The organism is Ruegeria sp. 6PALISEP08 (assembly GCF_001238295.1).
GTDB lineage: Bacteria > Pseudomonadota > Alphaproteobacteria > Rhodobacterales > Rhodobacteraceae > Ruegeria.
In genome coordinates, this window is the sequence record NZ_LGXZ01000002.1 from 228278 (window position 1) to 285948 (window position 57671).

The following is a 57671-nucleotide window of genomic DNA, read 5'->3' on the forward strand; positions in this document are numbered from 1 at the left end:
GGACAGCTATGGTACACCTCCATCCCAACAGCTGAGGGGATGAAAGCCGAGATCACACGCCGCTTGGGGTTGCACGATATGCAGCCTTTTACGCTAATGACCCCAGATAGCACCCCGGTTGGAATGACCACCTTCATGCACACTGATGAGGTCAACAGGCGTGTCGAAATCGGGTCGACCTGGATCGGACGAGCTGTCCAGCGCACACCGCTGAACACCGAAGCGAAACTATTGATGCTGCGTCATGCGTTTGAAGTCTTGCGCTGCAATGCGGTCGAATTCCGGACCCATCGGATGAACTCCCAGTCGCGACGGGCCATCGAACGGCTCGGTGCGCAGCTTGATGGCATCCTTCGGGCCCATATGTTGATGCCCAACGGCACTGTGCGCGACACGGCGGTCTATTCGATCATTGCACCGGAATGGCCCACAGTGCGCGCGCATCTGCTCCACAAGCTGAACCGATGACACTGGACGAGGCGCTGTCCGCGCTACAGGCCCAAGCCGACCCCGAACGCGCCCAGCAGATGGCGGCCTATCATAAGGCCGCCCGCCCCTATCTTGGTGTAGGGAACCCGGTGCTCAACGACTTGACCAAAGCGTGGCGGCAAGAGTTGGACGTTCCCACTCGTGTCGCACTGGCGGATGCCCTTTGGCAGACCAATATCCACGAAGGCCGTCTTAGTGCCGCCAAACTCCTCACCCAAGCGCGAATCCGGCCCGACGACGCGGTCTGGGCGCTGCTCCAAAGCTGGTTGTCTGATTTCGATGCCTGGGCGGTTGCTGATCATGCCTGCATTGCCATGCAAAAGCGGCTTTCAGCCGACCCTGAACGGCTTGACGAAGTTGAGCAGTGGACCCGGTCAGACCACATGTGGGCTCGGCGGGCAGCCTTGGTCGCAACTTTGCCCTGGACCAAGCAGAACCACCCCAAACCTGACGACCTTCGGCGCCGTGACCGCATTCTCGGCTGGGCCGCCTTGTACGTTCCCGAGCGCGACTGGTTCATTCAGAAGTCCATCGCCTGGTGGCTGCGTGAACTGTCCAAACACGACCCGGATCGCGTGATCGCATTTCTGGCAGAACATGGCAACGCCATGAAACCCTTCGCCCGCCGTGAAGCAGGCAAATACCTGAAAGGTCAGTCGGCGTAGACCTCTACTTCGACAAGCTCATCGAAGGGCACCAACAAGGCCCGCATGGCGTCCAGAGACAAGCGGCTGCCGCCACTTTCGGGACCTGAAACTGGGACGAGCGTAATATAGGCCTGCGCTCCGGTTTTGGGTACGACGACTCGTGCCGTCACCTCACTATCCACCAGCGGTGTCTGCATCCAGCGTCCCGGAGTGGTCGGATCTCCCAGCCCCGCAATGGTTGTTTTCGCCCCGGTCCAACTGGGACGCGCGGAAACGGGCTCGGGTCGCAGCACTTCTTCTGCCACTTCGGTGGCTGCTTCGGTGTCAGACACTGTCTGCGCAGGCGCGTCGCCCCCGCCGAACACACGGTCAGTCGTCGACCGTACTGCGTCGCATCCGGCCGTCATCACACATAACAAAACAAGTGTTTTCTTCATCCCTGAAACCTACAGGCCTGCGCCCATGTGTTCCAGCGCAAAGCGCAGTTCGCCCTTGTCGCGGGCAGGTTCCGGCTTTACCTATTACGCCATGACAGCTCCGCTTATCGACCCATTTGCCCGCGCCATCACGTATCTCCGCGTCTCCGTCACAGATCGCTGCGATTTCCGCTGCGTGTATTGCATGTCCGAGAACATGACTTTTCTGCCCAAGAAAGACCTGCTCACGCTGGAAGAGCTGGACCGGATGTGTTCGACCTTTGTGAATATGGGGGTCGAAAAGCTGCGAATCACGGGCGGCGAACCCCTTGTGCGCCGCAATATCATGAGTTTTTTCAATTCTATGACACGTCACCTGGACAGTGGCGCGTTGAAGGAACTGACGCTGACAACGAACGGCTCGCAACTACACCGTTTCGCGGAGGACTTGTATGCGGCTGGCGTGCGGCGCGTGAATATCTCACTGGATACGCTGGACGATGACAAATTCGCCGAAGTTACGCGCTGGGGACGTCTGAAACAGGTCCTCAACGGCATCGACGCCGCGCAAAAAGCGGGCCTGCGGATCAAGATCAACGCCGTTGCTCTCAAAGGGTTCAATGAACCTGAATTGCCAAAGATCACGGAATGGTGCGCCGAACGTGACATGGACCTGACCTGGATCGAGGTCATGCCCATGGGCGACATCGGCAACGAAGACCGCCTGGATCAATACTGGTCTCTCAAGGACGTGCGCAAGGAATACGAAAACCACTATACGGTCACCGATCTGGCTGAACGCACCGGTGGCCCGGCCCGCTATGTCCGGCTGGAGGAAACGGGTCAGAAAATCGGTTTCATCACACCGCTGTCACATAATTTCTGCGAAAGCTGCAACCGAGTGCGCCTGACTTGCACAGGTGAGCTTTACATGTGCCTCGGTCAGGAGGATATGGCCGACCTTCGGGCTTCGCTGCGCGATCATCCGGATACTGAGCTGCCGCTTGAAGAAGCGATCCGTTCTGCAATCAATCTCAAGCCCAAGGGGCATGACTTCGACTATTCCCGCCAGGCTGTCGATGGTCAGATGAGCCGTCACATGAGCCACACAGGCGGCTGACATGCACGGCGCAAGCGACCGCCCGACGCTGCTGTACCGGTTGTACTGCGGCTTCACTGCTCTTGCCCAGCCGTTGGCATGGCGCATCGTGCGCAACAAATTGCGCGCAGCAGAAGTGCCTGAGAACCGCCAGAAGGAACGGCTTGGCCATGCCAGCCTGCCCCGCCCTTCCGGGCGTCTGATCTGGTTTCACGCCGCCAGTGTCGGCGAGAGCCTGTCGGTCCTCAGCCTGATCAAACGGCTGGGAGTCCGCCTGCCAGATGCCGAGTTCCTGATCACCTCCGGCACCCCCACCTCGGCCGCCCTGATTGCGAAACGCCTGCCCCCACGAACGCGGCATCAATATCCGCCGCTGGACACGGCAGGCCCGGTAAGACGCTTCCTCGATCATTGGCAGCCAGACGCGGGTGTTTTTGTGGAAAGCGAGATTTGGCCGCAACTGATCGTGGAAAGTCATCAGCGGAACACCCCATTAGCGCTTTTGAACGCGCGACTTTCGGACAAGTCCGTCGCGGGCTGGAAAAAACGCCCGGACACCGCGCGTTTCATCCTGTCCAAATTCCGCCTGTTCCTGACCCAGAATGACAAAACCGCTACTAACCTGATCGACATTGGCGCAGCGCCGAACCGCGTGCTTCCAGGCACTAACCTCAAGGCAATGTCAGATCCGTTGCCCGTGGATCAGGCCACTTTGCAAGACATCCAGACGCAGATCGCAAACCGTCCCGTCTGGATCGCAAGCTCGACCCACGCAGGCGAAGAAGAAATCGTTCTGGCCGCGCACAAAACCTTGCTCGAGCGGTGGCCTGACCTGCTGTTGCTCTTAATACCGCGCCACCCTGAACGCCGAAGTGAAGTCGCCACGCTGATCCAAGATGCCGGGATGACGGCGTCTTTCCGCTCCAAAAGCGAAGAAATCCACGAAAGCACCCAAATCTACGTGGCCGATTCATTGGGCGAGACCGGAACATGGTACGCGCTTTGCCCGATCGTGTTTCTTGGCGGGTCTCTGAAGGAAATCGGAGGCCACAATCCCTTTGAACCGGCGCAGGCCGGGGCTGCCGTGATCACCGGCCCGGGGTATTTCAACTTTGCTGAAACTTTTGCCCCGCTGATCGCATCCGGTGGTGCAGTCGAAGTAAAAACCGCTGCTGACCTGTCCGAAATAGTGGCAAACTGGTTGTCAGATCAGAACGCTCTGCAATCCGCGCAACAAGCAGCCCAATCCTGCGTAAACACGCAGTCAGATGCTCTGGAAGCGGTCATCAACTCCCTCTGTACAGAGCTTGATCTGCACACACAGGATCCATCTTCATCTGGCTAGAAATATCCCGGGGGTGTGGGGGCAGAGCCCCCACCCTGCTCATCAGGCTGCTGGCATCCGCTGTTCAACAATCTCCGCCCACCAGCTACAGCCGGCCGGAATGGCTTCATCGTTGAAATTGTACTCCGGGTGATGAACCATGGCCGTATCGCCATTGCCCACCAAGATATAGGCACCCGGACGCTCTTCCAGCATGAAGGCGAAGTCTTCTCCGCCCATGACCAACGGCGCATCGTTACAATCTCCGGACACCGACCGGGCAACATCGGCGGCAAACTCCGTCTGCTCGTCACTATTCACCATCACCGGATACCCACGGATATAGGTCACATCAGCGGTGCCACCGAATGTGGCCGCAACGCCGTTGCAAATCTCGTTGATCCGCTTTTCAGCCAAGTCGCGCATGTCCTTGCTCATCGTACGCACGGTTCCTTTGATCTGAACGGTCTGCGGGATCACGTTGAAGGCTTTCGATGAGGTCTCAAACGACGTCACAGAAACCACAACCTGATCGATCGGGTCCGCGTTACGCGAGGAAATGGTTTGCAGCGCCAAAACCGCCTGTGCAGCCAGCACCGTCGTATCTATCGTCTCATGAGGCTTGGCCGCGTGACCACCGCGTCCTTCAAAAGTGATGTCGAACTGATCGGTCGCGGCAAAGAACGAGCCCGGGCGGATTGCAAACTTGCCGACAGGCTGCCCCGGCCAATTATGCATTCCATAGACTTCCTGAATGTTCCATCGGTCCATCATGCCGTCTTCGCACATTTCACGACCACCGCCGCCGCCTTCTTCCGCAGGTTGGAAGATCACAACAACGGTGCCATCGAAATTGCGGGTTTCAGACAGGTATTTCGCCGCGCCCAGCAACATCGCCGTATGTCCATCATGGCCACACGCATGCATGGCACCCGGCGTTTTTGAGGCATAATCCAGTCCAGTCGCCTCGTGGATCGGCAGCGCGTCCATATCCGCGCGCAGGCCAATCACCTTGCCCTTGTTGTCCGACTTACCCTTGATCACACCCACAACACCTGTTCGGCCAATTCCGGTGACGACCTCGTCACAGCCGAATTCTTCAAGTTTCTCGGCCACAACAGCGCTGGTGCGATGGGTTTCGAACAGGATTTCCGGATTCTCGTGAAGGTCCCGGCGCCATGCGGTGATCTCATTCTGCAATTCGGCAAAGCGGTTTTTGACTGGCATATCTTCTCTCTCCTAATTCAAGCTGCCGGCATCCGGCGCTCGACCATTTCTGCAAACCATGAGCACCCAATCGGGATAATCTCATCGTTGAAATTGTATTCGGGATGGTGCAACCCGGCGCTGTCGCCATTGCCCAGAACGATGAAGGCTCCGGGCCGTTCTTCCAGCATGAACGAGAAGTCTTCGCCCCCCATCACCATCGGCGCATCGATGCAACTGCCCCCAACCGAGACTGCGGCTTCTTCGGCAAATCCCGTCTGAGCTTCGGCATTGATCGTCACGGGAACGCCGCGCGTATAGTTGACGTTCACCGAACCGCCAAAAGTCGCAGCGACCCCTTCAGCCACCTCTTTGAGGCGCTGTTCGATCAGATTGCGCATCTCGTTGGAATGCGTCCGGACAGTGCCGCGTATCTGCGCCGATTGCGGGATTACGTTGAACGCTTTCGAGGACGTCTCGACCGAGGTCACAGACAGCACGGCTTGCAGGATCGGATCCGCATTGCGCGACACGATCGTTTGCAACGCTACGATCAGTTGCGACAGCATCACCGTCGTATCAACTGTCTCATGCGGTTTCGCCGCGTGCCCCCCGCGCCCTTCGACGTGAATGTCAAACTCGTCCGCCGCGGCCAGCAGCGGGCCCGAGCGGATGGCAAACTGCCCAGTCTCTACGCCCGGGACGTTGTGCATCGCATAAACTTCCTGAATGCCAAACCGGTCCATCAGACCGTCCTTGCACATGGCTTCTGCCCCATTGCCACCTTCCTCGGCGGGCTGAAAGATCACGATTGCAGTGCCATCGAAATTGCGCGTTTCAGTCAGGTACTTTGCCGCTCCCAAAACCATCGCCGTGTGCCCATCATGCCCGCAGGCATGCATCGCATTTGCTGTTTTCGAGGCATAGTCCAGCCCGGTCTGCTCCTGCATCGGCAGGGCGTCCATGTCGGCGCGAAGACCAATCGCACGGCCCTGCGTGTCGCTTTTACCGCGAATGACCCCAACCACGCCGGTGCGGCCGATACCGATTACGACCTCGTCACAGCCGAATTCCTTCAGCTTTTCGGCCACCAGCGCACTTGTGCGGTGTGTATCGTACAGAATTTCCGGGTGCTGGTGAATGTCACGCCGCCACCCGGTGATTTCTTCGTGCATCTCTGCAAGGCGGTTTTTGATCGGCATGGCATTCTCCCTGATTTAAGCGACGGGCAATCGTCGTTCCACAAGCTCGGCAAACCAACTGCAGCCGGCGGGGATCGCGTCGTCGTCAAAATTGTATTCCGGGTGATGGCACATGGCCGTGTCCCCGTTCCCGATAAAGATGTAGGCTCCGGGCCGTTCTTCAAGCATATAGGCGAAATCTTCAGACGGCATGATCGGGTCCGTACTGTCGTTGACCTTGCCTGCAACAGCCGCCGCCGCTTCGGCCGCGTATGTTGTCTCTGTCTCGGAATTCACGGTCACAGGATATCCCGGTGTCCAGACGACCTCTGCCTTTGCTCCAAAGGCCGAGGCCGTATCTTCGGCAATCCGACGCACCCGTTCTTCCGCGATTGAGCGGTATTCGGGATCCAGCGTCCGAACGGTTCCCTGCAAACGTACAGTGTGCGCAATCACGTTTGACGCAACACTGTCTGTTTCAAAGGTTCCGACGGTCAACACAACGCGCTTGATCGGGTCAACCGTGCGCGACACCACGGATTGCAATGCAACAACGATATGCGAGGCAACCAGCGTCGTATCCACTGCGTCATGCGGTGCGGCAGCGTGCCCGCCCTTGCCCGTAACAGTGACTTCAAACTCATCAGATGAGGCCAGCAGCGCACCGGGTCGAATGGCAAACTCACCCACGGGAAGGCCGGGCATGTTGTGCATTCCGTAGACTTCCTGAATGCCCCAGCGCTCCATCAAGCCATCCTGACACATGGCCAGCCCACCTGCGCCACCTTCCTCGGCGGGTTGAAAGATCAAAACCACATTGCCATCGAAGTTGCGCGTCTCCGCCAGGTACTGCGCGGCCCCCAACAGCATCGAGGTATGCCCGTCGTGCCCGCAGGCATGCATCTTACCCGAAACGGTCGAGGCGTAGTCCAGCCCTGTCGCTTCTTCAATCGGCAGCGCGTCCATGTCAGCCCGCAGGCCAATGGCGCGCCCCTGTGTATCCGTGCGCCCCTTGATTACGCCGACCACGCCTGTCTTGCCAATCCCCGGAGTAATCTCGTCTACACCAAACTCTTTCAGGCGGTCCGCAACAAATGCTGCAGTTTCGTGGACGTCATACATTAGCTCAGGATGCGCATGCAGGTGACGACGCCACTTGGCAATCTCGCCGTGCATTTCCGCAAGTCTGTTTTTCACGGGCATCTCAAGATCTCCCTTTTGACTATCGTCACTGCTTTACGTCGGATCAGGTGCCCAGCTTTTCAACCAGGCGCTGCATGAACTTTTGCCCAGCTTCGAACTGCGCAACCGAGATGAACTCATTCGGCTGGTGGGCCTGTGCAATATCGCCCGGCCCACAAATCACAGCAGAATACCCTGCCTCCTGAAACTGGCCCGCCTCCGTCCCATAACTGACAACGTGACTTGCATTGTCCCCGGTTAGCACGCGCACCAAAGCTTCGGCCTCGCCATCCTGTTCAGGCACAAGCCCCGGAATCGCGAAGTTTTCAGACAGCTCAATACGGGCTTCCGGATGCGCAGCCTGAATCCGAGCCTCAATCGCGCGCACCTGCTGAAAATACGCATCCTGCCATTGCGCTTTGGTTTCATCCGGTACGGTTCGGAAATCCATCATGAACCGGCAATCTTTGGCCGTGATGTTATGGGCTGTGCCACCTTCAATCATGCCAACGTGACAGGTTGTCCATGGCGGATCGAACACGGCGGCAACCGGGCTGGGTTCTGCCGCCATGTTCTCGGCGTTTTGCTGGTTCGCCCAATCGATCAGAGGCGCAGCCTCCATGATCGCGTTGACCCCCGTATGCATGATCGAGCTATGAACTTCGAATCCCACGATGTGGGTGTCAAAGCCAAACCCGCCTTTGTGCCCCGTCACGGCCTGCATCATCGACGGTTCACCCACGATCACGGCGGAACCTTTCGGCAGACCCTCCTGCATCGCCTTGATCATCGGCGGCGCGCCGGTACAGCCGACTTCTTCATCAAAGCTGAGCGCAAGCTGCAATGGTCGTTGGACCCCTGCGTAATGTGCTTCGACAAGGGCCCATATGGCCAGCGCATCAAAGCCTTTCATGTCGCAGGTGCCGCGTCCGAAATACTTGCCGTCCTTCTCGGTCACGGTGAACGGGTCCGTATCCCACGGCTGCCCATCCACCGGCACGACGTCGGTATGGCCAGAAAGAATCACCGCGCCCTCTTCCAATGGACCAACATGCGCAAAGATTGCGGCCTTGTGCGGTTGATCCGGATCTGGCCAACGATGCGGTTCGATCCCATGGCCTTGCAGGTATTCTTCAACCCAATCCACCAGTGGCAGATTGGTTTCACGGCTTACAGTCGGAAAAGAGATCAGCTTGGTCATGATCTCAAGCGGCGTCAGGCGATTTGCCATTGGGATTAGTATCCGCTGTCCGTCGTCAAGATGAAGTGACCCGCCTCAACCTCGCGATATTTAGAAGGTTCCGGCATGTGACCGACAGGATGGATCGGAGACGGGATCGGTTTGAAGTTCAGGTCCTTTTCCGATTTCCGCTTGTTCGGATCCGCGATTGGAACCGCCTTCATCAACGCCTGCGTATAGGCGTGCTGCGGGTTCTCGAATACCCGAGCGCGCGGGCCAAGTTCGACGATGCGACCCAGATACATGACCCCTACATAATGGCTGACCCGTTCGACAACGGCCATATCGTGGCTGATGAACAGATAGGACAGGCCCAGTTCGGATTGCAGTTCCATCATCAGGTTCAGCACCTGCGCCTGTACCGACACGTCGAGAGCGGAAACCGCTTCATCCGCGATGATCAGCTTTGGGTTCAGGGCCAAGGCCCGGGCAATCGCGATCCGCTGGCGTTGACCGCCGGACATTTCATGCGGGAAGCGGCGCATGAAACTGCGCGGCAACTGCACCTTGTCGAACAGTTGTGCCACGCGGTCCTGTAGCTCCGACCCAGACGCAACACCATAATTGCGCATCGGCTCGGCCACCTGGTCCACCAGCTGCATCTGCGGGTTCAGTGAGGCGAACGGATCCTGGAAGATCATCTGCATGTCCAGCCGCGCCTTGCGCAATCCGGACGGATCCAGTTTCTTGATGTCGACGCCATCCAGATTGACTTCGCCCGACAGCGGCTCGACCAGCCGCAGGATCGAACGCCCCGCCGTTGACTTGCCGCAACCGGATTCACCCACAAGGCTAAGGGTCTGACCTTTGTTCAGCGTAAATGACACGTCTTCGACCGCATGAACGTTCGAAATCGTGCGTCGCAGCAGCCCGCCCTTGACCGGAAAGCGCGTCGTCAGATTCTTGACGGTCAACAGAACCTCTTCGGTCCCGGGGATCGGCGCGATGTTCTGCCCTTCCACACCCAGCAGTTTCATTGGCTCGGGCGCGGATTTACCCTGCATTTCACCCAATTTCGGAACTGCTGCCAGCAGGGCCTTGGTGTAGTCATGCCGCGGGTTTTCAAAGATCTCTTTGACTGTGCCTTCTTCGACCTTGTTGCCGCGGAACATGACCACCACACGGTCCGCCATCTGCGCGACCACTGCCATGTCATGGGTGATGAACATCACCGCCGTACCGGTTTCCCGCTTGAGCCGGTCCATCAGAGCCAGAATCTCGGCCTGAATGGTTACGTCCAGAGCTGTGGTAGGTTCATCCGCGATCAACAGACGCGGTTCGCACGCCATGGCCATCGCAATGACAACACGCTGACGCATCCCACCTGACAACTCGTGCGGATATTGCTGCAAACGGCGCTCGGGTTCGGGAATTCGTACCTGGCGCAACAGTTCCAGCGCCCGTTCTTCGGCCTGGGATTTCGACATGTCCTTGTGGATGCGTAACCCTTCGGTCAACTGACGTCCGACGGTGAAAACGGGGTTCAGGGCGGTCATCGGTTCCTGGAAGATCATCCCGATCTCGTTTCCGCGAATCTGTTTCATCAGATCCTGATCGGCATTGGACAGGTCCATCTCTTCGCCATCACGGCGATCAAACAACAGTTCGCCACCCGCAATCTCGCCCCCGCCGAATTCGACCAACCGCATCAGAGACAGCGATGACACAGACTTTCCAGAGCCCGATTCGCCAACGATACAAACGGTTTCGCCTGGATTTACCTCGAACGAAACATCTTCAACACCAACGACAGGGCCGTCCTTGGTCTGAAATTCCACCCGCAGTTTTTTGATTTGTGCAATAGGCTGATCCAGCACGCGCACGCTCCCCTGACGTTGTCATTTTTGTTCTGAGTGCCGAACGCTACGGTGGGCTGCCGGGAAAAGTCAAACCCATTACACATTTTCGCGACGGCACCACTTGCATTTTTTTTAAGTTCTGTTTCGATACCCAACGTAACTGCTTTGGGGCGAGCACGCGTTAAAACACGTTAGAGCTATTATCGTTATCGATCAAAACCTTGCCCAAGGCAGCAACGCCAAGTCCGCAGGCATTGCGGAAATAATCGAGACACAAACGTGTCCAATTCGGGAGTAAACTATGAAAATCAAAACCCTTTTGCTTGGTGCGATTGCAAGCACGGCAATGGCCCCGGTGGCCTTTGCTGAGCGCGGGTCGGACGGCAATGTCAGCATCATCTATTGGCAGGCCCCGTCGATCCTGAACCCATTCCTGTCGGGCGGCACAAAAGATGTAGAAGCAGCGTCGCTGGTGATTGAACCGCTCGCGCGCTATGACCAAGACGGCAACATGGTTCCGTTCCTCGCGGCGGAAATCCCGACTGTTGAAAACGGCGGCGTCAGCGAAGACCTGACCTCGATCACCTGGAAAATTGCTCCCGGAATCACGTGGTCGGATGGCTCACCTTTCACTTCGGCGGACGTGAAATTCACCGCTGATTACTGCATGCACCCCGAAGGCGGCTGTGCACAGGTCACAAAGTTCGAAGGCGTCACCTCGATTGAGGCCGTGGACGACCTGACTGTGAAGGTCACGTTCGATGCTCCGACTCCTTTCCCTTATGGTCCCTTCGTAGGTGGTGAGAGCCCGATCATTCAAGCCGCTCAGTTCGCCGATTGCGTGGGCGCGAAGGCACCTGAGTGCACCAATCAGAACTTCAACCCGATTGGCACCGGCCCGTTTGTCGTCACCGAGTTCAAGCCCAACGACGTGATCACCTTCGCTGCCAACGACAACTATCGCGATCCGGCCAAGCCAGCCTTTGCGAGCGTGACTTTCAAAGGTGGCGGCGATGCAACCGCTGCGGGCCGCGCAGTCATGGAAACAGGCGAGTTTGACTATGCCTGGAACCTGCAACTGGCACCCGAAGTGATCGCGCAGATGCAGGAAGGCGGCAAAGGTACACCCGTTGCTGGCTTCGGTCCGCTGGTCGAGCGTATCATGCTGAACCAGACCAATCCGTCGCCCGATCTGCCGGAGGGTGAGCGTTCGACAGCTGCGCATCCGCACCCGTTCTTGCAAGACCCCGCGGTTTACAAAGCCATGTCCATGGCCATCGACCGCCCGCTGCTGGTTGAGATCGGCTATGGTCAGGCAGGTAAAGTAACCTGTAACTGGGTTCCTGCTCCGGCTGCGTTTAACTCGACATCGATGACCTGCGACACGCAGGATATCGAAGGCGCGAAGAAGCTGCTGGATGATGCCGGTATCGTCGATACTGACGGCGACGGCGTGCGTGAAAAAGACGGCGTTCCTCTGAAGATCGTCTACCAGACCTCGACCAACGCTGTCCGTCAGGACTTCCAGGCGCTGGTCAAAGAGTGGTGGAGCCAGATCGGAATCGAATCCGAGCTGCGCAACCTCAACGCGTCGGTCTTCTTTGGTGGTGACCCGGGTTCGCCTGACACCTTCCAGAAGTTCTATGCGGACGTTGAGATGTACGCCAATACCTTCAACGGCACCGACCCGCAGTCCTATCTGGGCAACGGCCTGTGCGACAAGGCCCCTCGCCCCGACACACAGTGGCAGGGTGAAAACATCAGCCGCTTCTGCAACGAAGAGTTCGACAAGCTGCATGGTCAGCTGGCCGAAACTGCCGGTCTGGAAGCCCGCGCCGAGATCGCGAAAAAGCTGAACGACATCATGGTTGAAAACGGCGGCATGATCCCGCTGGTTCACCGTGGTCGTCTGTCGGCGCACGCAAACACCTTGGGTGGCGTTGTCCTGAACGTTTGGGACAGCGAGCTGTGGAACATTGCGGACTGGTACCGCAAAACCGGTTCCTAAGCATTGATCTTGCAAAGCCGCGCCCCGATCGTTATCGGGGCGCGGTCATTTGCACACCGCTCCAACAAGAAGACGCATATAAAGGCGCCTCTTAATGCTCAATTTTACAATCAGACGACTGGTGCTGGCCGTTCCAACACTGCTGTTCATCAGCCTCGTCATCTTCCTGCTCCTCGAACTCGCACCCGGCGATCCGATGGCGCAGGTTCCGCTCACTGTCCCCCCCGAAGTCAAAGAGAAGATGCGCGAGGCCCTGGGCCTTGGCCAACCGATGCATATCCGGTTCTGGAAATGGATCGTACAGTTCTTCTGGATCGAACCGCAGGTTCTGGTCGACGCAATGTTCGGCACCACCTTCTCTGAAGGCGACTTGCGCGTGATTTCCTGGCAGACCCGTTCGCCGGTCATGGACATCGTTGTTCAGCGTATCCCGCAGACCCTGTGGGTTGTCGGCACCGCCTATATCGTTGCCATCCTGATCGCGCTGCCGATCGGTATCTATTCGGCCTACCGCCAGTATTCCTGGTTCGACCAGATGGGCACATTCGTGTCTATGGTCGGCTTCTCGGTCCCGCCCTTCTTCTCGGGCGTTCTGGTGATCGTGGTCTTCTCGGTACAACTGGGTTGGTTTCCGTCGATCTATGATACCACTCTTGTAGTGAACAGCTGGGACAGCTTTATGCTGCAACTAAAGCAGATGATTATGCCGGTCATGGTTCTGGCCTTGCAGATCACCGCGCAGCTCAGCCGGTTCATGCGCGCCTCGATGCTGGACAATCTCAACCAGGATTACGTCCGCACTGCGCGCGCCAAGGGGCTCAGCGAATACACCGTGGTTATGGTCCATGTCCTGCGCAACTCGATGATCCCGGTGGTTACCGTAATTGCGCTGGGTATCCCGGCCATCTTTGGTGGCGCCATCATCACCGAACAGGTGTTCAAAGTGAACGGCATCGGTCAGTTGTTGATCGGCGCAATTCAGGCCAACGACCTGCCGATGGTGCAAACACTGACCTTCATCTTTGCCGTGCTGATCGTTCTGTTCAACCTGATCGCCGACGTTCTCTACGGCATTCTGGACCCGAGGATTCGCTATGACTGATCATGACAAATCAGACACGCTGATCCCGGATGAAGGACTAGCCCCGGCCTCTACCGCTCTGCCGACGGCGGATGTGATGGAAGAGCTGGCAACCCCGCCCCGCAGCCAATGGCGCGATGTGTGGGATCAGTTCAAGACCCACAAGGGCGCGATGCTGGGGGCGATCCTCTTCTTCTTCATCGTTGCAGGTGTCTATCTGGGGCCATATCTCTGGAGCATTGATCCGACGCAGATCGACATCCGCTCGCGCAATCAGGGCCCAAGCTGGTCGCACCCGTTCGGCACCGACCAACTGGGCCGGGACATTCTGGCACGCATGATGTCAGGCGGGCAAACCTCGGTTTCCGTGGGCATCACCGCGATGCTGCTGGCGCTGTTTCTGGGATCGTTCATCGGGGTTCTGGCCGGGTTTTTCAGACGGCTGGACGGGCCGCTTATGCGCCTGACCGATCTGTTTCTGGCCCTGCCCCTGCTGCCCCTGCTACTGGTCATGATGCTGCTGTTCCGCGAGCCTCTGTCCGCAGCATTCGGGCTTGAGCGCGGGATATTCATCCTGATCGTCTGCGCCATTGGCATTACATCGTGGATGCCCACGGCACGGATCGTGCGCGGCGACGTATTGGCCATTAAAGAGCGTGAATTCGTTCTGGCCGCCCGGTCCATCGGTACCAGTAACTCGCAGATCATCACGCGGCACATTCTACCCAACGTGCTGTCCCCGATCATGGTGTCGGCGACGCTGGGGATTGCCACGGCGATCATCACCGAAAGCGCGCTGTCCTTCCTTGGGCTGGGCTTCCCACCCGACTTCCCAACCTGGGGGCGCTTGCTGTTCGATGGGGTCGACTACCTGCAGCAATACCCCGAGCGCGTGTTCTGGCCCGGTCTGGCAATCTCGTTGACCGTTCTCAGCGTCAACTATCTGGGCGATGGCCTGCGCGACGCGCTGGATCCTCGTATACGCGGACGTTAAGCCAATCTCAGTCGGCGCGCCTCAGCGCGCCGGCTGACAAAACGATCAGAATTGCCATCGGCAACAACACCGAGAACGCCAGACGCAGGCCAAACAACTCGGCCAGAAACCCGATCAATGGCGGCCCGATCAACAGCCCCCCATATCCCAAAGTTGCTACACTTGCGATGGCTTGCCCGGGCGGAACGTCCGGATCGCCCGCCGCACGGCTGAACGCCAATGGCATGATCACGGCATACCCCGCCCCCATCAGAGCAAAGCCCGCCAGTGCAGGCAGCGGTGTCACCGCTGAAACCACTCCGAATACACCCAGCGCGGCGCAAATGCCCCCGAAACGGGCTGTAGAAACGGGACCGAACCGAGTAATCACGATGGCCCCCCCAAGGCGGCACGCCACCATGGCCACAGAAAAGACTGCGTAGCCCAGAGCTGCAACGCTTTCAGTTGCGTCCGTTATGTCACGCAGAAAAATCGCACTCCAATCTGCAACGGCCCCTTCGCCCAACGCGCCGCACAGGGCTGTAAACCCAACCAGAACCAACACCCCGGATGGCAGCGCAAAAACCTTTCCGCGTGCTCCTTCCGATCTTTTTGACGTCCAACGCACCCTGGACATTACCAAAGCGAGACCGACAACGATTCCCCCTGCCACAAGGAAATGCACAAGAACGGTCAGCCCCAATTGCACCGCGAGATATCCGCTGATCGCGCCAAGTCCGGCCCCAAGGCTCCACATCGCATGAAACGAAGACATCACGGGCTTGTCGTATGCCTGTTCGACTTCGGCCGCCCAGGCGTTCATCGCAACGTCCATGGATCCGTGGAAGGCACCAAAGACAAACAAGAAGGCTGCAAGCCCCCAGAACCCTCCAGCCAAGGCAAGCAAGATCAGCGACAGCGTGTAAAGAACGGCAATGACGCGGGTGATCGAAACCGCACCAAAGCTGTCCGTCAACCGCCCTGTAATGGGGAACGAACAGACTGCACCCGCCGCCATAAACAAGAGCCCGTAGCCCAACGCCTCATGCGACAGATCCAATTGGTCGCGCATGGCTGGAATGCGCGACGCCCAGATACCAAACAGAGCTCCGTTGAGGATAAACATGGCGGCAACAGCCCGCCATGCTGCAAATATGGTAGTCACCGAAAACCCTCATGCCGCTCGCCAAACACCCCTGTTCTACAGGTCCAGCAAGATTTGGCAATTGACGCTCAACCAAGCCGCTTACGGATCCGTCGGATTGCGAACCATACTCCGGCCACAACGGGGATTGTAACCGCCGCTGTCAACATACCCTTGCTGATGCCCGAAGCCGTCAGCGGATACAGAAGATAGCTCACCAGAGAAACCGCGTAGTAACTGATGGCAACAACAGAAAGCCCCTCGACTGTATGTTGCAGACGCAAGGCCAGATCGGCCCGACGGTCCATGCTTTCCAACAGCGCCTGGTTCTGCTCACTGCGCTCCACGTCCACCCTGGTCCGCAACAACTCGCCCGCACGGATGGCCCGGTCGGACAATGCCTGAAGACGGCGTTCAGTGGATTTTACGGTACGGATCGCAGGGTCATAGCGCCGCATCATGAAATCGGCAAAGTTCTGACCGCCCTGGAACCGCTCTTCGCGCAGCACTTCAATCCGCTGGTTAACGATAGCTTCGTATGCACCCGTTGCTCCGAACCGGAACGAACACCGGGCTGACAAAGTTTCGAGTTCAATCGAGGTCGACAAGAGATCGTTCAGAAGCGCGTCAGGCTGGGCCGAGTTGTCAGTCATTTGCCCCATCAACTGGGTCAGCTGCCCGTCCAATTCCCCGATACGCGGCATCAGTTGCTTAACGCGTGCGAAACCCAACATGGACATCGCCTTGTAAGTCTCAATCTCGCAGAGGCGCTGGAGAACCCGCCCCGTCCGACGCCGACCAGTCCCCTCGGCCACAAACATTGCAAAGCGCATGTGACCTGCCGGATCAATACGAAAATCGCTCGCGCACACGGCAGCATCATCCAACACCCTGGCCACAGCCAGGCTTTCAGGCTCGAACCAATCCAGCAATTTGGATTTAATCGCATCGTCACTTTCACGTTCTATCACGCGAACCATCACAGACGTGACCCTTTGCCCCGGGCTGGCCATCAGCCAATCCGGCGGAAAGACTTCGAAATCGGCCGGGTTGAACGCGCGGTCGCTCACGTTCTGCGCGATTGCAGTATAGGTGACAAACTCTGTGTGTTGCTCCCATTTCAGCCAATGTCTACCGATCTGACCGGCGTAATGTGTGGCATCAGGCTGCGGATGCTGTGCACCATGGCGATCCAGAAGGTTGATCAAATGGGCCAAATCCTCACGCCGATCACGGGCGACGGCAGCTTCCGGTTTCTTGATCGCCAGAAAGGTCACCGTACAGGGCATTGATGCGACCGGGAACGGTCGCGCGTGCAACTCATTGGCCAACGCATAGCGAAGGGGATGGTCATCTATCGGTGTCATTCAGTGCTCCGCCTCATCCCGCGCACTATACGACACAAAGGATTTACATCAATTCTCTTTTTATTTCATATACTTACAGGGATACAATGGTATACAAATCTGCTATCTCATTGATTTGGCTGCCACAGCTCAATGGGATTGCCTTCCGGATCATGGATGCGGGCGAATTTCCCAACCTCACTGTTCCAGTCCGGATTGGTTTCGACCCTGATTCCCGAAGCCTGCAACTGCGCTATCATCGCAGCCAGATCATCAACACGGAAATTGATCATCCACTGTTGATCTGCCTGCCCGAAATACTCGGTATCCTGCGCAAACGGGGCAAATACCGTATAACCTTCACGCTGCTTCCAAGGTGCGGGATCGTAGTGATTGACACCTAAGTGAGTCTGATACCAAGCGCTTAACGCCTGTGGGTCCTTTGCCCGAAAGAACACACCGCCTATTCCATTCACCTTCTGCATCATCGACCTCCTGATCCATCACCCAATCATACCACGTGCTACGGCTTCATCTGGCTAAAAATATCCTGGGGGTCAGGAGGCAAAGCCTCCTCCAGTACAAAGGAAAAGGGCGCCCTCAGGCGCCCTTTGCAATTTGATTACAGCTATTGGCTCAATCGATCATCGGCAAAAGCTTGTCCAACGATGCTTTGGCATCGCCATAGAACATGCGAGTGTTCTCTTTAAAGAACAGCGGGTTTTCGATGCCTGAATAGCCGGTGCCCTGACCGCGCTTAGACACGAACACCTGCTTGGCCTTCCAGCATTCCAGAACCGGCATTCCAGCAATGGGGCTGTTTGGGTCTTCCTGCGCCGCTGGGTTCACGATGTCGTTGGAACCAATGACGATGGCCACATCCGTGTCAGGGAAATCGTCGTTGATCTCGTCCATTTCCAGAACGATGTCATACGGAACCTTTGCCTCGGCCAGCAGAACGTTCATATGTCCTGGAAGACGACCGGCAACAGGATGGATTGCAAAACGCACGTTCTTGCCCTTGGCGCGCAGCTTGCGGACTAGCTCGCTGACTGACTGCTGCGCCTGAGCCACGGCCATACCGTAGCCGGGGATGATGACAATGCTGTCGGCGTCATTCAGAGCCGCAGCGACGCCATCAGCCTCGATTGCGATCTGTTCACCCTCAACGGCCATCTGCTCACCCTGTGGGCCGCCAAAGCCACCCAGGATCACGCTGACGAAATGCCGGTTCATCGCCTTACACATGATGTAGGACAGGATCGCACCCGACGAACCCACAAGCGCACCGACCACAATCAGCAGGTCGTTGCCCAGCGAGAAACCGATCGCCGCAGCCGCCCAGCCCGAATAGCTGTTCAGCATAGACACAACCACCGGCATGTCAGCACCGCCGATACCCATGATCAGGTGATAGCCAATGAACAGCGCCGCCAAGGTCATCAGGAAAAGCGGGAAGAAGCCGCCGGTCGAGGTGTACCAGACCAGGCAGATCAGCGAGAGACCCGCAGCCGTGGCGTTCAGCGCATGGCCACCGGGCAGCTTGGTCGCCACCGACGTCACTTTGCCCGCCAGCTTGCCATAGGCCACAACCGAGCCTGTAAAGGTAATCGCGCCGATGAAAATACCAAGGAACAGTTCCACGTGCAGAATTGCCAGTTCCGCCGGTGTCTTCTTGGCAATCAGCTTGGCAAAAGCGCCCAGATCATGCAGATCAGCCTCTTTCGCGGAATCCGCGATTGCCATGACCTGCGCTACGTTGCCGATCTCGAAATGCGCGTTGAAACCCACAAACACAGCCGCCAGACCAACCAGCGAGTGCATCGCAGCCACCAGTTGCGGCATCTCGGTCATCTGGACGCGCTGCGCCACATATTGACCGATCAGGCCGCCGCCCGCGATCAGCAGCAGCGACAGCAGCCACAGACCGGAACCGGGGCCAACAAGTGTGGCGAAGACCGCCAGTGCCATACCGACGATGCCGTACCAGACCGCGCGTTTCGCGCTTTCCTGGTTCGACAGACCGCCGAGCGAAAGGATGAAAAGGACAGCCGCAACAACGTATGCGGCAGTAGTGAAGCCATAATCCATGTGCCCGGCCTCCTTAAGATTTCTGGAACATGGCGAGCATGCGCCGGGTTACGAGGAAGCCGCCGAAGATGTTGATCCCCGCCATGAAGACGGACAGCGCCGCCAGCAGAATGACCAGGAACGATCCCGACCCGATCTGCATCAAGGCCCCGACGATGATAATCGACGAGATCGCATTGGTGATCGCCATCAGCGGTGTGTGCAGCGAATGTGAGACGTTCCAGATCACCTGGAAGCCCACAAAGATGGCCAGTACGAAGACGATGAAGTGCTGCATGAAGCTGGCCGGAGCAATTAGCCCCACCAGCAGCATCAGCGCACCGCCTACCCCCAGCAAGGTGAACTGCTGCTTGGTCTGCGCCTTGAAGGCTGCAATCTCTTGCGCTTTTTTCTCTTCCGGGGTCAATTCCTTGACCTCGGGCTTCTTCTGCGCCGCAATCGCCTGCACCTTGGGTGGTGGCGGCGGGAAGGTGATCTCACCCTCATGCGTCACGGTCGAGCCGCGGATCACGTCATCTTCCATGTCGTGATTGATCTGACCGTCCTTTTCAGGCGTCAGGTCGGTCATCATGTGACGGATGTTGGTGGCATAAAGCGACGAAGATTGCGCTGCCATCCGGCTGGGGAAGTCGGTATAGCCGATGATGGTCACGCCATTATCGGTCACGATCTTCTCATCTGCGACGGTCAGCTTGCAGTTGCCGCCTTTTTCCGCCGCGAGGTCAACGATAACCGAACCCGGCTTCATGCTCTCGACCATATCCTTGGTCCAAAGCTCAGGCGCTTCGCGGTTCGGGATCAGCGCGGTGGTGATTACAATGTCTATTTCCGGAGCAAGTTCGCGGAACTTGGCCAGCTGCGCGTTGCGGAATTCCTCGGACTGGACCGAGGCATAGCCGCCGGTGGCCGCACCGTCCTGCTGGTCTTCCTCGAAATCCAGATAGACAAACTCGGCGCCCATCGATTCGACCTGTTCGGCCACTTCGGGGCGCACGTCGAACGCATAGGTGATCGCGCCCAGCGAGGTCGAGGTTCCGATGGCGGCCAGGCCAGCCACACCCGCGCCCACAATCAGCACCTTGGCAGGCGGCACTTTACCGGCAGCCGTTACCTGACCGGTGAAAAAGCGGCCAAAGTTGTTGCCTGCCTCGATCACCGCGCGATAACCCGCGATATTGGCCATCGAAGAAAGCGCGTCCATCTTCTGGGCACGTGAAATACGTGGCACCATTTCCATGGCGATGACGTTGGCACCCTTGGACTTTGCCAGCTCCATTCCTTCTTCGTTGCCCGCAGGATTGAAGAAGGAAATCAGTGTCTTACCCTTGGTCAGACGCTTCATCTCGGTTTCGGTCGGAATGCGCACCTTGGCGACGATGTCGGCAGCCTTCCACAGCGACGCTGCCGTTTTTACGACCTCGACACCTGCGGCTTCATAGGCAGCATCCGAAAAGCCCGCAGCAGCACCTGCCCCTTTTTCGATCAGGCAGTCATAGCCCAGTTTCTGCAATTGCACGGCAGACTCAGGTGTCATCGCAACCCGGTTCTCACCGTCCAGTCTTTCTTTTGGCGTGCCTATCTTCACTGGCAGTCCCCCTAATTCTTACTCTGTCTGAGCGGGTGGTCGGTATTCTTTGTTAAGCAAAGATGTATCCTGCGCAATATTATTTCGCAAGTGCAGCATTTTTTATGTGAAATCATAAAGAGCATCACCCTAGATCCATCGCCGGGTCTTGCGCTCATAGCGGGCAAAGTCAGCCCGGAATGTTCGGCGCAGGCGGTTTTCTTCCGGCAGGATGAACCGGCGTTCCAGCACCCAGACAAAGACCGGTACAAGAACCAAAGACAACACGGCGTCAAACCGCAGCACAAGACCGGCCAAAATCAGAACGTCACCCACATAGATCGGATTTCGGCTCCGCTTGTAGATGCCCGACTGGACCATCGACGATGGTGTTTCATGGGGAATTACGGTTGTCTGGTGACGGCGGAATTCGACCACGGCCAGAACTGCCATCAAGATCCCGCCGCCGATCAGCGCGCCGCTGAGCAGGTCGGTAAAACCACTTTCAAGGGACAAGCCGAACGACAGGTACTTTGCCTGCATCCAGGCCGCCACAGCAAAGGCGATCAACCAAACTGGCGGTACATCTATCCAGCGCATGTTATGCCCTCATAAGTGGCGACAAGACCGGGGCCACGTCGCTTCTGGGCCATGTCCTACCGCTTTTGACCCAAAATGGCAAAAGACCAGTATGTCGCATCGATAGACACGCATGTGAGGATGGGCTACCTCAGAAGCAAGCACATGAAATTTCACAAATAAGCGAGCCTTCATGACCGACTTTGCAGCAACCAAAGCCATGTTCGACCTGCCCGAGGGTGTGATCTATCTGGACGGCAACTCATTGGGCCCTCTGCCCAAATCCGCGACCTCGCGGGTGCAGGAGATGCTGACAAACGAATGGGGTCAGATGTTGATCACCGGTTGGAACAAGGCCGGGTGGATGGGTCTGCCCACCGGGCTGGGTGACCGCATCGGCCGCCTTATCGGTGCCGAACAAGGCAGCGTCGTCACGGGCGACACCTTGTCGATCAAGGTCTATCAGGCCGTGGCCGCCGCGCTCGAGCTCAACCCGACCCGCAAGGTTGTCCTGTCAGATAACGGCAACTTCCCGTCGGACCTGTATATGGCGGATGGTCTGCTGCGCTCGCTGGGCGAAGACTATGAATTGCGCGTTGTAGACCCCGAAGACGTTGCCGATGCGATCACAGAAGAGGTCGCGGTTTTGATGCTGACCGAGGTGGATTACCGCTCGGGTCGAATGCATGACATGAAGGCGCTGACCGAACTGGCCCATGCCAACGGGGTGGTGACGGTCTGGGATCTGGCCCATTCCGCCGGGGCAATTCCAGTCGAACTTGCAGGATGCAATGTCGATTTCGCTGTGGGCTGCACGTATAAGTACCTCAACGGCGGCCCCGGCGCGCCAGCGTTTATCTATGTCGCACCGCGACTGGCTGGTACGGTGCGACCGGCTTTGTCTGGCTGGCTGGGTCACGAATCCCCCTTTGCTTTTGACCTGGACTATCGCCCCGGCAACGGGATTGAGCGGATGCGCGTGGGCACGCCCCCCGTGATCCAGATGACGGCCTTGTCTGCGGCCATGGATATCTGGGACATGGCAGAGATGGCGGATGTTCGCGCGAAGTCTATTGACCTGACTGAGCTGTTCATCAGTCGCGTCGAGGCATCCTGCCCCGACTTGCAATTGGCCAGTCCCAGAACGCCAGAGGACCGCGGCAGCCAGGTTTCATTCCGCTTCAAAGAAGGATATGCCGCGATGCAGGCCCTGATCGCCCGGGGTATGATTGGCGATTTCCGCGCGCCTGACATTATGCGCTTTGGCTTTACACCGCTCTATATCGACGAGGGCGACGTGATCCAAGCGACGGAAATTCTGGCCGATGTGATGCAGAACAAACTGTGGGACGCGCCGGAATACAAAGTCCGCCAGCGCGTTACCTGACTTCAAGCCCGGCGCCGAAAAGGGCAGCAACCTGTGCCACTTGTTGTTCATAGATCTCGGCCCCGGCGCCGATCAGCTTTAACCCTTTGAGCGTGGCCGTAATCGTTCGGCCCGTCTCTGACGCGTCGGCCCGCAAATGCACACGGCCCGCCTTTTCCTCTTGCGTCAGCCAATCCGTGTAAAGCCCGGCCAGTTTAGCCTCGCCCGCCGCGATGATTTCAGAAGACAAGGACTTGGTGTTGTCCAGCATCTCAAGCCCGTGAGGTGAGGCCAGAATTCTAGCCATCCCGTCAGTCTGCGCCTGAACCGCTCGGGTCAATACCTCGGGCACCGAACCCTTTGTCGCCAGCGCCTGCGCCACCGCGACGCTTTTTTCGGCATAGTATAACTCGGTCAGTTTGCTGACGATCGCCTCTTTGTTCTTGTAGTGCAGATAGACCGCAGGTCGCGACATCCCCGCCCCACGCGCGATATCGTCCATCGAGGTCTTTCGGTACCCATAAGTGGAAAAGGCTTGAAACGCCGAATTCAGGATCGCCTTTTGCCGTGTATCGTCACTTGAATCTTTCATATCAAAAGCACTGACATTTATTGTCTAAATTGTCAATTGACATCCTGACACTTTAAACCCATTATGTCAGGAATAAGCCAAAGCAACAAGAGGTGCGCCATGGCGACGGCCCTGAAGATCAACGGAAAGCAACATCAGGTGGACCTGCCTGATGACGTCCCCCTGCTCTGGGTTCTGCGGGATGAGGTCGGTTTGACCGGCACCAAATTCGGCTGCGGCGTTGCCGCTTGCGGGGCATGCACTGTTCATATCGACGGCGAGGCCGTACGTTCTTGTCAGGTGGCGTTGTCGGATGTCTGGGGTGACGTAACCACAATCGAAGGCATCGGCTCGCCAGACTCGCTGGCCGCGATTCAACAGGCCTGGGTCGATCATCAGGTGGCGCAATGCGGTTACTGCCAGTCCGGACAGATCATGCAGGCCGCAGCTTTGCTGGCTGAAAACCCGTCACCAACCAATGCCGATATTGATGACGCAATGCAGGGCAACCTTTGCCGCTGTGGCACCTACCCCCGACTTCGTGCAGCAATTCACGACGCTGCCGGCAAGCTGAAGGAGGTATAAGTCATGGGTAAAGTTGGAAAAATCCTCCGTCGCACGTTTCTGATTGGCTCTGCCGCGATTGTCGGCGGTGTGGCCTTTGGCGCCTATTACGTCACCCGCCCTGCCGCCAATCCGCTGCAACCCGGCGAAGGTGAAGCGGCACTGAACCCTTTTGTGCTGATTGACCAGAACGGTGTTACCCTGTTCGCCCCGCGCGCTGAAATGGGTCAGGGCGTGAAAACCACTTGGGCCGCTCTGATTGCCGAAGAACTCGACGTCGATCTGGACCAGATCACCGTTCTGCATGGTCCGGCGGCAGCGGCTTATTACAACTCTGCCCTGGTGGGTGAGGGGCTGCCCAACAAAGGGTATGACATCTCGAACTTCCAGCACAATCTGGGTGAGGCATTGGGTGTTCTGGGTAAGGTGCTCAGCCTGCAGGTCACTGGCGGTTCGACGTCTATGAAAGACGGGTTCGAGCGGATGCGACACGCCGGTGCTTCGGCCCGCGAAACTCTGAAACGCGCGGCCGCAGACCGTCTGGGCGTTGACCCTTCGGATCTGCAAACGGCCTCGGGCCACGTCATTGCCCCTAACGGCGACAAGATCGCCTATTCCGATCTGGCCGTCGAAGCAGCCGGATTGGAACCGGTGGACGTGCATTTGCGCGATCCGTCCGAATGGCGCTATCTGGGCCGGACCCAACCGCGTCTGGACATGACGGGCAAGGTGACCGGCACGGCCGAATTCGGCGTCGATGTTCGCCTGCCGGGCATGAAATTTGCCAGCGTGCGCATGAATCCCAAACTGGGCGGCGTGATGAATGGCTTTGATGACAGTGCTGCCCAATCCATGCCGGGGGTCGAGAAGATTGTCGATCTGGGCACAGGTGTCGCTGTGATCGCAAACAACACTTGGCTGGCAAACCAGGCAGTTGAGGCCATCGATGTTGATTGGGGCGATGCGCCCTATCCGCCAGAAACCGACGGCATCTTTGCCAAGATTGCCGAGGCGTTCGACGACGCCCCGAACTCGACCATGCGCGACGATGGCGATGTCAGCATGACCCCCGAGGGCGCTACCGAAATCACCGCCGAATACCAAGTGCCCTATCTCGCCCACGCCACGATGGAGCCTATGAACGCCACCGCGGTTTATACCGGAAACACCGTGGAGCTGTGGTGCGGCAACCAGGCCCCGACCCTGATCCAGTTCCGTGTTGCAAACACCGCCAATCTGGACACCGAGGCAGTGCAAATTCACACCACCTATCTTGGTGGCGGATTTGGCCGTCGGGGTGAGCTGGACTTTGGTGAGATCGCCACCAAGGTCGCCATGGCAATGCCCGGCACGCCGGTTCAAACGACCTGGAGCCGCGAAGAAGACATGCGTCATGACTATTACCGCCCCGGTGCCATCGCCCGGATGCGCGGCGCGGTTCAGGACGGCAAAGCCGTGCTGATTGACGGCAAGCTGGCGGCGCAGTCCTGCACGCAGCAGGCGGTCGAGCGCTACTCCGGTTTCCCCGGCGGTGGCCCCGACAAAGTATTGGTCGAAGGGTTCTTCAACCAACCCTACGCCGTGCCAAACTACCGCATGAGTGGTCATATCGCTGATCTGGCCGTTCCGGTGGGCTTTTGGCGCTCGGTCGGTAACAGCCACAATGGTTTCTTCCATGAGACCTTCATGGATGAAATGGCCCACGCCGCAGGACGCGACCCACTGGATTTCCGGCTTGAGCTGATGAAGACCGAACATGCCCCTTCCGCCGGATGCCTTGAAGCCGTGAAGCAGATGTCGGGCTGGACTGGCAAAACACCTGAAGGCGTTGGCCGGGGCGTCGCCGTCACCTACAGCTTTGGCACACCCGTGGCGCAAGTGATCGAAGTGGTCGACGAAGACGGAACCATCCGCATCAATAAGGCATGGATCGCCTGTGACATGGGGCTGGCGCTGGATCCTGACAACGTCAAGGCCCAGATGTTCGGCGGCATGATGTATGGCTTGTCCGCAGCGTGCTATGGCGAGATCACCTTTTCAGATGGTGAAGCTGAACAGTTCAACTTCCCCGACTATGACGCCCTTCGCATGCATACTGCCCCCCAGGTCGAGGTGCGCGTTCTCGAGACCAACCGCCACATGGGTGGCGCAGGTGAGCCAGGCACGCCCCCCTCGATGCCAGCGCTCGGAAATGCCCTGTTTGATCTGACAGGAGAACGTGCTCGCAGCCTTCCACTGATCAATCAGTTCAACCTGCTGGTTTGATCGCAAAACGCCGGTCCGTCCTCCCCTCGGCGGGCCAGCGTAAAAAACTACGCGGTTTTCTGGAACACCTGCGCGCCCGCCCCCCTGGACCAGGCTTGGACCGCAGCACCAAACGCCTCGAACAAGGGGCGTGACACCGGGTCATTGATCGCATCCCATTCAGGGTGCCACTGAACGGACAGTGTAAAGCCAGGCGCATCTTTGATATATATCGCCTCGGGCGTGCCGTCGGGCGCGTGACCGTCGATAACGACACGTTCACCAATGGTCTTGATGCCCTGCCCGTGCAGCGTGTTGGTCATGACCTCGGTTGCGCCAAACAGGTCATGGAACACACCGCCTTCATCCAGTTTCACCACATGGCGCAGCGCAAACTTCTCTTCCAGCGTGCCTTCAGGCGGCATCCGGTGGTTCATTCGCCCTGGAAGATCCCGGATTTCAGGATAAAGCGTTCCACCCATCGCCACGTTGACCTCTTGAAACCCTCGGCAGATGCCCAGGAACGGTTGGCCACGCTCAACACAGGCCCGAACCAGCGGCAGTGTGATGGCGTCGCGCGCCCGGTCGAAATCTCCATGCGCTTCGGTTTCGGGCTCGCCGTACTCCTCAGGATGTACATTGGGGCGTCCGCCGGTCAGCAGAAAGCCGTCGCAGACCTTCAGCAGCTCATCGACCGTCACATATCGGGGATCAGCAGGGATCAGCAGCGGCAGGCATCCCGACACATTGGCCACCGCATCCGAGTTCATCGTCCCACCCGCATGTGTCGGGTATTGGTCATTCATGAGATACGAGTTGCCGATGATACCGACGACGGGACGAGACATTCTGCTTTCCTTATTGTTCCAGTGATTAACATGGAAGCTACCGGCAGCCTCTCAGACGTGCAAGAATACACGCCCTGCGTGACAGCGCAGGGGCGTGTTCAGGTGCGCACAACTCAGTTCCGAAATTTTCCCAAAATAGGGGAGGATTTCCCCCCATAAGCCAAAAGGTTGGGAAATTATCCCAATTCCCGACGATCTTCAGGATGAAATACTCGGAGAATTAGACCTCACCAATCAGACCTGCCGTCTCAATGCCCGCCATTGCAGCAATTGCATCATTGTCCGAGGTGTCCCCTGTCACGCCGACAGCCCCGATAACAGCGCCTTTCCGGTCACGCAGCAGAACACCGCCCGGAACCGGCACAACCTGCCCGCCATAAACGCCATTCACTGCGGCCATGAAATAGGCCTGCGCCTCGGCGCGCTGCATCTGCGCGGTCCCCGCCATGCCCAACATGACCGAACCATAGGCTTTGCCGTGCGCAATCGCGAAACGGCCCGGGGCGGCATCGTCTTCACGCTCGAACGCGATGACATGACCGCCCGCATCCAGAACCACGGCAGACAGAGGCTTCAGCTCCATCTCGCGCCCTTTTTCCAGCGCCTTACGAATGATGGTGCGCGCCTTGCGCAAAGAAATAGCCATCCTTAATTCCTTTCATCTGTCCAAGGTAATATTGGGATACGATAAGGGATACCCTCTCGCTCCCTCCAGTTCCGTTTAAGCCTGACTTGCTTTCAACTCCAGACGACGGGCGTGCAAAACAGGCTCAGTATAGCCCGAGGGCTGAACCCGCCCTTTGAACACCAGATCACAGGCCGCCTGAAAGGCAATGCCATCAAATCCCGGCGCCATAGGCGTATAGCTGGGGTCGTTTCCGTTCTGGCGATCCACGACGGCCGCCATTTTCTGCATCGCTGCCATCACTTGCGCCTCGTCCACGACGCCATGATGCAGCCAGTTTGCCAACGCCTGAGATGAAATCCGGCAGGTGGCGCGATCTTCCATAAGTCCGACATCGTTAATGTCCGGCACCTTGGAACAGCCGACGCCCTGATCGACCCAGCGCACTACATATCCTAGAATGCCCTGTGCGTTATTCTCAAGCTCGCGAGTGATCTCATTTTCACTCAAATTGCGTCCACCCAACAGTGGAATGGTCAACAGATCAACCAGAGTACCGCGCGCGCCTACGGCAGCAAGCTCATCCTGTCGGGCCAGCACATCAACCTTGTGGTAATGCGTTGCATGCAGGGTCGCGGCGGTCGGCGACGGTACCCAGGCGCAGGTCGCGCCAGACATCGGGTGCCCGATCTTGGCCTCCAGCATGTCGCCCATGCGATCCGGCATTGCCCACATGCCTTTACCGATCTGCGCCTTACCTTTCAGGCCGCAGGCCAGACCGATATCGACATTGCGGTCCTCGTAAGACGCGATCCAAGGCGTATTCTTGATGTCGCCCTTAGGCAGCATTGGACCGGCTTCCATCGAGGTATGGATCTCATCGCCGGTCCGGTCCAAAAACCCGGTGTTGATGAAGGCCACGCGTGACTTAGCCGCCCGAATACACTCCTTGAGATTGGCAGACGTGCGCCGCTCTTCATCCATGATACCCAGCTTTACGGTGTTGCGGGGCAAACCAAGAATGTCTTCCACCATGTCGAATATCTCGACCGAGAACGCAACTTCCTCGGGCCCGTGCATCTTGGGCTTGACCACATAGACCGAACCTTCGACCGAGTTGCCGCCTTCGCGCTTTAGATCGTGCATGGCGATCAGCGTGGTGCAGAGCGCATCCATCAGCCCTTCGCCAATCTCGCGCCCTTCGGCGTCCAGCACAGCCGGGTTGCTCATCAGGTGACCTACATTGCGCACCAGCATCAGCGAACGGCCTTTCAGCGTGGCCTGCCCACCCGACGGAGTGGTGAAGCTCAGGTCGTCAGCAAGTTTACGGGTGAACGTGGCACCGCCTTTAGTAACCTCTCCGGTCAGGTCGCCCTTCATCAGGCCCAGCCAATTTCCGTAGGCGACAACTTTGTCAGCGGCATCGACACAAGCCACCGAATCCTCGCAATCCATGATCGTCGACAGCGCCGATTCCAACCGGACGTCTGCGATACCGGCGGGATCGGTTGCGCCAATATTGCTGGACGCATCGATGATGATCTGGATGTGCAGGCCATTGTTTTTCAACAGCACAAAATCCGGCTTGTCAGCCGAACCACCAAACCCTGCAAATTGTGCAGGATTGCCCAGCGCCGGGACCAACCCTCCATCTTTCACCGTCAGGTTGGACACGTCCGTCCAGGACCCGGATGCCAGTGGTACAGCCTCATCCAAAAAGGCCTTGGCCCATTCGATCACGCGAGCCCCACGCGCCGTGTCATAGCCACCGCCCGTTGGCAGATCCCCCATTGCGTCGGTCCCATAGAGCGCGTCATACAGGCTGCCCCAGCGCGCGTTGGCTGCGTTCAATGCAAAGCGCGCGTTTGTGATCGGCACCACAAGTTGCGGTCCAGGGGTCAGCGCGATCTCGGGGTCAACATTGGTTGTTTCGACCTCAAAGCTGTCCCCTTCCTGGACCAGATAGCCGATCTCTTTCAGGAAAGTCTGATACTCGGCGGGATCAATCGCCTGCCCCTTGCGGGCCATATGCCAACCGTCGATACGGCTTTGAATTTCGGACCGCTTCGCCAGAAGGTCACGGTTCTTTGGCCCAAGCTCGTTCACCAGCCGCGCCAAACCTGTCCAGAACTGCTGCGGCGACACTCCTGTTCCCGGCAGCGCCTGCGTCTCGATAAACTCTGCCAAAATCGGATCGATCTGCAGCCCGTTCAGGGTGTGTCTGTCCGTCATATTCCTGCTCTCCCGCGATTGTGTGCCACTGTATGCTTTGGTGCATTTAGGCCGAAAGTTTCCTATAGGCAACTTGTTCGCTTGATTTGCTGCATTTGGTCTGCCCTTGAGGTTGCTTCAAATCAGCAAAGGAATGGCGCAGGCCAGTTGCAGCCCCTGACCGAAGCCCCTAACGTCGCGCCAAACCCGTACGGATACGAGGCCACAAATGCGCGACGCTGCCCCCACAACAATTTACCTGAAAGACTACACGCCGTTTGGCTATCTGGTGGACAACGTGCACCTGACATTTGACCTTGCAGACCACGCCACCCGTGTCACATCGCGCATCGCATTTCGCCCAAACCCCGATGCCACAGACCGGACGTTCTTTCTGCACGGGGAAGATCTGACGCTGATCCGCGCCTCGGTCAATGGCGCAGAGATCACGCCGGACGTGACCGACAAGGGCCTGACCGCCGCCGTGCCAGATGCGCCGTTCATCTGGGAGGCCGAGGTCGAGATAGACCCCGGCAACAACACCGCATTGGAAGGGCTGTACATGTCCAACGGCATGTACTGCACCCAGTGCGAGGCGGAAGGCTTCCGCAAGATCACCTACTACCCCGATCGCCCGGACGTGATGTCCACCTTCACCGTGCGCATCAACGGCGACCTTCCCGTACTTCTGTCCAACGGCAACCCGTCGGGCAAGGGCGAAGGCTGGGCCGAATGGACCGACCCGTGGCCCAAACCGGCCTATCTATTTGCTCTGGTTGCAGGTGACCTGATCGCCCATCCCGGCAAATTCACCACCAAGTCGGGCCGCGATGTCGAGTTGAACCTGTGGGTCCGTCCCGGTGATGAGGGCAAATGCGCCTTCGGAATGGAAGCCCTGAAAAAGTCGATGAAATGGGACGAGGACGTCTATGGCCGCGAATACGATCTGGACGTGTTCAACATTGTCGCTGTGGACGATTTCAACATGGGCGCAATGGAGAACAAAGGGTTGAACATCTTCAACTCGTCAGCTGTTCTGGCCAGCCCCGAGACCTCGACCGACGCGAATTTCGAACGCATCGAAGCGATCATCGCGCACGAGTATTTCCACAATTGGACCGGCAACCGCATCACCTGCCGCGACTGGTTTCAGCTGTGTCTGAAAGAAGGGCTGACGGTTTTCCGCGATGCTCAGTTCACATCCGACATGCGCTCGGCCCCGGTGAAACGCATCCATGACGCCATCGACCTGCGCGCACGACAATTCCCCGAAGACAACGGCCCTCTGTCGCACCCGGTGCGGCCCGAGAGTTTTCAAGAGATCAACAATTTCTACACCGCGACGGTCTATGAGAAAGGCGCCGAGGTGATCGGGATGCTGAAACGGCTGGTTGGCGATGAAGCCTATACCAAAGCGCTGGACCTGTACTTTGACCGCCATGATGGTCAGGCCTGCACCATCGAGGACTGGATCAAGGTCTTCGAAGACACCACGGGCCGCGATCTGACTCAATTCAAACGCTGGTACAGCCAATCTGGAACGCCGCGCATCACGGTTTCAGAAGACTGGACAGACGACACCTATACTCTGACGTTGAAGCAGCAAACCGAGCCAACGCCGGGGCAGAATGAAAAGCAGCCTCAGGTGATCCCGGTTGCCGTGGGCCTGCTGGGGCCCAATGGTAATGAGGTCCGTCCAACCGAAGTGTTGCAACTGACCCAAGCTGAGCAGAGCTTTCAGTTCACCGGACTGACTGCAAAACCCACGCCCTCGATCCTGCGCGATTTTTCAGCGCCGGTGATCCTTGAGCATGACGTCAGCAACGCCGAGCGTGCTTTTCTGTTGGCCCATGACACCGATCCCTTCAACCGCTGGCAGGCCGGGCGGTCGTTGGCGCAAAGTGCATTGCTGCGGATGATCCTGAATGAGGCCGCGCCGGATGCCGATTACCTTGACGGGTTGCTGGCTGTGCTGCGCGATGGCGAACTGGATCCGGCCTATCGGGCCTTGATGCTGGGATTGCCGACGCAGTCCGAACTGGCAGCGACCCTGCATGAGCGCGGCCACACCCCCGACCCGATGATGATCTGGACCTCAGTTGAGACACTGCGGCAGGCCACCGCCCAGCACGTACAGGACCTGTTGCCCCGGCTGCACAGCGAAGCCTTGGTGGATGGCCCCTATGCGCCAGATGCCGCGCAATCCGGCAAACGCGCGCTTGGCAGCGCAGCACTGGCGCTGACCACCCGACTGGATGGCGGGGCAATGGCGGCTGGGGCGTATGCCAAAGCAGATAACATGACTCTGCAACTGACCGCTCTGTCCTGCCTGCTGCGCGCGCGAAAGGGAGAAGCCGAGTTGACCGCGTTCTATGATCAGTGGCAACATGACCGCCTTGTTATGGACAAATGGTTTGGCCTTCAGGTGGCAATGGCTGCACCCGAGGCGACCGCCGACGTGGCAAGCGCTCTGACACAGCACTCCGATTTCAATTGGAAGAACCCGAACCGTTTCCGTGCCGTTATGGGTGCGCTGGCGATGAACCACGCCGGGTTCCATCAGCCTGACGGAGCCGGCTATGCCCTGCTGGCTGATTGGCTGATCCGGCTGGATCCGTTGAACCCGCAAACCACAGCGCGCATGTGTTCGGCTTTTCAAACGTGGAAAAGGTATGATGCCGATCGTCAGGACATGATGCGTGCGCAGCTTTCCCGTATTGCGGAAACCCAAAACCTGTCGCGTGATACCAGTGAAATGGTGTCGCGTATCCTTGGCGCATGACAGAGTACACCTTCGCCCGCCAGAACCGGAACACGCGGACACTGGTCATTCTGGCCAGCGTCTATGCCGGTTTGATGGCTCTGGTCGTGTTGTTTGATGCCGCATGGTGGATCGTGTGGTTACTGGCTTTGGTCACCCTGCCCGCGGTTTGGGATGTGGTTCAGAACACGCGCGCAGGCGTTCAGATGGATCAGAACGCCATACGCTGGTTTACTGGCAAGCGTCAGGGCGAAGTCATGCTGCGGGATATCGATTTCTTCCGTTTTGACACCCGCTGGGACTTTTCCGTGCGCGTCTCAATCTTTTTACAATCCGGCAAGCGAATCCGTCTACCTGATGAGTCGCTTCCCCCGCACCACGATCTGGAATCCATTCTGACGGAAGCCGGGTTCCGTATAGAGCGCCATCATTTCACTGTTTTCTGAAACACTGAACCTCTGATCGGGGAATTGGACACCAAAACCGAAATCTGTTAAGTATTTATCTTGATCTGAGCTCGATATCTCGCCAGATTTAACAAACGTTCAGTGTTTTTACAGTTTTTGAGTTTCGCCATGTTTCGGTCTTTCAGGGCATTGTTTGCCCCATCCTCAACCACCCCAACAGCCGCCGCACCAGATGTGTGCGCGACACAATCCGCGTTGGCTGCCGCTTTGCCCGAGCAAGGGCAGCTCAACATTCCGGTTGCGCAAACGGGTGGTGATAACCTGATCGGCCATTCCACAATCGAACATGGGCGTTACCTGGCCAGACAGGATCGTTGGGAAGACCTGTCACAGGAGATGCGCGCCGCTGATCAGGATCGTGCCGCCGTATCGGATGGGATGCCAATTGCCGATCTTCTGGCGTTTGGGGCCAGATCAGATGTGGTTCTGGCTGCGGAACATGCACTAACGGATGGCAAGGCCATTTCGGATTACGACCTGCTGGGAGGCATATCTGAGCTTGAAGGCGAGATGTCGGACAATCCGGATGATCCCATGATTGCTGCCGTAGTGGCCCTTGCCCATATCGATCTGGCCTGGGCGTGGCGCGGAACGGCCTCGGACGCGGCGCTGCCACCGTTGCACCGGTCGCGCTGCGCGGCCCATTTTGACCGGGCTGCGTCGATCTTGCCGAAATGCCGTACAGACGCCCCGGACAGCCCGTTGATTGCTGCGGCAAGCTGCGCGCTTTTGGCCGGTCAACGCCGATCCAACGCGCGTGTGTCCGACGAATACGAGCGCCTGATCACGCTGGATCCACGCAACCAACGGCACATGCGCGCCATGGGAAGCCATCTGTTGCCCCGGTGGTTCGGAAGCTACGAAGAGCTGGAATTGCAAGCGCTGCGCACTGCGGCCCGGACCCAAGACGTATGGGGCGCGGGCGGCTACACCTGGGTTCAGTTCGATGCCATCGCGTTGGATGAAGAAGCCTGCGCGCGCGTTGATGTCGAATATTTCCTGGACGGTTTGCGCGACATCGTGCGGCTGCAACCCGATCAGCAAAGGATCAATATGATGTCGGCCTATTGCGCGATCACCATCCAGAACGGCCAGAGCCAGAACGAACAAGCCGATCAGTTCCGCGCGCAAATGCGCGAGACGGCAAACTGGCTGATCCGCGACCACCTGACCGAATTACATCCTCTGATCTGGGCCCACGCGACCGCAGGGTTCAACAACTCGGTGCGCATCAATTCGCCCGAGCGGTTTGCGGCGCGTGGTCAGCGGGATGCGTTGCGGGCCATCTCGGATCTGTTCCGGGATGAACTGCGCAGTGGTATGGATGTGACGTTCACACCATCGGGCCTGCAGTTTTCCCAGAACTAAAAGCGTCAGGATTCCCCCTTGCCCCTAGTCCCTGCCGGGCCTAATACGCAGGCTTAGACTTCTGCGGAAATGAGGCGCGCCATGCTCGATCTGACATACGAAATGCCCAAACCCAAGACCATTGCCGGGGCCAAGCACGACTGGGAACTGGTAATCGGGATGGAGGTGCACGCTCAGGTCTCATCCAATGCCAAACTGTTTTCCGGCGCGTCCACCCAATTCGGCGCTGAACCGAACTCGAACGTAGCCTTTGTGGACGCGGCGATGCCGGGGATGCTGCCAGTGATCAACGAATACTGCGTGGAACAGGCTGTGCGCACCGGGCTGGGCCTGAAAGCGGAAATCAACCTGAAATCTGCGTTCGATCGCAAGAACTATTTCTACCCCGACCTGCCGCAGGGGTATCAGATCTCCCAGCTGTATCATCCGATTGTGGGTGAAGGTGAAGTACTGGTTGAGATGGGTGACGGCACCGCACGTATGGTCCGAATTGAACGTATCCATATGGAGCAGGATGCCGGCAAGTCGATCCACGACATGGACCCGCATATGTCCTTCGTGGACCTGAACCGAACCGGTGTCTGCCTGATGGAAATCGTGTCGCGCCCCGACATCCGGGGCCCGGAAGAAGCAGCCGCTTATATCGTCAAGCTGCGCCAGATCCTGCGCTATCTGGGCACCTGTGACGGCAACATGCAGAACGGCAACCTGCGGGCGGACGTCAACGTCTCGATCTGCTTGCCCGGCGCCTATGAAAAATATCAGGAAACGCAGGATTTCTCGCATCTCGGCACCCGCTGCGAAATCAAGAACATGAACTCGATGCGCTTTATCCAGCAAGCGATCGAGGTCGAAGCCCGCCGACAGATCGCCATCGTCGAAGGTGGTGGCAAGGTCGATCAGGAAACCCGCCTGTATGACCCGGACAAGGGCGAGACCCGCTCGATGCGGTCCAAGGAAGAAGCGCATGACTATCGCTATTTCCCTGACCCGGACCTGTTGCCGCTGGAGATCGAGCAGGCATGGGTCGACGACATCGCCGCCAAACTGCCCGAATTGCCCGACGAGAAAAAGGCGCGCTTTATTCGTGAATTCGGCCTGACCGACTATGACGCATCGGTTCTAACCGCCGAGGTCGAAGCCGCCGCATATTTCGAAGAGGTCGCCAAGGGTCGCAACGGCAAGCTGGCCGCGAACTGGGTGATCAACGAGTTGTTCGGCCGGTTAAAGAAAGAAGATCACGACATCACCGACTCGCCGGTTTCGCCTGTGCAGTTGGGTGGGATTATCGATTTGATTTCGTCGGATGCCATCTCGGGCAAAATCGCGAAAGACCTGTTCGAGATCGTCTATACCGAAGGTGGCGATCCAGCACAGATCGTTGAAGAACGCGGCATGAAACAGGTGACCGATACCGGCGCCATTGAGGCTGCTTTGGACGAGATCATCGCCGCCAACCCGGCGCAGGTTGAGAAGGCCAAAGTGAACCCGAAACTGGCGGGCTGGTTTGTCGGTCAGGTCATGAAAGCGACCGGAGGCAAAGCGAACCCAAAGGCTGTGAACGAACTGGTCAGCAAAAAGCTGGGGTCGTAAAACTATCGATTTGTGCAGGTCTGGCCTCATTAAGTGTCGGATTTGTACAAACGGGTTTCTCACGAAATCTTAAGACTTGGGGTCAAGCCAACGGCTTGACTTCCCGCTGTTCGCGTTCTTTTTTCGCCCCAAGAGAGGCGAGGTATTATGCAGAACAGATTTGATCAGGAACTCGAAGACCGGCTGATGCGTTATGCGGCCATTGACAGTCAGAGTGACGAGACATCCCCCACAACCCCAAGCACGCAGATCCAGTTCGACATGCTGAACCTTTTGCGCGATGAACTGACCCAGATCGGCGCGCAAGATGTCGAGATTACAGGTGACAGCGTGGTGGTTGCGACCATTCCCGGAACCGCTCCGGGGCCGACGGTGGGCTTTCTGGCCCATGTCGATACGGCTCCCCAGTTCAACGCAACCGGCGTCAAACCGCGGGTGATCAAGGGATATAACGGCGGCGATATCTCATTCCCTGACGATCCCGAACTGGTTTTGTCACCGGAAGAAAACCCTTATCTGGCCGAGAAGATTGGCCATGACCTGATTACCGCTTCGGGCACGACCCTGTTGGGTGCAGACGACAAGGCGGGCGTGTCAATCCTGATGACCATGGCGCGGCACCTGATCGAATACCCGGATATTTCGCACGGACCGGTCCGCATTGCCTTTACACCAGATGAAGAAATCGGGCGCGGTGTAACCGAACAGCTGCCCAAGGATCTGGGCGCGGATTTCGCCTATACTCTGGATGGCCAGGAAGTGGGTGAGATCGAGTATGAAAGCTTCTCGGCTGACCGCGCGGTGATCAGGATCGAAGGTGTTTCGATCCATCCCGGACTGGCCAAGGAAAAGATGGTGAACGCGGCACATTTGGCGGCAAAGATCGTGCAGACGTTGCCGCAGGCCACCATGACGCCTGAAACCACCGACGGGCGCGACGGGTTTATCCATGTCACCGACATGAATGGCGGCTCGTCCGCGATGGAAATCAAGCTGATCCTGCGTGATTTCGAAATGGAGGCCCTCGAGGCGCAGCGCAACATCGTACGTCAGGTCTGCGCCGCCGTGCAGGCCACCGAACCACGCGCGACCATCACCTGCGACATCAGCCATCAGTATCGCAACATGCGCTATTGGCTGGAAAATGACATGACGCCGGTGGATCTGGCCCGCGATGCCTGCCGCGAGTTGGGGATTGAGCCGCTGTCTGTCCCGATCCGAGGCGGCACCGACGGGTCGCGCCTGACCGAGTTCGGCACCCCCTGCCCCAACATCTTCACCGGGATGCAGTGCATTCACGGACCGATGGAGTGGATTTCGGTGCAGGACATGGCACTGGCGACCGAGCTGTGCCTGTCGGTTGTGACCAAGGCGGCACAGGCGGACGGGAATAGTCAGGGCTGAAAACCGCCAGTTGGGCAACGGCTCTTTCACCCGGGGATCAGCGTGTTAAGTTGGCGCGAACAGGTGTTTAGGAACAGTTGATGCAGCGCTACGAATACAAAGTTATCCCCGCCCCGCAAAAAGGCGTTAAAGCAAAGGGCGTTAAAACGGCTGAGGGCCGCTTTGCGGTTTCGGTCGAGCAGGTTCTGAACCAGATGGGTCAGGACGGCTGGGAATATCAGCGCGCCGAGTTGCTACCCAGCGAAGAGCGCACGGGCCTGACCGCGTCGACCACGAACTGGCGTAACGTTCTGGTGTTCCGCCGCGTCGTGGCCGAAGAAATAGATGCTGCGGAGGTCGGCGGGGCGCCTGAGATGGATGACACCCCTCTGGCCCAACCGATTCCGGGCCCCGATGAAGTGCAGGCCCCTCAACCAATTGCGGCCGAGGCGGATGAACCGCCCTTGTCATTGAAACGGTCCGATGAAGCACCCGAGGCCGACGACACCGCAAAAACCTGACATTTTATGGAAGGGTTTAGGATCTGCTCCACCACACCTGGCCCTGCCATTCCAAAAAAATAATAGATATTAGATAGATACCAACCGTTTCTGCCACTGTACGCCTGCCGACATCAGGTAATTTTTGCTGTTCCGGCGTGTGTTTCTATGTATGCCGGCCACGCATACCCGAAACCGGCACATCCCCGTGCATGTGCTCGCACCACACAGCACAGCAGTACCAAATGGCTAACTGTGATTAGAGCGAACACAGTACTCACGATCGGAAAAAAGGAATTTCACCCAAGAATTCTGTGGCATGTTAACCGAACAACCTGGAGGGACATCAAAATGGCTATTCGACAGACGCAAGGGCGGGAACGCCTGTATGACAGCATCCTGGAAACGGTGGGTGACACGCCGTGCATCCGGGTCAACCGGATCGCGCCGGTTCATGTGACTGTTTACGTGAAGTTCGAAGCCTTCAACCCGGCCGGTTCAGTCAAGGACAGGCTGGCGCTGAATATTATCGAAGCGGCGGAACGCGACGGGCGATTGAAGCCCGGTCAGACCGTTGTCGAAGCGACCTCGGGCAATACCGGAATCGGCCTTGCCATGGTTTGCGCCGCCAAGGGCTATCCGCTGGTAGTGACGATGGCTGAAAGCTTTTCGGTCGAACGGCGCAAGCTGATGCGTTTTCTGGGCGCACAGGTGGTTCTGACCCCCAAAGCGCAGAAAGGGTTTGGCATGTACACCAAAGCCAAGGAACTGGCCGAGGAAAACGGGTGGTTCCTTGCCAGTCAGTTCGAGACCTCTGCCAATGCCGATATTCATGAAAACACGACGGCGCGAGAAATCCTTGCCGATTTCGAGGGGGAACGGCTGGATTATTGGGTGACGGGCTACGGCACCGGCGGCACCGTTTCCGGTGTTTCCCGTGTGTTGCGGCAAGAACGACCCGACACGAAGATCATCCTGACCGAACCGGCCAACGCCGCGATCGTGTCATCCGGGTACGTTAACACTCGAAACGGCGATCATCAGCCCACCGAAAGCCACCCCAACTTCGAACCGCACCCGATTCAGGGATGGACGCCCGACTTTATTCCTTGGGTTCTGCAGGAAGCCATCGACAATTCCTATTACGATGAACTGATCCCTGTTTCCGGACCTGAGGGAATCGAATGGTCGCGTCGCCTTGCCTCGGAGGAAGGCATTTTCACTGGTATCTCTGGCGGATCAACATTTGCCGTGGCGATGAATCTGGCAGAAACCGCGCCAGAAGGGTCTGTCGTACTGGTCATGCTGCCGGATACCGGTGAGCGTTATCTTTCGACCCCCTTGTTCGATGGAATCGAAGAGGTCATGACGAAAGAAGAATATGCAATCTCGGCCTCGACACCTTCCGCGCAGATGAGCGCCGACTGACGTCAGAAGGGCTCAGACGCCGATATCCAACGCCAGCGCATGGATTCGAGGTACGATGTCGCCCAACGCCTTGTGCACGGCACGGTGGCGGGCGACGCGAGATTGGCCCTCGAACACAGCGGCACGGATGCGGACGTTAAAGTGGCTTTCACCACCGTCCTGATAGCCCGCGTGGCCGCGATGGCTTTCGCTGTCATCAATCACCTCAAGCTCGCGCGGGTCAAAGGCGGCTTGCAGGCGGGTTCGGATTTCGTCGGTCACGCTCATTTTTTCGCTCAGCGGCAAAAATTTTACCGCTCCCCTCTTCTACTTTTGGCTGCTTAGACTAAACTGCTGCCTCCGAGTCGAAAAGATGCGTTCGTAAGGATTAGAGCATGGCGAAGTCAGACCCCTTCGGATTCGATATGTCCGTTTCCAGCGCCAAGAAGAAGAATCCGCGCGGGCGCCGGGGCATGTCGGGCGCGTCCGAAACCTCGGTACGCATTTGTGATCACCCGGGATGTGAAGAGCCTGGCAAGTTTCGCGCGCCCAAAGCGCCGGATGTGCTGGACGACTTCTTCTGGTTCTGCCAGCAGCATGTGCGCGAATATAACCAGAAATGGAACTTCTTCGACGGCACCACCGAGGCCGAACTGAACGCGCAGCGGTCGAAAGACAAAGTGTGGGAGCGTGAGACCAAGCCGATGGGCGACCCCGAGGCCCGCGCCTGGGCCCGTCTGGGGATCGAAGACCCGCATCAGGTGCTGGGCGCCAACAGCACCCAGAACAAAGGCCGTACCGGTGGCGGTGGCGGACGTCGCTTGCCGCCCACCGAGCGTCGTGCGATTGAAATTCTCGAAGCCAATGACAGCTGGACCAAGGCCGAGGTGCGCAAGGCATACAAGAAGCTGATCAAAGTGCTTCACCCGGACATGAACGGTGGAGACCGCAGCCAGGAAGAACAGCTGCAGGAAGTCGTCTGGGCTTGGGACCAGATCAAGGACAGCCGGAACTTCAAATAAATCCACGATCCGACAGCTGTTGCCTTGTGTGTACACAGCCTGGACCGATTACAATCAAGCCCGCTGGAAACCTTGTTCAAATCCCGCAATAGTGGTGGAGTTTGAACACGGGTTTCAACGGAGCAGCCGCTGTGCGTATGCCATACCTCCTCTTGCTTTTTTCGCTGGGCGTTTATTTCGCGGCCCCGTTTCTTCCACTTGAATTCGCGTTCACCCGTGCTCTGAGCCTCTTGTTTATCGTCATCAGTCTGCTCTGGGGGCTGCGCGCGTGGCTCAGGTGGCGCAAGGCGAACACATGGATCATCGTGGACGGGTCCAACGTGATCCATTGGAAAGAGGGCCAGCCGGATCTGGGCACATTGCGGCTGGTGCTGTCGGCGCTGAAGACCGCCGGGTTCAAACCGGGCGTCGTGTTCGATGCAAATGTCGGCTACAAGCTCGAGGGCGAATACATGAACGACCGGGCGCTGAGCCGCGCTTTGGGCCTGCGTGCCAGGCAGGTCATGATCGCCCCCAAGGGCACGCCAGCGGATCCTTTGATTTTGCAGGCATCGCGGGACAGCAAGGCATGCATTGTCACAAATGATCGGTTCAAGGATTGGGTGGACGAGTTTCCGGATGTTTTGAAAGCGGACCGCCTTGTGAAAGGTGGCTTTCGCAACAATGAGCTTTGGTTTTCGCTATGACCATGAAATTGTTGATTCAAAGCCGAAAGACACAAAGCCCATGTGAACTGCTCGGATGCAGAATCTAGCGGCCAGTCTGAGGAAGAGTTGCGACCCGATTTTGTTTGGCCGAAGGATCAGTTCAAGGTCAGGCAGAATTTCAACTAGACAGGCTTTATTCCGGATACGTACTTCGCAATGCAATTGCTTCCCGGCGCTTCAAGCAAACTAAGCGAGTTTGTGTCGGCATTTCGGAGTTTCCAAGCAACTCCGGGAATAGCGCGCGCAGCTCTTTAACGTCTTCACGGTGAAAGGACTTCAGCGCTGTATCGCCCAGAAACAAGCTTTCACTGCGCAGCCCTTGTGAGTGCAGTATCGCGTGTCGTGGACAGGCAATGTGGTAATAGGTGACGTCCTCACCAGTGTTTACCTGCTGAATTGTTCCGTCATTCACGAGATGGATTGCCGCAACAAAGACCTTTTCCTGGCCGAACAGCAACTCAGCACGCCAGCCTTCCAGCATGATACGATGTTGTGGCGAAACGAATAAGTTTTGGTTGGGTTGACCCTTGCAAATCGCGTCGCGCCGAATGCGAACAGGTCTGAACCTCGGTTGCAGATGCAATGTTTGCGCACTCAGCACTTTTTTCCCGATCCACAAAACCGGCAGTGTTTTTCCACCGGACACGCAAACTCTGTCACCGATCGCCAAGCTTTCAACCGGACGGGGACCGGTTTCGGTTTCGATCAGGGTTCCGGCAACAAAACAGGGCGGATTGTTCGGATCAAGATCTCCGGTTGTGATTTGCCAGTTTCCGGTTGTCATAGGTCCGGTGGGGTTATTGGTGTCCCAGGCATAGATGCCAGTACCGACCTGAATGAACTCACCAGATTCCCCGGTACCTTTGTAGTTACCTTGTCCAAGGTATGTATAGGGTACGAACGGACCACCGTTGATCGAAATTGTTTGACCCGAGACAATGGCTGGTTCGGTCCTGTTTTGTACGATCAAGTCGCCTTGCCCGCTTGTGTTGACCGTATGAAGCAGGACGTCAAACGACATTCGTTGCGCCCACTGAATTGAGTGAACTTAAAGTGATCTCGTAGCGCTCTAGGATCCGCAGCAAGTTAGACGAACAAAGCAACATCAACCTCAAAACCTCGTACAAATTTTAAAAACCCACATCTCAGATGTTAGTTTATTCCGACCTTGCGCTGTTTCAACAAGATATTTGGATAATTGCATTTGTTCGAAGCAAACAAGACCGTACCCGACTTTTTATTCCCGCTCCTGCAAAGGCCGCATAGATTGATCGAAGGGCTTACTCACTCTGTTACAAAACGTTGCTACGGCCTGTGCCATAGGTGGTGACCCGCGCCCATATCTGAATGTGACCTGCGCCAATGGAATTCGATATGGAATTCTGATCTACCACGTTCATGCGATTGTTCTTATGTTTGCGTGTGGCTCGGCCCAGTTGTTGGGCGGATACTTTTCCCTCAACCTGCGTCTGCTGCGGCTTGGCCTGTGGCCCAGTGCCAAGGGGTGGCGGCATCACACAGCGTTCGGCCTGTTCCGGCTGTTTTGCGGCGCCACAGTTGTCTTCGCGCTGTTCGAAGTCTGCGTGAATGGTTGGGGTCATTGGGTGCGTTATGCGTTAGGCGTTCCGATCATGGTCCTGTCTTTTGGCGTCACACTTTGGGGCTATCGCTTTCTGGGGCTCGACAACACCTATTACGAAAGCGACGGGCTGGTCACCGGCGACATGTACGCCTATTCACGCAACCCGCAATATGTGACCTCGGCGCTGGCCACGGTTGGGTTAGGCGTTGCAAGCGGGACATGGATCACGCTGGCGCTGGCGGTAGCGCCGTTTGTGATCTATTTTCTGTTTGTTCTGAACGAAGAGCGCTGGCTGTTGCAGGGCTATGGCCGTGCGTTTCAGGACTACATGCAGTCGCCCCCCCGATTTGTTGATGAACGCAGTCTGATGCGGGTGCGCGATGCCATTTTAGATTGACCATTCCCGCGCGCCGATAGGGCCAGTTTAAAAGAAAAACCTGCTCACCTTTTGACGCACGCCGCTTTCCCTTGCCCTTGCCCGCAATATGTTGCACCACACACGGGTTCAAACCCGGCAAGGCGGGTCAAGGTATAAGGACAAGGCGAATGGCTGACGGATCGAACGACGTAAACGCAAAACCCACCGAAGACATCTCGGTCCGCGACGTATTCGGCTTTGATACGGAAATGAAAGTCAAAGGCTTTGCCGAGGCCACAGACCGCGTTCCGGTCGTCGACCCGACCTACAAGTTTGACCCTGAAACAACACTGGCCATTCTTGCAGGTTTTTCGCACAACCGTCGCGTAATGATCCAAGGCTATCACGGCACCGGCAAATCGACCCATATCGAACAGGTTGCGGCGCGACTGAACTGGCCTGCCGTTCGTGTAAACCTGGACAGCCACATCAGCCGGATCGACCTGATCGGTAAAGACGCGATCAAGTTGCGTGACGGCAAGCAGGTCACTGAGTTCCACGAAGGCATCCTGCCCTGGGCGCTGCGCAACCCCGTCGCCATCGTGTTCGACGAATACGATGCGGGTCGCGCGGACGTGATGTTCGTGATCCAGCGAGTGCTGGAGCATGACGGCAAGCTGACCCTGCTGGACCAGAACGAGATCATCACCCCGAACCCTAATTTCCGTCTGTTCGCCACCGCCAACACCGTAGGTCTCGGCGACACTACGGGACTCTATCACGGTACCCAACAGATCAACCAGGCCCAGATGGACCGCTGGTCGCTGGTTTCGACACTGAACTATCTGAGCCATGACGCCGAAACGATGATCGTGCTGTCGAAAGCCCCGCACTACAACACCGCCGAGGGCCGTAAGACCGTCAGCCAGATGGTCACCGTCGCCGACCTGACCCGGACGGCCTTCATGAACGGTGATCTATCCACCGTCATGAGCCCGCGGACCGTGATCAACTGGGCCCAGAACGCCGAGATTTTCCGCGACGTTGGCTATGCTTTCCGCCTGTCCTTCCTGAACAAATGTGACGAACTGGAGCGCCAGACCGTGGCCGAGTTCTATCAGCGTTGTTTTGACGAGGAATTGCCCGAGAGCGCGGCGAGCGTGAGCCTGGGATAAACCGCTGAATTGCGCCCGCTTGCGGCCGCAATGCCTCCGGCGGGGATATTTTTAGCCAGATGAAGGCGGATCCGGTTTCTCTGCTATTGGATATTGGGTCTGCAATGTGAAAGGCTTGGGGACATGGTACAAAAGAACGACAACCCCGCTGATCCGTTCAAGAAGGCTCTGGCCGAAGCCACAAAGGTCATGGCCGATGATCCCGAGCTGAGCGTCTCTTACACCGTAGATCCCTCGGGGCTGTCGGGTGAGTCGATGCGCCTGCCCCAAGTGTCGCGACGAATGACACGTGAAGAGGTGCTTCTGGCGCGCGGCACGGCGGATGCTCTGGCGTTGCAGCGCCGGTATCATGATGACGCGACCCATGCGCGCTATGCGCCTCCGGGTGATATGGCACGGGATCTCTATGAGGCGATGGAGACCGCTCGCTGCGAGGCGATGGGCGCGCGGGATATGCCCGGCACCGCCAGCAATATCGACGTCAAAATCGGGCATGAGGCGATCCGGCGCGGCTATGACCAATGCAAGCAACCTGCCGATGCACCTTTGGCGGTGGCCGCGGGGTATTTGATCCGGCATCTGGCCACCGGGCGCGATCTGCCCCCTGCTGCCGAAAATATCATGAACCTGTGGCGTGGGTTCATCGAGGAACAAGCTGGTGGGACATTGGAGAATCTGGACGAGATTCTCTCGGATCAAGCCGAGTTTGCCAAGTTCGCGCGTCAGATGATCAAGGATCTGGGCTATGGCGACCAGCTGGGGGATGACCCGGATGAGCTGGATGACGAGCAGGAAGATCAGGGTGAAGAAGACGCAGAGGAGCAGCCCGATCCCGACAGCACCGGTCAGGATGATCAGGACGAGCAGGACGCGGATGCGACCCCTGAGCAATCTCAGGAAGAGCAGCAGGATCAGTCACAGGCTCAGGTCTCGATGGACGAGATGGCCGAGGATGAGTTGGGCGATGAGGCGGAGATGCCCGAAGGTGAAGCTCCGCTAGAGCCTCCTGCTCCGTCTCCTGCGTCCGAGGCGGACCCGGATTATCGGGTTTATCTGGACACATATGATGAAGAGATATCGGCAGAGGATCTGGCAGAACCGGCCGAGTTGGAACGTCTGCGGGCTTATTTGGATCAGCAGTTGGAGCCTCTGAAGGGGGCGGTTTCGCGTCTGGCAAACAAACTGCAACGCCGCCTTCAGGCCCAACAGAACCGTAGTTGGGAATTCGACCGCGAGGAAGGTATTCTGGACGCCGGTCGTCTGGCACGCGTTGTGGCGAACCCAACCACACCGCTGAGCTTCAAGGTCGAGAAAGATACCGAATTCCGCGATACAGTGGTGACGCTGCTGCTGGACAATTCGGGCTCGATGCGAGGACGCCCAATTTCCATTGCCGCCATCTGTGCGGATGTTCTGGCGCGTACATTGGAACGTTGCAATGTGAAGGTTGAGATCTTGGGCTTTACCACGCGGGCGTGGAAAGGCGGTCAGGCGCGTGAGGCTTGGCTGAACGATGGACGACCACAGCAACCCGGGCGCCTGAACGATCTGCGTCACATCGTCTACAAGGGTGCCGATGCGCCCTGGCGTCGGGCGCGACCCAATCTGGGCCTGATGATGAAAGAAGGCCTGCTGAAGGAAAACATCGACGGTGAGGCGCTGGAATGGGCGCACCGGCGGATGCTGGCGCGGCGCGAGCAGCGCAAGATCCTGATGGTGATTTCAGATGGTGCCCCGGTCGATGATTCCACGCTGAGCGTGAACCCGGCCAACTATCTTGAAAAGCACCTGCGCGATGTGATCGCCATGGTGGAAAAGCGCAAGATAGTCGAGCTGCTGGCCATCGGGATCGGCCATGACGTGACCCGGTATTATGACCGCGCCGTGACCATCACAGATGTGGAACAGCTGGCAGGTGCAATGACCGAGCAACTGGCGGCCCTGTTCGACAGTGATCCACGTGCACGGGCGCGTGTAATGGGGATGAAAAAGGCCAGCTGAGGCTGGCCTTGCCTCTGGCGGGAGAATTTTGGAAAAGAGGAAGCACCAGAGTGGTGTTCAGATCATGGCATCCTGATCTGGACATTTCCCCAGTTGCGCCTCAGGGTCTGCCGGAAACGCAGCGAAAGAGGCCTGTTATGTTCCAATCCTTTCAAGTGACCGCGCGCCCGGAACAGGGTCCACCAAGATTGGCCGCATTACGGGCGGAGATGGCGCAGGCAGGTTTGGACGGGTTTCTGATCCCGCGCGCAGACGCCCATCAAGGGGAATATGTGGCCCCACGTGATGAACGCCTGGCCTGGTTGACCGGCTTTACGGGCTCGGCCGGATTTTGTGTCGCACTGCGCGATGTGGCGGGGGTGTTCATTGACGGGCGGTATCGCACTCAGGTCAAGGCTCAAGTGGCCGAGGATTTCACACCGGTGCCCTGGCCTGAGGTCAGCCTGAGTACCTGGTTGAAAGAGCAACTGCCCGACGGGGGTAAAGTTGGGTTTGACCCTTGGCTGCACGCGGCAGGGCAGATTTCCAATGCAGAACAGGATTTGAAAGGCACTGGCATAAAATTGGTGCGTTGTGACAATCTTGTAGACCGGATCTGGGCGGATCAGCCCGCCCCGCCGATGAGCCCGGTCAAGGCGCATCCGATTGAGTTCGCCGGGGAAACGACAGACTGCAAGATTGCTCGTCTGGCTGAGGGTTTGCAACGGGATGGGTGCTGTGCGGCAGTGATAACCCTGCCGGACTCAATCATGTGGCTGTTGAACATTCGCGGATCGGACATTGCATATAACCCCGTGGCTCATGGGTTTGCTGTGTTGCACGCCGATGGCCGGGTCGATCTGTTCATGGCAACCGAAAAGCTGGCGGAGGTACGGGATCATTTGGGGCCGAGTGTGGCTGTCCACGACCCGCGCACGTTTCTGGATGCGATTGCGGTATTGGAAGGGCCGGTGCAGGTAGACGACGGCACGCTGCCTCAGATCGTGGCAGACGCGTTGGGCGACGCCATGACAGACGGGGGTGATCCTTGCGCCTTGCCCAAGGCCTGTAAAAATCCCGCTGAGATCGCAGGCAGTGCCGAAGCACATTTGCGCGACGCGGTGGCTGTGATCGAGACCTTGTGCTGGCTGGACGAACAGGCCCCCGGCAGTGTGACCGAGACGCAAGTTGTCACACAACTGGAAGAGAACCGGCGCAAGGACAATGCGCTTCAGGATATCTCGTTCGACACCATAGCAGGGACTGGACCAAACGGTGCCATCATGCATTACCGCGTGACCGAAGAGACCGATAACCGATTGGAAAACGGTCATATTCTGGTTCTGGACAGTGGTGGGCAGTATCTTGACGGCACCACCGACATTACCCGGACCGTTGCCATCGGTGATGTCGGTACAGAAGAAAAAACCTGTTTCACCCGTGTGCTAAAGGGCATGATTGCCATGTCGATGCTGCGTTGGCCCGCCGGGCTGGCGGGGCGCGATATCGAATGCGTGGCGCGCGTGCCGTTGTGGTCGGCGGGGCAGGACTTCAATCATGGGGTTGGCCACGGGGTCGGTGCTTATCTGAGCGTACATGAGGGGCCGCAGCGCCTGTCAAAAGTCAGCCATGTACCGCTAAAGCCCGGTATGGTCCTGTCGAACGAACCGGGTTACTACCGCGAGGGAGCGTTTGGCATCCGCATCGAAAACCTTGTGGTCGTGGAAGAAGCCCCCGCCCTGCCCAGCAGCGACGCAGAGCGCACCATGCTGAACTGGCGCACACTGACTTTCGTGCCGATTGACCGCAGGCTGATCCTGGTGGATATGTTGACGCCTGACGAACGCGACTGGCTGAATGCCTATCATCGCGACGTCGCGGAAAAGATCCGCCCCAGGCTGGGACAAGACGCGCAACTGTGGTTGGATGCCGCAACTGCGCCAATCTGACATCGACCTGTTACATAGAACGGGCAGAGGAGTGGCCCTAATACGACGACGGAAGGAAATGGAATGACTGAGATCACGATCCGAAAAGCGCCAGGCAAATGGAGTGTCCGCTCGGGCGGTGCGATTCTGGGCGAAACAAACAATGCTCTGCAACTGCATGAAGGCGACAAGGATCCTGTGATCTACTTCCCACGCAACGATATCGCGATGGCGTTTCTGGACCAGACTGACAAGGTGACCCACTGCCCCGGCAAGGGCGATGCGACCCATTTTTCCATCGTCAACAAATCATCCGTGACCAAAAACGCGGTCTGGAGCTATGAGAGCCCGATCCCGGCTGTGGTCGAGATCAAAGGTCATCTGGCGTTTTACCCGGTGGACTCGGTGAAGGTGGAGCAGATCTAGCGCAGCCTGAGACACATTGTGGGCCGCAGTTGACCTGTTGGTTATGAGGCGAACTGGTTTGAATCAGAAGCCCGCGACCGGTTTGGGCTCTTGTTCGGCTGCTCTGCGGCGCGTGATCTCTTGTCGAATTAAACCGATATGCAATCGCGCGTCATATGCACCTTGACGGTAAGCAAGCGGTAACTTGAGGTTGGCAATGCTGGTGTCCAGCTCTTCGATGCTTTCCGCCACTGCATCCACGTCGCTTAGCGTCCGAGCCTGCCCCAACTCTTCCTCAAGCGCTGCGATCCGCTGATAAAAACGCCAGACACGGCGTTTCTGGAACCACACATACCCGGATGGAACGATCCGCAAAAGCGGTGCGAGGAAAAGTAAAGGCAACAGTAACAAAAGAACACGACCAAACTGCGCAGCAATCCAATAGGGCAAAATGGAATGCAAAAAGTTTGGTCCGGAGTTTATCAGTTCCTCAGCAACTTCGTTTAATGGAGCCGGCGGAGACTCCGTTTTCGGGTATTCCCTTGAACCCTGCAGTATGTCGGGCTGTCCATGAATGATCTTAGCTGCGGTAACCAGCCGATCTGCGACGGCCGGGTGCAGATCAGGCCCGGCAATCATTGATGCCCTCAATGCAAGGATCTTTACATCCTCGGGCGGTCTTGGAGGATCAAGAGTGATCGACCCAGCAGGCACGGTCACCGAACTCGCCCCTCGGAGCTTTAGTGCAAGCGCGTCGACCAAAGCCATAGGGACGAAGTTTATGTTAGGATCAAAAATCGCGTCCATCAAATAGGGCGCATCCAGAGGTGCGACAAACAAAGCTGCATCAGCTTCGTTTGAATAGAGCGCATCGATGGCTTCTGAGCCACCCGCATCTACCAGCGTGATTCCCGTGTCCTCAAGCTCTGCCGCTTCGATCAGGGAAATGGCAGCCGCGCGGGTTCCCGACCCTTCTACCCCAGCGGCAAGACGGATGCCCTCCCATTTCCCTGCATTTCCACCGATTGAGTTTGGCTTTCCGCGAAACACCACCATTGGTTCAAGAAAAATGGCTCCCAACGAATGCAAGTCACCATCTTGAGGAAGATCGAGACCACCTTGAACGAACGCGACATCGACGTCACCGGAAACAAGCTTCTCTATGTTCTCTACAGAACCTGCGGTCTCAACCAAATCAATGTGAATGCCGTCTCGGGCCAGTTCTGCTTTGTAAAGTTGCCCGATCTGCCAATAGCCCCCTCCGCTCACACCGGTCGCAAGCCTTATGCTGCTTGGCGGTTTCAAACCAAGAATCAGAAACGCAATCATCCCGACAAACAGGATAGGAAGAAGAAGAAAGATGAATACACGCATGAATTCTCACATTCAGATGATGCGAACTGTTTCTTAAACCTCGCTTGTCCGCATTATTCGCGTCAACGAAAATCAATCGAGCGGAGCAGTGAATGACGCGTTAGGCGAAAAACCTGGCTGATCTTTGGCTGGCAGAATTGGGGCAACTTTGTTCGCACGAAAGCTCAGTCGGCCAGCAGCCGTTTCCAGAAAAACCTCATCAATCAACCGGCCGGTTCTTTTTTACTTGGCCACGGATCTTACGTCGGAACCCTCCTCACGCATCTGTGGTATGCAAGTGAGCGGTATTTACGGCACACTTCCTTCGGGTACTACCGGAGGGTCTCATGTCGATTTCACGTCGCGGTTTTACAGGGCTGATTGGGGCCGGTGCACTTGCACCCGGCATGCTGTGGGCGCAGCAGGATCCGGTTCTAGAGGCATTGCGCAGCACACTGGACGGGCGCCGGACCGCGTTTGAGGACCAGATGGCTTACCTCAGGGATCGCGACCAGCCGGACGTTGTTCCCGGGTTGTTGACCGCGATGCGCTATGCAGATCGCCGACGGGATGAGATTGTCGAGGTGATGGAGGCCCTGACCGGACAGCGCTATGGTAACGACTGGTTCGAGTGGATGCTGTGGCAAGAACGGAACTCGCAGATTGTCCCCCACCCCTCGCTGATCCCGTTCAAACGCGAAGTTCTGCTGCAGATCGATCCGAACTTCGATGTGTTCCTGCGGCCAGAATATCTGCAACGCGACCGGATGAAGATACGGCTGGAAGAAATCGCGTGGGGCGGGGTGCATAAGGATGGCATTCCTTCGCTGGACAACCCGACCCTTATCTCGCCTTCGAATGCCGGATATCTGAAAGGCGACGATCTTGTTTTTGGCGTGGCCATCAACGGGGATGAGCGTGCCTATCCGCTTCGGATTATGGGGTGGCACGAGATGTTCAACGAGGTGATCGGCGGTGTGCCCGTAGCGCTCGCTTATTGCACGCTCTGTGGATCGGGTATCTTGTTTGAAACACAGGTTTCGGGGCGACGAAAACCGTTCGTTTTCGGCTCGTCAGGTTTCCTCTATCGGTCGAACAAGCTGATGTTTGATCGCGAGACACATTCGCTGTGGAATCAATACACCGGCAAACCTGTTGTGGGGCCCTTGGTGAACAGCGGGATCGCGTTGAAACAGCGCCCGGTGGTGATCACAACGTGGGACAGCTGGAAAAATTCGCACCCCAAAACGCGCGTCCTGTCGCTGAACACCGGGCATCGACGCAACTATGGCTCGGGGGTTGTGTACCGGGATTATTTCGCCTCAAGCGAGTTGATGTTCCCCGCTGTAGTGGAAGAGTCACGACATCGGCAGAAAGACTACATTTTTGCCGTGCGTCAGTTCGGGGCCGCGCGGGCCTGGCCGCTGAAGGCATTTGAAAGCAAGCCGGTGATCAATGACGCCATTGCGCAGACACCGCTTGTTCTGATCGGCGATCCAAAGGAACGCAGCGTGCGCGCCTATGAGCGCAAGGGCCATACGTTCAAAGCTACGCAAAGCGGTTTGCAGGATGGCGCGGGTCAAAGCTGGACCGTGACCGAAGACGCGTTGATCGGACCGGATGGCACGCGCTTGTCGCGGGTTGCAGGTCATATCTCGTACTGGTTTGCATGGGACAATTACTTGGGAGATGCCGCCAGCGTTTATGGCGGGTAACGCTTAGGAATGCTCCTCTGCCGCCGTTGCAGCCAAAGCTCGGTTATACGCCTTGAGCGCGTCAACGTGATAGAGCGCCCCTACGGGCGTCTCTGATCCATCCGATTCGATAATGACAACCGGGATACAAGGGATGTCATCATGAGCAAAATAGGGCATCGCGGCTTCCAACGTGGCGCTGGCTTGAATGCACATGCCCTGCTCGATCAATTCCAGGGCCTGTTCCTTTGTAATCGAACGCGGATCGCCGATGGGGCGCATCACCGCCCCGGCGCGCAGCATGGCCAAAAGGTAAGCCTGCGGTCCGGCAGCCAGATGAACATCACGCCGTTCCAGCTGTGTCAGGAAGAAAGACCGGTCCACAAGACGCGAGGCCAGTGCCGTGGACATGGAAACCGTCACCATCACGGCAAGACCGATCTGCCAGTCACCAGTCAGTTCAAAAACAATCAGTGTGGTTGAGATAGGGGCGCCCAGAACCGCCGCAGCTACAGCACCCATTCCGGCAAAGGCATAAAGCGTGTGGGTGCCGGAGACATCCGGCAACAACCCTGTGGCGATCAGACCAAAGGCCAGTCCCGTCAGCGCACCTACCATCAGAGAAGGAGAGAACACCCCACCCCCCATGCGCCCGCCCATGGTAATCGCCACCGCAACTGTCTTGGTCACCGCAAACAGAATGGCCGTGGTCAGCACTAAATCACCGGTCAGGGCGCGAATTGTCGTCTCATACCCCACGCCGATGATATGCGGGAACCAGATTGCCATCAGCCCCAGCATCGCGCCAGACACCGCCGGGCGCAGCCAAGCCGGGATGGACAGGCGGTTCTGGATATGGCTGCCGATATCCTCGGCAAAAAAGATTGACCGCATCAGCAGCAGTGCGACAAAGCCGCAGATCAGGCCAAGGATCAGGAATGCCGGAAGCTCGACATAGAATTGCAGCGATCCCGGCGTCTCCAGTGTGAATTCGGTAACGTCGCCATATTCCAGCCGGTTGATCACCGTTCCGGCAACCGAGGCGATGACGATTGGTGCAAAGGCATGAACCGCAAAATGGCGCAGCACAACCTCGAGCGCGAACAAAGCCCCGGCGATGGGTGCGTTGAAGCTGGCTGATACGGCGGCTGCGACCGCACAGCCCAGCAGGTCGCGGCCCGTGATCCCATCCGCGTGAATGCGGTTGCTGACCCATGTGGAGATGACACCGGCCATATGCACCACAGGGCCTTCGCGCCCTGTTGACCCCCCGGAACTGAGCGTGATCAGCGAAGCAAAAAACGAAGCGATGCCCGCCTTGACCTCGACTCGCCCGTCAGTGACCGCAGAGCCTTCGATGACATCAGCTACGGACCGTACACGCCCGTCATTGGTGAACTGGTTCAAGATCACGCCCACAACCAGACCACCGATGATGGGAATGATCAGGACCATGAACCAGGGTAGTTTTTCGGCATGGCTGTGCAGCAGCAGGATATCATCGGTGTCATAAAGATAAGCCTGCAAGCCTCGGATGGCTTTACGGAAACCAAGCGCCATGAACCCTGCAGCGATACCGATGGCCAGTGCGATGAACCAGAACTGGATCTGGCTTGGACCCCGATGCAGCATCACCCGCCACGCATCCTTGATCGCGGCCAGAGCCTGATTGAACTGGTTGCGCAGAACGGTGCGGGTCGATTGGGTCATTGGCCCTCGGGGATCATCACTTACACCTTAGTAAGCCACGGAGCGCCCATATAAAAGTGAGATAGCGACAGTGTGAGCATCAATTCACGCCATAGGCACGTCAGGTCTGCAGCAAGGCCCGGGCGGCAGCGCGCGCTTCTTCGGTTATGCTGTCGCCTGCCACCATGCGCGCGATCTCGTCCACACGGTCCGGTTCGGCCAAGGGAATAACGGTGGACAGGGTTTGCCCCTCTGTCACATGTTTCTGCACACGCCAGTGATGCGCGGCGCGGGCGGCCACTTGGGGGGAATGGGTGACAACCAGCACCTGCCCGCCCTGTGCCAGCGATGCCAGCCTGCGTCCAACCGCATCCGCCGTAGCGCCGCCAACACCGCGGTCGATCTCGTCAAAAATCATCGTACGGGCGCTGTCATCCCCTGTCAGGCAGACCTTGAGCGCCAGCAGAAAGCGGCTGAGCTCGCCCCCCGAAGCGATCTTGTTCAGCGGCCCTGCCGGAGCACCGGGATTGGTGGCCACGGTGAAGGCCACCGCGTCGGTGCCCTCGGGGCCCGGCTCAGACGGGGTGACTTCGGTTTCGAACACAGCGCGTTCCATCTTGAGTGGGGCGAGTTCGGCCATGACGGCCGTGTCCAACCGCCCTGCTGCGGCAGTACGGGCTGCGCTGAGCGCGGCGGCGACAGTCTCATAGGCAGCCTTCGCCGTGTCCACGGCTGCACGTTTATCTGCCAGATCGGCATCACCTGCATCCAAGCGATTCAGGCGATCGCGCAGCGTTTCGGCAAAAACCCCCAGCTCATCCGGAGTCACGTCATGCTTGCGGGCCAGCGCACGGATGGCAAACAGGCGTTCCTCGGCCTGTTCCAGTTCCGCCGGGTTGAAGTCCAACGCCTGAAGGCAGGCGTTTACACCGTCCTGCGCCTCACCCAGTTCGATCATTGCACGCCCCAACGCGGCAATCGGATCCTCCAATTGGCCACCCGCATTGTCAGACGCACCTTCCAGCCAGCGGATGGCGTCGGACATCGCCCCTTCGGCCCCATCGCCGGACAGCAAGGCAAAGGCACGCGCAACTTCGTCGCGGATACGCTCGGCCCCTTGCATCATGCGGCGGCGAGCATCCAGTTCGGCGTCTTCACCGGGTTGTGGATCCAACTGGTCCAGTTCGGCCACAGCGTGGCGCAGGAATTCTTCTTCGCTGCGGACAACCGCCAGAGCGGCCTCTGTCTCAGCCAGGGCTTTGCGTGTGCGCGACATTTCAGTCCAGGCCGCGCGGACCTTGGCCAGTTGGTCCGAGACCCCGGCGAAGTCGTCCAGCATCGCCCGGTGACCGCGCGGGTTCAGCAGCCCTCGGTCGTCATGCTGGCCGTGCAGTTCGATCAGAGTCTCGGAGAGCGCCCGCAATACCTCGCCCGAGCAGCGGCGGTCATTGACCCAAGCAGTCTTGCGCCCCTCGGCGGTGTTGACGCGGCGCAGAATCAGTTCTTCACCACCCGGGAGGCCAGCTTCGGCCAGAATCGCATGAGCTGGATGGTCGGTGGAGAGTTCAAACTCGGCGACAACTTCGCCCTGTGCAGAACCTTGCCGCACCAATTCGGCCCGTCCGCGCCAGCCCAGCACGAAACCCAGCGAATCCAGAAGAATCGACTTGCCCGCACCGGTCTCGCCCGTCAACGCGTTCAGCCCCGGTTGGAACGTCAGCTCCAACCGATCGATGATCAGCATGTCGCGGATATCAAGGGCGCGTAGCATCCGGTCGTTAGCGTCCCAGACCAAAGGCCATGGCGATTACAACCACTCACCTTTGATGGTTTGACGATAGATCGTGTTCAGCCAGTTGTTTCCACGGCTCTTGAGTTTCAGCCCGCGCGAGGTCAGCAGCTTATAGGCATCGTCATACCATTCCGTGGATTGATAGTTATATCCAAGGATTGCCCCCGCAGACTGCGCTTCATCCAGCAGGCCGAGGGACAGATAAGCCTCGACCAGACGATACAGCGCTTCGGCGGTATGAGAGGTGGTCTGGAAGTCTTCGACGACAACGCGGAATCGGTTGATCGCCGCGATGTAGTGATCCTGACGCAGGTAATAGCGCCCAATCTCCATCTCCTTGCCGGCAAGATGGTCGAAAGCCAGATCGAATTTCAGAACCGCCGAGGTGGCGTATTCGCTGTCAGGGTAGACCTCGATCACAGTGCGCAACGATTGCAGCGCCTGGAAGGTCAGGCCCTGATCGCGACCAACCTCATCGATCTGGTCATAGTAGCTGAGCGCCAGCAGGTATTGCGCGTAGGCTGCGTCTTCATCCGTCGGGTAGAAGTCGATATAGCGCTGCGCTGCGGCCCGGCTTTCTTCGTAGTTCTTGTCCGAATGGAATGAAAACGCCTGCATGATCAGCGCGCGTTTGGCCCAATCGGAATAAGGATACAGACGTTCGACTTCCGAGAAGTACCACGCTGCATCGTCCGAGCGATTCTGCGACAGTTCGTATTCACCACGCGTAAAAATCTGCTCGGGCGTGAACCCTTCCAGATTCTGATCGCGGTCAGCGCCTTTGCTACTGCATGCTGTCAAAACTGCTGCCAGAAGAATCGCACCTGCGAACCTGACTGCCGCTTTGCTGCCAACCATACCGCCCATCCTTGTCGTCTTACTTAATGGGGCTCGCCCCGAATTGAGCCATGGTCTAGCACAGAAAATTCCGGTGCAAAACGCCTTATGCAACTTCTGGCGTAAATGTCGTCAGAGTTGATCGGCTCAGGCAACTTCGGGAATTTCGTTCACGATCAACCCTTGCCCCGGCAGTCGTGCGGCCTGTTGCGGCGTGCACAGAACCGGACGCACGGCACCCGGCGTTTCAAACAGGTTGCGCAACAAGGTGTTGGTCAGGGAATGGCCCGACTTGTTACCGGTGAAGTGGCCCAGAATCGGACCACCTGCCAGATAAAGATCGCCCAGTGCATCCAGCATCTTGTGACGCACAGCTTCGTCCGCACGGCGGAAGCCGCCGGGCGTCAGCACCTCGTCGCCCTGAACAACAACGGCATTGTCCAGCGTACCACCCAAGGCCAGACCGTTGGCACGCATGGCTTCGACATCGGTGCGACGGCAGAACGTACGGCAATCGCTGAGTTCGCGTGCAAAAGAACCGTTGCGCATATCCAGCGTTTTCGTCTGGCTGCCGATGGCGCTGTCTTCGAAATCGATGTGGAAGTCGATGATCAGGCCGTCCGCAGGCACGATGCTGGCGTCTGCGCCTTCGCGTGACGCGGTCACGGGTTTCAGAACTTCATAGGCTAGAACCGGGCTGGCCTGGCGGCGCACGCCCTTGGCCATGATTCCGCGCACGAAATCGATCGACGACCCATCCATAATCGGAACTTCGGGACCGTCAATCTCGATCAACGCGTTGTGGACACCACAACCGGCCAGCGCAGCCATGATATGTTCGATGGTGGAGACCGATACACCCGCCTCATTTACCAGGCGGGTGCAGAGCGGCGTACGCTCGACCGCATGGTAGATAGCAGGGATCATTGCATCGCCCAGATGAATATCCGTCCGTTTGAACCAGATTCCGTGACCGACGGCAGCGGGCTTGAGAACCATGGTGGCGGGTTGGCCGCCGTGCAGCCCAACGCCTTTGAACGTGACCGGAGATTTGAGCGTATGTTGCAAAATGGGCCTCGGTGAGCAGTGTCCAGCCTGCGAGGGCTGTGTTGGACACTCAGTTAAGGAAGCCTGCGTCAAGGCTCAACTCACTCTTTGTAACCGAATGAAACATGTATGTAACAGATCGGCAAAACCCTGCTTACATCTTCGTAAGATACCATTTTCAAACAATAAAGGGCCGCTGAGAAGCGGCCCTGTGAGTGGATTTTGTTACCGCGATCAGTTGGCTTGACGGCGCAGGAAGGCGGGAATTTCAATACGATCCTGTTCCGGGTCGGCCTCATCCTGGGCCGGTGCGGTGGCTTCGGACTGGCGCAAAACGGGCTGCTGACGTGGTGCTTGCGCCGGTGTATCCGCAGCATGGCCGGTCATCCGATCAATCAGTCGATTGAAGCCAAAACGCGAGCGTTCTTCAGGTTCAGGCTGCGAACCAATCTCGGGCTGACGCGGCGCAGCCGGGCGTTGCGGCGCTGAAGGAACCTTTTGAACCGCCGCCTGCAAACGTTGGAGCGCTTCGGGCGACGGTGTGCCTGCGGCCTGATGCCCGCGTGGCGCGACATAGCTTTCGGGCGCATGTTCGATATGCTCGGGCTGAGGCTCGAATTCGGCCACGCGCGGCTGGTAAGCCGGAGGTGGCAGGTCGTCGCTCTCACGCTCGTCACGCGGTTGGAACTGCGGTTGCGCAGGCTCTTCTGCGGCCTCAAACAGCGAAGGTTCGCGGGTTTCTTCCATCTGAGGCGCCGCATCTGCCACTTCTGCTGCAACAGGCGCTTCTTCCTGAACGTGCTCTTCCGCGGAAACGGTGCGGGT

49 protein-coding genes (2 of these 49 running past the window's edge) are annotated in these 57671 nt (G+C 57.9%); 25 read left to right on the forward strand and 24 right to left on the reverse strand.

Annotated features, from left to right (window positions below):
• A protein-coding gene (locus tag ALB80_RS04275; protein WP_050602788.1) for a GNAT family N-acetyltransferase crosses the window boundary here: on the forward strand, positions 1-468 show its 3' portion. Its footprint begins 102 nt before the window's first position; the window shows 468 of its 570 coding nt (coding positions 103-570); the start codon falls outside the window, past its left edge; it ends in the stop codon at positions 466-468.
• Positions 465-1154 (forward strand): DNA alkylation repair protein, encoded by a 690-nt coding sequence (locus ALB80_RS04280; RefSeq protein WP_050602789.1) that lies wholly within the window; start codon positions 465-467, stop codon positions 1152-1154. The genes ALB80_RS04275 and ALB80_RS04280 overlap by 4 nt, the downstream gene beginning before the upstream one ends.
• On the opposite strand, the gene ALB80_RS04285 is transcribed toward ALB80_RS04280, so the two are convergent.
• Positions 1142-1573, reverse strand: coding sequence for a hypothetical protein (locus ALB80_RS04285; protein WP_050602790.1), 432 nt, complete (start codon positions 1571-1573; stop codon positions 1142-1144). The genes ALB80_RS04280 and ALB80_RS04285 overlap by 13 nt on opposite strands.
• Positions 1574-1664: 91 nt before the next feature.
• Here ALB80_RS04285 and moaA point away from each other — a divergent pair, with 91 nt between their 5' ends.
• Positions 1665-2672 carry a GTP 3',8-cyclase MoaA gene (gene moaA, locus ALB80_RS04290; RefSeq protein WP_050603015.1) on the forward strand — a complete coding sequence of 336 codons (1008 nt, stop codon included), beginning with the start codon at positions 1665-1667 and terminating at the stop codon, positions 2670-2672.
• 1 nt (position 2673) lies between these two features.
• Positions 2674-3996 carry a 3-deoxy-D-manno-octulosonic acid transferase gene (locus tag ALB80_RS04295; protein WP_050602791.1) on the forward strand — a complete coding sequence of 441 codons (1323 nt, stop codon included), beginning with the start codon at positions 2674-2676 and terminating at the stop codon, positions 3994-3996.
• A gap of 42 nt (positions 3997-4038) precedes the next feature.
• On the opposite strand, the gene ALB80_RS04300 is transcribed toward ALB80_RS04295, so the two are convergent.
• The 5 genes from ALB80_RS04300 to ALB80_RS04320 are packed head-to-tail and all read right to left on the reverse strand — an operon-like array spanning position 4039 to position 10601.
• Positions 4039-5202, reverse strand: a complete 1164-nt coding sequence (locus ALB80_RS04300; RefSeq protein ID WP_050602792.1) for a M20 aminoacylase family protein — start codon at positions 5200-5202, stop codon at positions 4039-4041.
• Positions 5203-5219: 17 nt separating this feature from the next.
• On the reverse strand, positions 5220-6383 hold the full coding sequence (locus ALB80_RS04305; RefSeq protein ID WP_050602793.1) for a M20 aminoacylase family protein: 1164 nt from the start codon (positions 6381-6383) through the stop codon (positions 5220-5222).
• A 15-nt stretch (positions 6384-6398) separates the two neighbouring features.
• Positions 6399-7565 (reverse strand): M20 aminoacylase family protein, encoded by a 1167-nt coding sequence (locus ALB80_RS04310; protein ID WP_050602794.1) that lies wholly within the window; start codon positions 7563-7565, stop codon positions 6399-6401.
• Between the two features lie 43 nt (positions 7566-7608).
• Positions 7609-8775: an acetylornithine deacetylase gene (gene argE, locus ALB80_RS04315; protein ID WP_050602795.1), complete on the reverse strand. Its 1167-nt coding sequence runs from the start codon at positions 8773-8775 to the stop codon at positions 7609-7611.
• 5 nt (positions 8776-8780) lie between these two features.
• Entirely contained in the window at positions 8781-10601 is a 1821-nt protein-coding gene (locus tag ALB80_RS04320; RefSeq protein WP_050603016.1) for an ABC transporter ATP-binding protein, read from the reverse strand.
• 283 nt (positions 10602-10884) lie between these two features.
• Here ALB80_RS04320 and ALB80_RS04325 point away from each other — a divergent pair, with 283 nt between their 5' ends.
• The 3 genes from ALB80_RS04325 (at position 10885) to ALB80_RS04335 (ending at position 14666) form a co-directional block, all read left to right on the forward strand.
• Positions 10885-12591 carry a peptide ABC transporter substrate-binding protein gene (locus tag ALB80_RS04325; RefSeq protein WP_050602796.1) on the forward strand — a complete coding sequence of 569 codons (1707 nt, stop codon included), beginning with the start codon at positions 10885-10887 and terminating at the stop codon, positions 12589-12591.
• A 94-nt stretch (positions 12592-12685) separates the two neighbouring features.
• Complete coding sequence (locus tag ALB80_RS04330) at positions 12686-13693, forward strand: ABC transporter permease (RefSeq protein ID WP_050602797.1); 1008 nt, start codon at positions 12686-12688, stop codon at positions 13691-13693.
• Positions 13686-14666, forward strand: coding sequence for an ABC transporter permease (locus ALB80_RS04335; RefSeq protein WP_050602798.1), 981 nt, complete (start codon positions 13686-13688; stop codon positions 14664-14666). The genes ALB80_RS04330 and ALB80_RS04335 overlap by 8 nt, the downstream gene beginning before the upstream one ends.
• A gap of 7 nt (positions 14667-14673) precedes the next feature.
• On the opposite strand, the gene ALB80_RS04340 is transcribed toward ALB80_RS04335, so the two are convergent.
• The 6 genes from ALB80_RS04340 to ALB80_RS04365 form a co-directional block, all read right to left on the reverse strand.
• Positions 14674-15810 carry an MFS transporter gene (locus ALB80_RS04340; RefSeq protein ID WP_050602799.1) on the reverse strand — a complete coding sequence of 379 codons (1137 nt, stop codon included), beginning with the start codon at positions 15808-15810 and terminating at the stop codon, positions 14674-14676.
• Positions 15811-15878: 68 nt separating this feature from the next.
• A complete protein-coding gene (locus tag ALB80_RS04345; RefSeq protein WP_050602800.1) occupies positions 15879-17156 on the reverse strand; it encodes a DUF3422 family protein in 1278 nt (425 codons plus the stop codon).
• 107 nt (positions 17157-17263) lie between these two features.
• Positions 17264-17620 carry a VOC family protein gene (locus ALB80_RS04350; RefSeq protein WP_050603017.1) on the reverse strand — a complete coding sequence of 119 codons (357 nt, stop codon included), beginning with the start codon at positions 17618-17620 and terminating at the stop codon, positions 17264-17266.
• Between the two features lie 151 nt (positions 17621-17771).
• Positions 17772-19226, reverse strand: a complete 1455-nt coding sequence (locus tag ALB80_RS04355) for an NAD(P)(+) transhydrogenase (Re/Si-specific) subunit beta (RefSeq protein WP_050602801.1) — start codon at positions 19224-19226, stop codon at positions 17772-17774.
• 13 nt (positions 19227-19239) lie between these two features.
• Positions 19240-20811, reverse strand: a complete 1572-nt coding sequence (locus ALB80_RS04360) for a Re/Si-specific NAD(P)(+) transhydrogenase subunit alpha (protein WP_050602802.1) — start codon at positions 20809-20811, stop codon at positions 19240-19242.
• Positions 20812-20940: 129 nt separating this feature from the next.
• On the reverse strand, positions 20941-21390 hold the full coding sequence (locus tag ALB80_RS04365; RefSeq protein ID WP_050602803.1) for an isoprenylcysteine carboxylmethyltransferase family protein: 450 nt from the start codon (positions 21388-21390) through the stop codon (positions 20941-20943).
• Between the two features lie 172 nt (positions 21391-21562).
• On the opposite strand from ALB80_RS04365, the gene kynU reads away from it, so the two are divergent.
• A complete protein-coding gene (gene kynU / locus ALB80_RS04370) occupies positions 21563-22756 on the forward strand; it encodes a kynureninase (RefSeq protein ID WP_050602804.1) in 1194 nt (397 codons plus the stop codon).
• On the opposite strand, the gene ALB80_RS04375 is transcribed toward kynU, so the two are convergent.
• Complete coding sequence (locus ALB80_RS04375) at positions 22749-23327, reverse strand: TetR/AcrR family transcriptional regulator (RefSeq protein ID WP_050602805.1); 579 nt, start codon at positions 23325-23327, stop codon at positions 22749-22751. The genes kynU and ALB80_RS04375 overlap by 8 nt on opposite strands.
• A gap of 99 nt (positions 23328-23426) precedes the next feature.
• On the opposite strand from ALB80_RS04375, the gene ALB80_RS04380 reads away from it, so the two are divergent.
• Complete coding sequence (locus tag ALB80_RS04380) at positions 23427-23891, forward strand: (2Fe-2S)-binding protein (protein ID WP_050602806.1); 465 nt, start codon at positions 23427-23429, stop codon at positions 23889-23891.
• Between the two features lie 3 nt (positions 23892-23894).
• A complete protein-coding gene (locus ALB80_RS04385; RefSeq protein WP_050602807.1) occupies positions 23895-26135 on the forward strand; it encodes a xanthine dehydrogenase family protein molybdopterin-binding subunit in 2241 nt (746 codons plus the stop codon).
• 47 nt (positions 26136-26182) lie between these two features.
• On the opposite strand, the gene ALB80_RS04390 is transcribed toward ALB80_RS04385, so the two are convergent.
• The 3 genes from ALB80_RS04390 to ALB80_RS04400 form a co-directional block, all read right to left on the reverse strand.
• Positions 26183-26962, reverse strand: coding sequence for a gamma-glutamyl-gamma-aminobutyrate hydrolase family protein (locus ALB80_RS04390; protein ID WP_050602808.1), 780 nt, complete (start codon positions 26960-26962; stop codon positions 26183-26185).
• 220 nt (positions 26963-27182) lie between these two features.
• Positions 27183-27608, reverse strand: coding sequence for a heme-binding protein (locus ALB80_RS04395; RefSeq protein ID WP_050602809.1), 426 nt, complete (start codon positions 27606-27608; stop codon positions 27183-27185).
• 75 nt (positions 27609-27683) lie between these two features.
• Complete coding sequence (locus ALB80_RS04400; RefSeq protein WP_050602810.1) at positions 27684-29819, reverse strand: malate synthase G; 2136 nt, start codon at positions 29817-29819, stop codon at positions 27684-27686.
• Between the two features lie 208 nt (positions 29820-30027).
• On the opposite strand from ALB80_RS04400, the gene pepN reads away from it, so the two are divergent.
• The 7 genes from pepN to cysK all read left to right on the forward strand — a co-directional run bounded on the left by pepN (position 30028) and on the right by cysK (position 39298).
• Positions 30028-32580 carry an aminopeptidase N gene (pepN, locus tag ALB80_RS04405; RefSeq protein WP_050602811.1) on the forward strand — a complete coding sequence of 851 codons (2553 nt, stop codon included), beginning with the start codon at positions 30028-30030 and terminating at the stop codon, positions 32578-32580.
• Positions 32577-33005: a hypothetical protein gene (locus tag ALB80_RS04410; protein ID WP_050602812.1), complete on the forward strand. Its 429-nt coding sequence runs from the start codon at positions 32577-32579 to the stop codon at positions 33003-33005. Before pepN ends, ALB80_RS04410 begins: the two co-directional genes overlap by 4 nt.
• 129 nt (positions 33006-33134) lie before the next feature.
• Complete coding sequence (locus ALB80_RS04415; protein WP_050602813.1) at positions 33135-34394, forward strand: hypothetical protein; 1260 nt, start codon at positions 33135-33137, stop codon at positions 34392-34394.
• Positions 34395-34475: 81 nt separating this feature from the next.
• The gene (gatB, locus tag ALB80_RS04420; RefSeq protein WP_050602814.1) at positions 34476-35987 is read left to right on the forward strand and encodes an Asp-tRNA(Asn)/Glu-tRNA(Gln) amidotransferase subunit GatB; all 1512 of its coding nucleotides are present in this window, start codon (positions 34476-34478) and stop codon (positions 35985-35987) included.
• Positions 35988-36134: 147 nt separating this feature from the next.
• Positions 36135-37391: a peptidase T gene (gene pepT, locus ALB80_RS04425; protein ID WP_050602815.1), complete on the forward strand. Its 1257-nt coding sequence runs from the start codon at positions 36135-36137 to the stop codon at positions 37389-37391.
• 80 nt (positions 37392-37471) lie between these two features.
• The gene (locus tag ALB80_RS04430) at positions 37472-37891 is read left to right on the forward strand and encodes a DUF4177 domain-containing protein (protein ID WP_050602816.1); all 420 of its coding nucleotides are present in this window, start codon (positions 37472-37474) and stop codon (positions 37889-37891) included.
• Positions 37892-38221: 330 nt separating this feature from the next.
• On the forward strand, positions 38222-39298 hold the full coding sequence (gene cysK / locus ALB80_RS04435; protein ID WP_050602817.1) for a cysteine synthase A: 1077 nt from the start codon (positions 38222-38224) through the stop codon (positions 39296-39298).
• 12 nt (positions 39299-39310) lie between these two features.
• Here cysK and ALB80_RS04440 read toward each other — a convergent pair whose 3' ends face one another.
• Positions 39311-39565, reverse strand: a complete 255-nt coding sequence (locus ALB80_RS04440) for a BolA family transcriptional regulator (RefSeq protein WP_050602818.1) — start codon at positions 39563-39565, stop codon at positions 39311-39313.
• 107 nt (positions 39566-39672) lie between these two features.
• Here ALB80_RS04440 and ALB80_RS04445 point away from each other — a divergent pair, with 107 nt between their 5' ends.
• Together ALB80_RS04445 and ALB80_RS04450 are read left to right on the forward strand one after the other, a co-directional pair.
• Positions 39673-40299, forward strand: coding sequence for a J domain-containing protein (locus tag ALB80_RS04445; protein WP_050602819.1), 627 nt, complete (start codon positions 39673-39675; stop codon positions 40297-40299).
• Positions 40300-40436: 137 nt separating this feature from the next.
• Positions 40437-40985: a hypothetical protein gene (locus ALB80_RS04450; protein WP_050602820.1), complete on the forward strand. Its 549-nt coding sequence runs from the start codon at positions 40437-40439 to the stop codon at positions 40983-40985.
• A gap of 154 nt (positions 40986-41139) precedes the next feature.
• Here ALB80_RS04450 and ALB80_RS04455 read toward each other — a convergent pair whose 3' ends face one another.
• Entirely contained in the window at positions 41140-42027 is an 888-nt protein-coding gene (locus tag ALB80_RS04455) for a Hint domain-containing protein (RefSeq protein ID WP_050602821.1), read from the reverse strand.
• Positions 42028-42355: 328 nt separating this feature from the next.
• On the opposite strand from ALB80_RS04455, the gene ALB80_RS04460 reads away from it, so the two are divergent.
• The 5 genes from ALB80_RS04460 (at position 42356) to ALB80_RS04480 (ending at position 48455) form a co-directional block, all read left to right on the forward strand.
• Positions 42356-42985 (forward strand): isoprenylcysteine carboxylmethyltransferase family protein, encoded by a 630-nt coding sequence (locus tag ALB80_RS04460; RefSeq protein WP_253276813.1) that lies wholly within the window; start codon positions 42356-42358, stop codon positions 42983-42985.
• A 149-nt stretch (positions 42986-43134) separates the two neighbouring features.
• On the forward strand, positions 43135-44121 hold the full coding sequence (gene cobS, locus ALB80_RS04465) for a cobaltochelatase subunit CobS (protein ID WP_050602823.1): 987 nt from the start codon (positions 43135-43137) through the stop codon (positions 44119-44121).
• Positions 44122-44244: 123 nt separating this feature from the next.
• Positions 44245-46122: a cobaltochelatase subunit CobT gene (gene cobT / locus ALB80_RS04470; RefSeq protein WP_050602824.1), complete on the forward strand. Its 1878-nt coding sequence runs from the start codon at positions 44245-44247 to the stop codon at positions 46120-46122.
• Between the two features lie 137 nt (positions 46123-46259).
• Positions 46260-48050 (forward strand): aminopeptidase P family protein, encoded by a 1791-nt coding sequence (locus ALB80_RS04475; protein ID WP_050602825.1) that lies wholly within the window; start codon positions 46260-46262, stop codon positions 48048-48050.
• Between the two features lie 63 nt (positions 48051-48113).
• Positions 48114-48455 carry a DUF427 domain-containing protein gene (locus ALB80_RS04480; protein WP_050602826.1) on the forward strand — a complete coding sequence of 114 codons (342 nt, stop codon included), beginning with the start codon at positions 48114-48116 and terminating at the stop codon, positions 48453-48455.
• A gap of 63 nt (positions 48456-48518) precedes the next feature.
• On the opposite strand, the gene ALB80_RS04485 is transcribed toward ALB80_RS04480, so the two are convergent.
• Complete coding sequence (locus ALB80_RS04485; protein ID WP_050602827.1) at positions 48519-49808, reverse strand: TAXI family TRAP transporter solute-binding subunit; 1290 nt, start codon at positions 49806-49808, stop codon at positions 48519-48521.
• A gap of 326 nt (positions 49809-50134) precedes the next feature.
• Between ALB80_RS04485 and ALB80_RS04490 the strand changes: the two genes are divergently transcribed.
• Complete coding sequence (locus ALB80_RS04490; RefSeq protein ID WP_050602828.1) at positions 50135-51502, forward strand: DUF3179 domain-containing protein; 1368 nt, start codon at positions 50135-50137, stop codon at positions 51500-51502.
• A gap of 3 nt (positions 51503-51505) precedes the next feature.
• Here the strand turns inward: ALB80_RS04490 and ALB80_RS04495 are convergent, their stop codons facing one another.
• From ALB80_RS04495 to ftsZ, 5 genes are all read right to left on the reverse strand, one after another.
• A complete protein-coding gene (locus tag ALB80_RS04495) occupies positions 51506-53191 on the reverse strand; it encodes a chloride channel protein (RefSeq protein WP_050602829.1) in 1686 nt (561 codons plus the stop codon).
• A gap of 100 nt (positions 53192-53291) precedes the next feature.
• Positions 53292-54941 (reverse strand): DNA repair protein RecN, encoded by a 1650-nt coding sequence (gene recN, locus ALB80_RS04500; RefSeq protein WP_050602830.1) that lies wholly within the window; start codon positions 54939-54941, stop codon positions 53292-53294.
• A gap of 36 nt (positions 54942-54977) precedes the next feature.
• Complete coding sequence (locus tag ALB80_RS04505) at positions 54978-55820, reverse strand: outer membrane protein assembly factor BamD (protein ID WP_050603018.1); 843 nt, start codon at positions 55818-55820, stop codon at positions 54978-54980.
• Between the two features lie 126 nt (positions 55821-55946).
• Positions 55947-56867 (reverse strand): UDP-3-O-acyl-N-acetylglucosamine deacetylase, encoded by a 921-nt coding sequence (gene lpxC, locus ALB80_RS04510; RefSeq protein ID WP_083445185.1) that lies wholly within the window; start codon positions 56865-56867, stop codon positions 55947-55949.
• A gap of 213 nt (positions 56868-57080) precedes the next feature.
• Positions 57081-57671, reverse strand: partial view of a cell division protein FtsZ gene (gene ftsZ, locus ALB80_RS04515; protein ID WP_050602832.1) — the final stretch only. It continues 1017 nt past the right edge of the window; 591 of the gene's 1608 nt are visible here — the last part of the coding sequence; its start codon lies beyond the right edge, outside the window; it ends in the stop codon at positions 57081-57083.

Excerpts from the sequence above, each read along its gene's own strand:
- ALB80_RS04475 (WP_050602825.1), top strand. The coding sequence starts at position 46,260 with ATGTTCCAATCCTTTCAAGTGACCGCGCGCCCGGAACAGGGTCCACCA.
- ALB80_RS04385 (WP_050602807.1), top strand. The coding sequence starts at position 23,895 with ATGGGTAAAGTTGGAAAAATCCTCCGTCGCACGTTTCTGATTGGCTCT.
- cobT (WP_050602824.1), top strand. The coding sequence starts at position 44,245 with ATGGTACAAAAGAACGACAACCCCGCTGATCCGTTCAAGAAGGCTCTG.
- ALB80_RS04350 (WP_050603017.1), bottom strand. The coding sequence starts at position 17,620 with ATGCAGAAGGTGAATGGAATAGGCGGTGTGTTCTTTCGGGCAAAGGAC.
- ALB80_RS04430 (WP_050602816.1), top strand. The coding sequence starts at position 37,472 with ATGCAGCGCTACGAATACAAAGTTATCCCCGCCCCGCAAAAAGGCGTT.
- ALB80_RS04440 (WP_050602818.1), bottom strand. The coding sequence starts at position 39,565 with ATGAGCGTGACCGACGAAATCCGAACCCGCCTGCAAGCCGCCTTTGAC.
- ALB80_RS04345 (WP_050602800.1), bottom strand. The coding sequence starts at position 17,156 with ATGACACCGATAGATGACCATCCCCTTCGCTATGCGTTGGCCAATGAG.
- pepT (WP_050602815.1), top strand. The coding sequence starts at position 36,135 with ATGCAGAACAGATTTGATCAGGAACTCGAAGACCGGCTGATGCGTTAT.
- pepN (WP_050602811.1), top strand. The coding sequence starts at position 30,028 with ATGCGCGACGCTGCCCCCACAACAATTTACCTGAAAGACTACACGCCG.
- ALB80_RS04410 (WP_050602812.1), top strand. The coding sequence starts at position 32,577 with ATGACAGAGTACACCTTCGCCCGCCAGAACCGGAACACGCGGACACTG.
- ALB80_RS04380 (WP_050602806.1), top strand. The coding sequence starts at position 23,427 with ATGGCGACGGCCCTGAAGATCAACGGAAAGCAACATCAGGTGGACCTG.
- ALB80_RS04415 (WP_050602813.1), top strand. The coding sequence starts at position 33,135 with ATGTTTCGGTCTTTCAGGGCATTGTTTGCCCCATCCTCAACCACCCCA.
- ALB80_RS04300 (WP_050602792.1), bottom strand. The coding sequence starts at position 5,202 with ATGCCAGTCAAAAACCGCTTTGCCGAATTGCAGAATGAGATCACCGCA.
- moaA (WP_050603015.1), top strand. The coding sequence starts at position 1,665 with ATGACAGCTCCGCTTATCGACCCATTTGCCCGCGCCATCACGTATCTC.
- ALB80_RS04450 (WP_050602820.1), top strand. The coding sequence starts at position 40,437 with ATGCCATACCTCCTCTTGCTTTTTTCGCTGGGCGTTTATTTCGCGGCC.
- ALB80_RS04295 (WP_050602791.1), top strand. The coding sequence starts at position 2,674 with ATGCACGGCGCAAGCGACCGCCCGACGCTGCTGTACCGGTTGTACTGC.
- ALB80_RS04490 (WP_050602828.1), top strand. The coding sequence starts at position 50,135 with ATGTCGATTTCACGTCGCGGTTTTACAGGGCTGATTGGGGCCGGTGCA.
- gatB (WP_050602814.1), top strand. The coding sequence starts at position 34,476 with ATGCTCGATCTGACATACGAAATGCCCAAACCCAAGACCATTGCCGGG.
- ALB80_RS04355 (WP_050602801.1), bottom strand. The coding sequence starts at position 19,226 with ATGGATTATGGCTTCACTACTGCCGCATACGTTGTTGCGGCTGTCCTT.
- ALB80_RS04375 (WP_050602805.1), bottom strand. The coding sequence starts at position 23,327 with ATGAAAGATTCAAGTGACGATACACGGCAAAAGGCGATCCTGAATTCG.
- recN (WP_050602830.1), bottom strand. The coding sequence starts at position 54,941 with ATGCTACGCGCCCTTGATATCCGCGACATGCTGATCATCGATCGGTTG.
- ALB80_RS04330 (WP_050602797.1), top strand. The coding sequence starts at position 12,686 with ATGCTCAATTTTACAATCAGACGACTGGTGCTGGCCGTTCCAACACTG.
- argE (WP_050602795.1), bottom strand. The coding sequence starts at position 8,775 with ATGGCAAATCGCCTGACGCCGCTTGAGATCATGACCAAGCTGATCTCT.
- cobS (WP_050602823.1), top strand. The coding sequence starts at position 43,135 with ATGGCTGACGGATCGAACGACGTAAACGCAAAACCCACCGAAGACATC.
- ALB80_RS04305 (WP_050602793.1), bottom strand. The coding sequence starts at position 6,383 with ATGCCGATCAAAAACCGCCTTGCAGAGATGCACGAAGAAATCACCGGG.
- cysK (WP_050602817.1), top strand. The coding sequence starts at position 38,222 with ATGGCTATTCGACAGACGCAAGGGCGGGAACGCCTGTATGACAGCATC.
- ALB80_RS04280 (WP_050602789.1), top strand. The coding sequence starts at position 465 with ATGACACTGGACGAGGCGCTGTCCGCGCTACAGGCCCAAGCCGACCCC.
- ALB80_RS04455 (WP_050602821.1), bottom strand. The coding sequence starts at position 42,027 with ATGTCGTTTGACGTCCTGCTTCATACGGTCAACACAAGCGGGCAAGGC.
- ALB80_RS04505 (WP_050603018.1), bottom strand. The coding sequence starts at position 55,820 with ATGGTTGGCAGCAAAGCGGCAGTCAGGTTCGCAGGTGCGATTCTTCTG.
- ALB80_RS04395 (WP_050602809.1), bottom strand. The coding sequence starts at position 27,608 with ATGGCTATTTCTTTGCGCAAGGCGCGCACCATCATTCGTAAGGCGCTG.
- ALB80_RS04495 (WP_050602829.1), bottom strand. The coding sequence starts at position 53,191 with ATGACCCAATCGACCCGCACCGTTCTGCGCAACCAGTTCAATCAGGCT.
- ALB80_RS04325 (WP_050602796.1), top strand. The coding sequence starts at position 10,885 with ATGAAAATCAAAACCCTTTTGCTTGGTGCGATTGCAAGCACGGCAATG.
- ALB80_RS04310 (WP_050602794.1), bottom strand. The coding sequence starts at position 7,565 with ATGCCCGTGAAAAACAGACTTGCGGAAATGCACGGCGAGATTGCCAAG.
- ALB80_RS04480 (WP_050602826.1), top strand. The coding sequence starts at position 48,114 with ATGACTGAGATCACGATCCGAAAAGCGCCAGGCAAATGGAGTGTCCGC.
- ALB80_RS04400 (WP_050602810.1), bottom strand. The coding sequence starts at position 29,819 with ATGACGGACAGACACACCCTGAACGGGCTGCAGATCGATCCGATTTTG.
- kynU (WP_050602804.1), top strand. The coding sequence starts at position 21,563 with ATGACCGACTTTGCAGCAACCAAAGCCATGTTCGACCTGCCCGAGGGT.
- ALB80_RS04365 (WP_050602803.1), bottom strand. The coding sequence starts at position 21,390 with ATGCGCTGGATAGATGTACCGCCAGTTTGGTTGATCGCCTTTGCTGTG.
- ALB80_RS04390 (WP_050602808.1), bottom strand. The coding sequence starts at position 26,962 with ATGTCTCGTCCCGTCGTCGGTATCATCGGCAACTCGTATCTCATGAAT.
- ALB80_RS04335 (WP_050602798.1), top strand. The coding sequence starts at position 13,686 with ATGACTGATCATGACAAATCAGACACGCTGATCCCGGATGAAGGACTA.
- ALB80_RS04285 (WP_050602790.1), bottom strand. The coding sequence starts at position 1,573 with ATGAAGAAAACACTTGTTTTGTTATGTGTGATGACGGCCGGATGCGAC.
- ALB80_RS04485 (WP_050602827.1), bottom strand. The coding sequence starts at position 49,808 with ATGCGTGTATTCATCTTTCTTCTTCTTCCTATCCTGTTTGTCGGGATG.
- ALB80_RS04445 (WP_050602819.1), top strand. The coding sequence starts at position 39,673 with ATGGCGAAGTCAGACCCCTTCGGATTCGATATGTCCGTTTCCAGCGCC.